The organism is Stutzerimonas stutzeri (assembly GCF_002890895.1).
GTDB lineage: Bacteria > Pseudomonadota > Gammaproteobacteria > Pseudomonadales > Pseudomonadaceae > Stutzerimonas > Stutzerimonas stutzeri_AB.
On sequence record NZ_POUL01000005.1, the window covers coordinates 226,781 to 284,451 of the forward strand.

The following is a 57,671-nucleotide window of genomic DNA, read 5'->3' on the forward strand; positions in this document are numbered from 1 at the left end:
TTGCGCAATTCACGCACGTTGCCTGGCCAGCGGTAGGCTTTCAGTGCGCCAATGGCGCCGTCGCTGAAGCCGCGCGCCGGGCGTCCATAGCTCTTCACAAAGAATGCCAGGAAGCGTTCGGCGAGGGTCAGCACGTCTTCCGGCCGCTCGCGCATGGGCGGCAGGTTCAAGGTAATGACGTTCAGGCGATAGAGCAGATCTTCGCGGAATTTACCTTCGCGAACCATCTCCTCCAGATTCAGGTTGGTGGCAGCAAGGATGCGCACATCAGCCCGTCGCGTGACCGGGTCACCGACGCGCTCGTATTCTTTGTCCTGGATGAAACGCAGCAGTTTTGGCTGCAAGGCGAGAGGAAAATCGCCAATCTCGTCGAGAAATAGTGTGCCGCCGTCCGCCTGATTGACGCGCCCCAGGGTGCTCTCGGTAGCCCCGGTAAAGGCCCCGCGGTTGTGTCCGAACAGCTCGCTTTCCATCAAGTCCGCCGACAGAGACGGGCAATTGATGGTGATGAAGGCCTTCTTCGAGCGCCGGCTCCAGTTGTGAATCGCCCGCGACAGTTCGCCTTTGCCCGTGCCTGACTCGCCAAGGATGAGGATGTTCGCGTCGGTATCGGCCACCTGGCGGGCCGTTTCCAGCACATTCATCATCGCCGGGCTGTACGAGCCCAGCGCATCGCTGCGTTTTTGCACCTCGCCTTCCAAAGCCTCAAGACGCGCAGCCATCTGACGAACTTCCAGCTGCTTGGCGGCCGACAGGCGCAGCTGCTCAGGGCTACATGGCTTGACCAGGTAATCCGCAGCGCCCGCCTGCATCGCGTCCACCGCGGTGTCCACGGCCGAATGAGCGGTCACGATGACTACGCGCATCCAGGGCGCAAGCACACGCATCTGCTGCAGGACATCAAGACCGTTGTCTTCACCCAGGCGCAGGTCCAGAAAGCACAGGTCGAATACCTGTCGCTGCAGGATCGCTTCGGCCTGCGACGCGCTGGCCGCCGTGACCACCGTATAACCACGATCCTCCAGGCAGTAGCGGAACGTGCGCAGGATCGCTGCCTCGTCGTCCACCAGAAGGATGCGGCCGCCGGTGTCGGTCGTTTGGTCCATGAATGCTCCAGTCAGGCAAAAGCGGTAAATGTATGGCGAGTCGTTTGGGGAAATCCCGGTGCTGTATCGCCGCCAGGTCGCCCGGCGCCAGCGTTAGTCTACGCAAAGCCATGCAAGTTGCACGGTGCATGAACGTCTTTCCTGCAGGCTGCAATCAGCGCTGAAACGACGATGAAGCGCAAAGCATTGATTTTAAAAGGTTTCAGGCGTTTTTATGGCTGGCACGGGGCTTGCGGTCGTTTAGCGGTAACGCGCGTATCGGCAGCAGTCGAGGCGCATCGCATCTGCATCAGGAGGCCCCCATGAACCAAGACATCACCCACCTCAACGAGCTCATCGAAATCACCCGCGATGGTCAGCATTTCTACCAGCATGCGCTGGAAGAAGTGAAAGATATCGAACTGCAGCATCTATTCCGCGATATGGCTCAGGCAAAGACGCACATCATTCAGGCGCTCTCGGTGAAGGTTGCGGCCAATCAGGAACAGCCCGCACAGGGAGGTACTACAGCTGGCAAGCTTCGTGAAATGTACGCCGATACCAAGGCACGGTTGGGCGACAGTGACGCGGTGTATATCGACCAGCTTGACCAAACCGAAGAGCGCATCCTGGCCGCCTTCGAAGATGCATTGAAAACTGCGGACCCTGATGTGAAGGCATTGCTGGCCATCGAGCTGCCGAAAATCCGGGCCTGCCATGAGCGTATTCACACCCTCAATCACCGTGACAACAACAGCAGGGATTAGTCCGTCGTGCAAATCGCCCGGCGCGGCGCAAGCGCATCGTGCAATATAAATTGGCGCAGCGACATTTTGATTACATAAGTTGTTGAATATAAAGGAATAAATGTAGATCTCAGGAGTGGCACGAGCCCTGCAAAATAACTACTAAGACAGACATGCCCCGCATGCTTAGAAGGAGTTGAGGATGAATCGTCAAGCACGTTTCCTACTGGTTGGAAAAGGTTTCCTTACCGCCGCTGTGGTCACGCTGATCGTTGGAGCCGAATATCCGATGTCGGAGCCGCTCAGCCAAACGCAGCAGGAGTCAGCGGAACGAATCCATATGTACGACGCTCAACCTGTAGGGATTGTGCAAACCGGACCTGCTCCGCAGACGATTGATTATGTGCAGGTGCGGTCTGAGCAACGTTGGGTTTTCTAGTTGGAGCTCGGCGAGCCGATCGTTAGCGATAGGTCCCGCTGAGGATGTTCTGAACCGAAGAGGAGTTACACCATGCTGAGTTGGGCTATCACGTTTCTGATTATTGCCATCATCGCTGCAGTACTGGGCTTCGGTGGTATCGCGGGCACTGCAACGGGCATCGCCAAGATCCTGTTTGTGGTTTTCCTGGTGTTGTTTGTCGCTTCGCTGATTTTCGGACGGGGCCGCGGCCCACGAGCCTGATGCATAACGCCGCCCGTCAGGGCGGCTGCACCGGCATAGGGAGGTTACAGCGGCTGGATGCCTTTATTTGAGCGCTTCGCAGGAAGCGGAGTGCTAGTTACTGAGGTGAATCGTCCGAGGATCACCTATCAGCCCCTACAGCGGGGGAGCCAAGGGGTCGGGACGCTCTTCGATGGAGCGACCTAGGGGTACAGGGAGTGCCTCCGTCATGGACCGGGCTCGGCGAGTGCCAACCGAAGGTGGGACCTCCACCTTCGGTTTGCGATTTCTCCAGCGCTTCACGTCCTGCGTTATTTGTTCACTTCAAGGGCTATTCGAGCCCGGCTGAACCAGCCTCAGCGCGTTGTCGCTTCCCTCCGTATTTCTGCGCCCACCTTCGCTCGTCCTGTTTGGTTCATGGCTGTTCTCCAGCCGCACCGCTATCATCGCGCGCAGTCACTCGTTGGAGAATCACATGCTCAACGGCCTATGGCTGGGCTTCTTTCTGGTCGCGGCAGTCGCTGCGCTCGGGCGCTGGCTGCTCGGCGACGACCCGGCTGTGTTTGCCGCCCTGGTCGAAAGTCTATTCGCGATGGCCAAGCTGGCTGTGGAGATCATGATAGTGCTGTTCGGCACGCTGACGCTCTGGCTCGGTTTTTTACGCATTGCCGAGAAGGCTGGCCTGATCGAGCAGCTGGCGCGTTTGCTCGGGCCGCTGTTCCGTCGGTTGATGCCGGAAGTGCCAGCCGGGCACCCGGCGTTGGGGTTGATCACTCTCAATTTCGCTGCCAACGGCCTGGGTCTGGACAATGCCGCCACGCCCATCGGCCTGCGCGCAATGCGAGCCCTGCAGGAGCTCAATCCGAGCAAGACGGTCGCCAGTAACGCGCAGATCCTGTTTCTGGTGCTCAACACCTCCTCCCTGACGCTGTTGCCGGTGTCGATCTTCATGTACCGCGTGCAGCAGGGCGCTGAAGACCCGACTCTGGTCTTTCTGCCTATTCTGCTGGCCACCACCGCATCGTCACTGGCAGGCCTCTTGGCGGTTGCTCTGGTTCAGCGCCTGCGTCTCTGGGACCCGGTCGTTCTCGCCTACCTGGTTCCTGGGGCGCTGCTCCTAGGCGGCTTCATGGCATTGCTCGCCGGGCTGTCGGCCACCGCGCTTTCATCCTTGTCATCGCTGCTCGGCAACCTGACGTTGTTCGGTTTGATCATCGCGTTCCTCGTCATCGGTGCGCTGCGCAAAGTGCCGGTGTACGAGAGCTTTGTCGAGGGCGCGCAGGAAGGCTTCGATGTTGCGAAAAGCCTGCTGCCCTATCTGATCGCGATGCTGTGCGCGATCGGTGTGTTCAGAGCCTCCGGCGCACTCGATTTCGGACTCGATGGAATCCGTTGGCTGGTGGAAGCGTTGGGCTGGGATACCCGTTTCGTCGACGCGCTGCCCACTGCGCTGGTCAAACCGTTTTCCGGCAGCGCCGCGCGCGCAATGCTGATCGAGACAATGCAGAGTCAGGGCGTGGACAGTTTTGCTGCGCTGGTTGCCGCGACCGTGCAAGGCAGCACCGAAACCACCTTCTATGTATTGGCCGTCTACTTTGGGGCGGTGGGCATCCAGCGGGCGCGACATGCGGTGGGGTGTGCCTTGGCGGCGGACTTCGCCGGCATCGTTGCGGCGATTCTGGTCTGCTACTGGTTCTTCGGTTGACCGGTGCAAGCAAGGGTTTCGAGGAGCGCTAAAAAAGAACCCGCCAATCGGCGGGTTAAAGCGTGGCTCGTTGCCAGACCCGAAATAACGGTTCGGCGAGAAACATCACCAGGAACAACCGCAGCACCTGCAGCGCTGTGACCAGCGCGACCGACAGCTGCAACGCCTCGGCTGTCAGGCACAACTCGGTAATCCCGCCGGGCATCATCCCCAGCATCAGCGACGTCTGGTTCAGCGTAGCCGCCCAACCGAGCACTTCGGCGAGGCCTGCTGCAGCGAGCATGGCCAACAGCGTAAACAGCAAGATGCGCAGCATGAATCGCGGCGCGCTGCGAAAGAACGGCCGATCGAAGTGACAGCCCAGCGAGCAGCCAATCAACCATTGTCCAAGCTGGCCAACGCCCTCAGGCATGCCCAGATGCAGATCGAAGGTGGCACTGGCGACGGCACAGACCGTCAGCGGCCCAAGCATCCAGGGGTTGGGTTGGCCGAGCCGCTTCCAGAGCAGCGCAAGCAGCCCGCCCGCCGGCAATAGCACAGCCAACCAAGGCCAGCTGACCGGAGACGGTGGTGGGGCGTCAACGGAGGGCAGGCTCCAGGTAAACAGCGCGGGAATGATCAGCACCACCAGCAGCAGACGCATGCTGTGGGCCGCGGCCACCATTGCTGGCTGCGCCGCGTGGCGGCTGGCCAGATTGACCATCTCGCTGGCGCCGCCCGGCATGCTGGAGAAGAACGCCGTTGCGCGGTCGGTGCCGCTGCGCAGCAGAATGAAGATGCCGATCAGGCTCAAGAGCAGGGTACATAGCGCACCGGCGAGGATTACGCCGAAGTGCGCCAGCACCTGCTGCATGACCTCGCTGGTGAAATGCAGACCGATAGCGCTGGCGATCAACCATTGACCGGCCTGTCGACCATTAGGGACTTCCTTTACCAGCCAGCCACTGCAGCGAACCGCAATGACCGCTAGCAGCGAACCGACCATCCACGGCAGCGGCCAGTTCGCCAGGCTGGCCAGCCAGCCGCCAAGGGCGCCGACCAGAGGCGTCGCCCACCAAACCGGCAGCGGGCGTGCCATATCAGGCATGCGCTTCGTTAAGTTTGGCGCGGCGGCGCTGACGCCACCAGCGCAGGCCCGGCATCGCCAGCATCAGCGCGGCCATGGCCCAGAGCACCAGGGTGATCGGGCTACCCCAGAGGATGCCCAGGTCGCCTGCGGAGATCGACAGCGCACGGCGCAGATTGTCTTCCATCATCTCGCCGAGGACGAAGCCGAGGATCAGCGATGACAGCGGGAACTCAAGCTTGCGCAGCAGGTAGCCGAACACACCGAGACCCACCATCAGCACTAGGTCGAACGTGGTGCTGTGCACCGAGTACACGCCCACCACGCTGATCGCGGTAATCGCAGGCACTAGCACCCAGTTGGGCACGCTGAGCATCTTGGAGAACAGCCCGACCAGCGGGATGTTCATCACCAGCAGGATGACGTTGCCGATGAACAGCGAGGCGATCAGGCCCCAGACCACGTCAGGCTGCTGTTCGAACAGCAGCGGGCCGGGTGTGATGTTGTACAACGTCAGCGCGCCGATCATCACCGCCGTGGTGCCCGAGCCTGGTACACCGAGCGTGAGCATCGGGATCAGCGAGCCGCAGGCGGAGGCGTTGTTGGCGGCTTCCGGTGCGGCCAGACCACGCAGGTCGCCCTCACCAAACTTGCCACTGTCACCGGCCATGCGCTTTTCGCTCATGTAGGTCATGGCGCTGGCGATGGTCGCACCGGCGCCGGGCAGCGTGCCGATGACGAAACCCGCGCAAGCGCTACGCACCATCGTCCAGAAGGTCTGGCAGAACTCCTTGAAGTTGAACAACAGACGTCCGCTGGCCTTCACCGCTTTTTGCCCGCTGTGGGTCTTTTCCAGCATCAACAGCACCTCGCTGACGCTGAAGAAGCCGATCACCACGATGACGAACTGGATGCCGTCCGACAGGCTCACGCTGCCAAAGGTAAACCGGTAGACGCCGGTCGTGGAGTCCACGCCAACGGTTGCCAGACCCAGGCCGATCAATGCTGCCATCAGCGTCTTGACCGGCTTGTCACCGACCATGCCGCCCAGGCAGGCGATGGCGAAGATCATCAGCACGAAGTACTCAGCCGGGCCGAACGCCACGGCCCATTTCGCCAGCAGCGGCGCGAACAGCACCACACCGCAGGTGGCGATGATGCTGCCGATGAACGAACTGACCGCCGACAACGACAGGGCGATGCCCGCCTTGCCCTGACGTGCCAGCGGATAACCGTCGAGGGTGGTCATCACGGCTGCTGCGTCGCCAGGGACATTTAGCAGGATGGCCGAAATACGCCCGCCGTACTCGCAGCCCAGATACACAGCAGCCAGGAGGATAAGTGCGGTTTCCGGCGGCAGGCCCAGGGCAAAAGCCAGGGGCAGCAGCAGAGCCACGCCGTTGATCGGGCCAAGCCCAGGCAGCAGACCAACCACGGTGCCTACAAAGGCGCCGAACAGCGCTACGAGCAGGTTCATCGGTCGCGTGGCGACATCGAAGCCCTGCCACAAGAAATTCAAGGTTTCCATTTTCAGCTCTCCAGCAAGCGCAGCACACCGAGCGGCAGCGGCACATCAAGCAACAGGTCGAACAGGCCAAAGAGCAGCACGCCCATCAGCACGCCACTGATCAGGCACGGCAGCAGGCGTCCGTTGAACAAGAGGCCCAGGGCGAAGGTGGCCAGCGCCGTGGTGATGACAAAGCCAAGCTTCTCGAACAGCACTGCGTACGCCAGCAGTACCAGCACGCAGTAGAGGGCGCGCCGCGCCATCGTCCAGTCGAAACGAGGCGTCGGCTCGCCGTGTGGTTTGCAGAGCAGCCAGAGCGCGCCGCAAGCCATCAGGAACAGCAGCAGTAGCGGGTAGGCGCGCGGGCCGACCGGGTCGTAGGCGAAGGGTGCCTCGAACCCCCAGGCGAGCAGCGCGAGGCCGGCGCAGGCGAGCAGCCAGGCCGCGGCAAAGACACGAACGTACATGATGGAATACCTCGGGAGGAGCCGGCCGCGGCTACCGGTCCGTCGGGACCGAAAGCCGCGAGCGGCGGGGTGTTACTTGACCAGACCGAACTCGGCAGCGAGTTCCTTGTAATCGGCGACCTGCTTGTTGACGAAGGTCTTGAGCTCATCGCCGGTCATCGACAGCGGGAACAGATCACGCTGCTCGCGCAGCTTGGCGAAGTCCTCGTCAGCCAGCAGGGTGTCGAACTGAGTCTTCCACCAGTTGAAATCTTCATCACTGACTTCTGGGCCCATGTAGAAGCCACGGATCACCGGCCAGCTGATGTCGTAGCCCTGTTCCTTGGCTGTTGGCAGATCCGACAGCTTGCCGGGCAGGCGATCATCCGACAGCACGGCGAGCACGCGAATCTTGCCGGCTTCGAGCTGCGGGGCGACTTCGCCGAGACCGCTGCTGGTCACCTGAACGTGGCCGCCCAGCATGGCGGTGAGGGTTTCGCCGCCGCCTTCGAAGGCGACGTAGCGCAGCTTCTTCGGATCCACGCCAGCGGCACGGGCGATCAGCGCGGTCTGCATCCAGTCCTGACCACCAATGGTGGCGCCGGCACCAAAGACAACGCTGGCCGGATCCTTCTTCACCGCAGCGATGAGGTCGTCAAGGTCCTTGTAGGGCGCGTCGGCGCGTACCGAAATGGCGCCGTAGTCAGTGCCGATGCCGGCCAGCCAGCGCACGTCGCTTTCGTCATAACGACCGAACTTGCCCTGCGCCAGGTTCAGCAGAGAGCCGCTGGAGAACGCCGTGATGGTCGACGGGTCGTCGGCGCGCTGGGCGATCACCGCGTTGTAGGCCACAGCGCCGACACCGCCAGGCATATAGGTGACCCGCATTGGCGCCTCGAGCAGACCGGAATCTTTCAGCCCACTCTGGGCCAGCTTGCAGGTCAGGTCGAAACCGCCGCCGGGCTTGGCCGGGGCGATGCACTCGGGGCGCTTGGGCTCGGCCATCAGCTGGCCGGACAGAACCAGGCAGGACGAAAGCAGGGCGATACGGCGGATTGCAGTCTTCATGGGTGTCTCCTTTGATTCTTATTGTGGACGGCTTTACCAGATCGGCAGGCTGTAGCTGACGATCAGACGGTTTTCGTCGGCGTCACGGGCGAAATCGGAGCGGAACATGGCGTTGCGCATGCGCACGGCGACATTCTTAAGCGGACCGGTTTGCACGACGTACTTGAGCTCGATGTCGCGTTCCCACTCGCTGCCGTTGCTGCCGCCGCTGTATTCGGCGTTGTCGCCGGAAATATAGCGGGTCAGGAAGGTCAGCCCGGGCACGCCGATGGAGGCGAAGTTGTAGTCGTAACGCGCCTGCCAGGAACGCTCGTCGGCATTAGCGAAGTCGTTGATCTGGACGAAGTTGACCAGGTACGGGTTGCTGCCGTCGACGTAGGCGTAGCCGGTGTCACCGTTCATCTGCTGATAGGCGAGGCTGACCTTGTGGCCGCCCAGGCTGTAACCCACCATGCCGTTCCAGGCCTGGTTGTCGATCTTGCCGGCATTGGCCGCGCCGGTGTCGTCGCTGATCATCAGGCGCAGGTCGGCGGTCAACGCCGAGTTCTCGCCCAGCGGCTGCACGGCCTGCAGATTGAAGAAATGCTGGCGGTAGATGTCGTCGAGCTCGGCGGCGTAGTAGGTGCCGATGAGCTTTTCGTTGAAGTCATAGCGCGCGCCGGCAAAGGTCAGGTGATCGGCCTCGGCCGCGCTGTCAAACCGACGGTTCTTGTTGTTGATCTGAAGCTCTTGAGAGTTGGTCGAAGCGCGGTCGATGACCTTGTCCAGGCGCCCACCGGTCAGGGTCAGGCCGGTTACGTCCTGGGACACCAGCAGCGTGCCTTCGAAGACCTGGGGCAGGGTTCGGCTGTCGCTGGCGGTGACCACCGGTGTTTCCGGGATGTGGCTGCCGTAGCGGAGTTCGGTTTCCGAGATCTTCGCCTTGGCTGTCAGGCCGAGGCGGCTGAATTCGTCCGGAGTGCTGCCATCGTCGCGTACAGGGAGTAGATCGGTGTTGGCGCGGCCGCCACCGGAGTCGAGCTTGACGCCGAGCATGCCCATGGCGTCGAGGCCGAAGCCAACGGTGCCTTCGGTGAAGCCGGATTCGATGTTGAGCAGAAAGCCCTGTGCCCATTCTTCACGTTTGGACTGGCCGGAGCCTTCGCGGAAATCGCGATTGAGGTAGATGTTCTGGGTTTGCAGAGTCGCGCTGCTGTCTTTGATGAAATCGGCCTGAGCCATGGGCGCCAGGGAGGCAGCCGCGACGGCGAGGGCAAGACGAGCAGGGGCGGGTTTAATTCTGACGGCAGTCAGCATCCTTCAATCTCCACTATTGTTTTTGTTGTGGCGGCGTTGTGCCGCGCCAGGTGGATCGAGCCACCTGATCCCGATCCTAGGCGGCGAAACTTTCGCCAGGCTTTCAGGGGTGAAAGCAGCGTGTGGCGTGCCTTGCCGCTACACTGGCGCCCCGTTCCGTGTGTGGCAGAGGACAGGCAATGCGGATTCTTCTGGTCGAGGACCACCCCCAGTTGGCTGAAAGCGTGGCGCAGGCGTTGCGCGCGGCCGGATGGACGGTTGACCTGCTCAACGATGGCGTGGCCGCTGACCTGGCGTTGTCGACCGAGGACTACGCACTGGCGATCCTCGATGTCGGGCTGCCCAGGCTCGACGGCTTTCAAGTGCTGTCGCGCCTGCGCAAACGCGGCAAGACCCTGCCGGTGCTGATGCTCACAGCGCGCGGGGAGGTGACCGATCGGGTACATGGGCTCAATCTGGGTGCCGATGACTACCTGGCCAAACCGTTCGAACTCTCCGAGCTTGAGGCACGAGTCAAGGCGTTGTTGCGGCGTAGCGTGGCCGCTGGCGAACGTCAGCAGAGCTGCGGGCCGCTGGTCTATGACCTGGATGCGCGGCGTTTCAGTCTCGGCGGCCAGCCGCTCAGCCTGACGTCACGCGAGCAGGCGGTGCTCGAGGCGCTGATCACCCGGCCTGGGCGAGTCATGAGCAAAGATCAACTGGCGGCGCAGGTATTCGGTCTCGACGAGGACGCCAGTGCCGATGCGATCGAAATCTACATCCACCGGCTGCGCAAGAAACTCGAAGGCAGCTCAGTGCGCATCGTGACCTTCCGTGGGCTGGGCTATCTGCTTGAGGCAGCGGATGCCTGACGCGCTACCCGCGCGCGCGGGCAGTTTGCGCGGTGGCTTGCTGCGCAGACTGGCCATGCTGCTGACCCTGCTGATGCTGTTCAGTGGCTGGAGCGCCTACTGGAACGGGCGCGCCGCCGCCGACACGGCATACGACCGCACCTTGCTGGCCTCGGCCCGAGCCATCGCGGATGGCCTGGTCGCCAGCGATGGGCAGCTACGGGCCAATGTGCCCTATGTGGCGCTGGACACCTTTGCCTACGACAGCGCCGGGCGTATCTATTACCAGGTGCTGGATACCGAAGGGCGGCTGGTGAGCGGCTACGAGCATCTGCCGGCGCCGAGCGCCGAGATTCGTCGCACCGACGACTATCCCGCGCTGGCTCGCTTCTATGACGGAGAATTCCGCGGCGAGGGTGTGCGGGTGGTGAGTCTGCTGCAGCCGGTGAGCGAGCCAGAGCTCAACGGCATTGCTGAAATCCGCGTCGCCGAGACGCTGGACGCGCGTGAGCGCCTGGCTCGCAGCCTGTTGATCGACACCCTGTGGCGGGTCGGTCTGCTGGCTGTCACCGCGCTGCTGCTGGTCTGGCTAGCGGTCAGCGCGGCGCTGCGGCCGCTGGGCAAACTCAGCGAGGCCGTCGAGGCGCGACAGCCTGACGATCTGCGGCCGTTGCCATTGATTGCCGTGCAGCGCGAGCTCAAACCTCTGGTTGCTGCGCTCAATCAGTTCACCGAGCGTTTGCGCGCGCAGTTCGAACGGCAGGCGCAGTTCATTGCCGACGCCGCCCATGAGTTGCGTACGCCCTTGGCGGCGCTGAAGGCGCGTATCGAACTCGGGCAACGTGAGGCGCAACCGCAGCGCTGGCAGGAAACCCTGGAAGAGGCGGGTGCTCATACCGACCGGGTAATTCACCTGGCCAATCAACTACTGTCGCTGGCGCGCATCGAAACCGGTGCGCAATCGATTGCCGAAGGCGGCGCCCAGCGCCTCGACCTCAGCCAGCTGGCAAGGGACCTGGGGCTGGCGATGGCCGCGCTGGCGCACAAGCGCGGCGTCGCGCTGGCGCTAGAAGCCGAGCAGCCGGTCTGGATCGATGGCGAGCCGACGCTGCTGACGGAACTGCTGAGCAACTTGCTGGATAACGCCCTGGCGCACACACCCAAAGATGGCAACGTGGTGCTACGGGTAGCGAAAGGCGGCGTGCTGGAGGTCGAGGACGATGGGCCGGGAATACCGGAGCCTGAGCGCGACAAAGTCTTTGCGCGATTTTATCGGGTGCATCAGCAGGGGCAGGGGGCCGGGCTTGGCCTTGCCATTGTCGGCGAAATTATTCGTGCCCATCGGGCCACTGTCGAGCTCGGTCAGGGCGCGCTGGGCGGGCTGCTGGTCAAGGTGAGCTTCCCTCCACCGGCTCCCGCTTCAGCCGACTGACAGCTCGGTGGCCTCGTCCGGTTCGGCAATCGCCACCTGATTACGGCCGTTGTGTTTGGCCCGATAGAGCGCCGTGTCAGCGGACGCCAGCAGTTGCGCTGAGGTGCAACTCGCCGGCGGCTGCAGGCTTGCGACGCCGATGCTGATGGTCAACGCCAGGCGCTCCCCGTCGTGAACAGGCCGCAGCGCTGCCACCGCCGCGCGGATTCGCTCAGCTTGCTCGCGGGCTTCGCGGCTGTTCATGCCAGGCAGCGCCATGACGAATTCTTCGCCGCCATAGCGTGCAACCACATCGCCCGCCCGTTGACCGTACTGCTTGAGCGTATCGGCTACCAGTCGCAGACAGTCATCGCCGAACGGATGCCCGTAGCTATCGTTGACCCGCTTGAAATGGTCGATGTCCAGCAGCAGCACCGACAGCGGCGTCTCGGTGCGCTGTGCGCGGCGGATTTCCTCGTCGATCATCACGTCGAAATGGCCGCGGTTCGACAGCTGGGTCAACGCATCGGTGACGCTCAGACGAGTGAGCTGTTCGTTGACCATTTCCAGGCCGCGCTTGGCATCTTCAAGCGCACGGGTGCGCTCGTAGACCCGTGCTTCGAGCGCCTCGTTTGCGCGTACCTGCGCCTCCAGGGCCTGTTGTTGCGCCTGCAGACGCTGTTCGCGTTCATGAACAAGCGCCTCAGATGCTTGCAGTGCGCTCTGCTGAGCCAGAACCCGGCGGTCCCGCTCCTGATTGATGCGCTGCGCCAATGCCATGGAGAGCAGAACGAACTCGGCAAACATACCGATCAGCTGGCCGTGCAGGGTCAGCGGGTTCAACGGCAGCATGCCGTCCAGCGCCAGCAGATGGACAATGGTCGCCAGTAGCAGCGTCGACCAGGCAATCGTGAACAGCCTTGCCGAACTGTTGCCGCGAACCCACAGATTGATGACGGCGGCCATCGTCAGGATGCAATGCACCAGCGCGATCTGCTCGGCCATCAGATAGCGTCCGAGCGAGGGCGCGAACAAGAGGACCAGAATCACCACGCCCCAGTAGCCCATCAGCACCCAGGTGACCAGCCAGGGCCAGCCGCCGTAGCGACGAATCTTGAGAAAGCGACTGGCGAACACTAGCGGGGTAAAAAAGCACAGCGCCGCGGACAACGCGTAGAAACGGCGGGCGATCTGTGGCATTTCGGGCCACAGAAACAACTGACCGAAGCCGGTGATCGTAAGGACGTAAAAAAGCGCACTGAGCAGATAGAGGACATAGAGCAGATAGGCCACGTCCCGAGTGAACAGAAACAGGCTGCTGTTATAGAGAAGGATCACCAGCATCCCGCCAAAGAACAGGCTGATCAACGCGATGTCGGTAAACTTTCCTGCTGCGAACGCCGTCTCGTCAAAGATGACCATCGGCAAGGCCATCAGCTCGTGCGCCTGTACATGCATGTACACCACGGCTCGATCATTGGCCCGCAGCTCCAGCGGGAAGACCAAGTTGTGGTCTGCCAGCGGTTGATGGCTCTTGGGTATGTGATCGCCAGCCTGCATCAGCGGGCCCCACTCGCCCTCGGCCGGGTAGAACAGGCGTACACGCACATTGTCCAGGATTGGCCATTGCAGGCTCAGGTACCAGCGGTCGGCGCTGGCTGCCTGGCTGTCAAGGTCGAAGCGCACCCAAACGCCTTCAGGCTGTTTCTTGAGGTTGGGCTTGGCCAACGGCTGCCATTGCCAGGAGGCCGCGTGAGCGGTCGCGAAATCGGCATCAGAATGCCCGGATACCCACTCCAAGCCGCCCACCTGAAGTGCCGTACCGCTTTTGCTGACGACGCCAGGAACCACAGCAGCGGTTACCTGGCCCGACATGAGGCTGGCAAAGGCTATTAAAAGGCAGAGTAAAAGCCGGCGGAAGCGCATCGGGTGGAAGGTCTCGTCAAACGGCCCTCGCGACGCGTAGGCAATCGATAGGGCCAGGCAGTGGTTTGGCCATTCAAACGATACGGCTAATGGCTATTTGATACCACTGTCAGACTACTAACGGCTTGCCCATCCATCGGAACGGGCCTCGGAGCCTCCTCGGCCGTCTAACCGCGTCGCCGAGTCCAGAATTGCTGTACCAGCATTTCCATGCTGTCAGCCAACTGAGCGACACCCGAAGCGGTCTCTCGGCTGCGCAGTCCGCTTTCAACATGGTGGTCGGAGCCGCTGCGAATGCTCACGATGTTCTGATTGATGTTCTCGCTTACAGCACTTTGCTGCTCGACCGCCGAGGCAATCTGCAGGCTCATTTCGCTGATCTCGTTCACACGATGGTTGATGCCCTGCAGCGAGCGTGCTGCCTGCTCGGCCTGCTCGACACTTTCCATGGCCTGATCTCGGCTGCGTTGCATCACCTGCACCGCCTGACGCGCGCCGCCCTGCAGCGCCGCGATCATGGCGTTGATTTCCTGGGTGGACTGCTGTGTCCGTGACGCCAGGCTGCGAACCTCGTCCGCGACCACAGCGAAGCCACGCCCCTGCTCCCCCGCCCGGGCGGCTTCGATGGCAGCGTTGAGTGCTAGCAGGTTGGTCTGCTCGGCGATGCCGCGGATGACATCCAGCACCTTGGTAATATCGTTGCTGTGCGCCTCCAGCTCGTGAATGACATCGCCGGCGTGCTGAATGTCCTGGGCCAGTCGGCCGATAGCTGCGCCCGTCTGATTGACGACATCCGTGCCGGTTGCAGCTTCGCTGTTCGCTCGGCTAGCCGCTTCGGCGGTGCGCTGGGCGTTGTTGGCGACTTCCTGCACGCTCATTGCCATCTGGTTGATGGCGGTGGCAACCTGGTCGGTTTCGCTCTGTTGGCGCGATGCACTCTGTGCACTGCTATCCATGGCCCCAACCAGCTCCCGAGCGTGCGTGCTCAGCTGGCGTGACGCATCGCCAATTCGGCCAACCATCGCGCCAGCTTCCGTCTCTAGGAGCTTCATCGCATAGCTGAGCTGACCGAACTCGTCGCGGCGGCCCGCATAGACCAGTTGACCGACTGCATCGTCTCCAACCTGACGAGCCTGAGCAGCGAGACGTTGCAGCGGTGCCAGCGCAACGTAGGCCAGCACGCTCCCACCCATCGCTGCCGCTGCTGCTGCTCCCAGCGCGGCCACAAGGCCTGCGCCACCTAACAATGCGGCCCCGATGGCGCAGGGTGCAGCACCGAGCGCGACGAGAAGCGCCACGCGGCTGCGGGCACTGAGGGGAGCGCGACGCAGAGCCGCTGGTGGCCGCTTTTCCCGAAGCTGCGCATAGAGCGTTTCGGCTGCTGCCACTTGAGCGGCCTGCGGCTTGGTCCGCACCGATTGATACTCGACCACCTTCCCGTTGCGGCTGATCGGGGTGACAAAGGCGCTGACCCAGTAGTGATCACCATTCTTGCAACGGTTCTTCACCATGCCCATCCATGATCTGCCAGCACGAACGCTGGACCAGAGATCACCGAATGCTTCGGGAGGCATGTCGGGATGGCGGACGATATTGTGATGCTGACCCAGCAATTCACATTCTTCAAAACCGCTGATCTTGATGAAATCGGGGTTCACATAGGTGATATCACCGTTGAGATCGGTGGTGGACAGTATGTTGGCTGTCTCACTGAAGGATACGTCGCGTCCGGTTACCGGTAAGTTCAAGCGCATGGTGAAGTTCTCTGGAGCTAGCTAATTGTTCCGCCACGGACGTCTTGACCGGTACCCGGACTGGCGCACCTCGCAACCTTGCTAACCACCTTGCGATGAAATCCTCGAACTTCCAAACGGATCCTGTTCGGTCTCGCTGAACCCTGCATCAGTCGGCGCTCGGAGCGCTGCGGCTCGCAAATAGCTCCGGTCGTAGGGCAGCAACAATGATGTGGGTGATGTCGTTGTGATATCACGGTATCCAGTCATCTATTCGACCAAAAGACCGAGCTCATTAGTCGGGTAATGGCGCGGTGCCATGAACAATCTTATACGCATTAAGATTCCTGTACATATATTTGTATAGGTTTTTCAGGTTTTATCCACTTTGACGAGCAACCCTCTATCTCGAAAGCGGTCATAGCCAGGGTCATAGGGCGGCCATGAAGCGCTGAGGTTGCCGTCCGGGCTGTTAGCGGGGCATCGGCCTGCTAGACTCCAAACGTCCCGCGTGGCTCACGAGGCCTGCAGGGCAATTCCAAAACAACCAATAAGGAGTGGATCCATGAAAGGCAAATCCTTGGCATGGATATTTTCCGCCGCGTTGGCGGGAACTGGTCTGAGCGGTATGGCTCAGGCGCAAGAGCAATTCGTCACCATCGGTACCGGTGGTCAGACGGGCGTCTACTACGTCGCGGGTCAGTCGATCTGCCGCTTCGTCAACCGTAACGCCGAGGACCTCAAGTGCAACGCGCCAGCCAGCGGCGGCGGCGTGGCGAACGTCAATGGGCTGCGCAGCGGCGAGTTCAACTTCGGCATCATGCAGTCCGATCACCAGTACAAGGCGATGGAAGGGCTTGAGCCGTTCAAGAGCGAAGGCGCGATGGAAGACATCCGTGCCGTGTTCTCGCTGCAGAGCGAAGTCTTCACCGTGCTGGCTCGCCGTGATGCAAACATCAAGAGCCTGGATGATCTGAAAGGCAAACGCGTCAATATCGGTAATCCCGGCTCCGGTCAGCGCGACACCCTTGAAGAAATCATGAAGGAGAAGGGCTGGGACAAGTCGGCCTTCTCGCTGGCTGCCGAACTGAAGCCGGCTGAGCAAGCCAGCGCTCTGGGCGACAACAACATCGATGCCATGACCTATTTCGTCGGTCACCCCAATGGCGCGATTCAGGAAGCGACCACCACCGTCGATGCCGTTCTGGTTCCGATCACCGGCCCGGAGATCGAAAAGCTGCTGTCCGAGAAGAGCTACTACACCAAGGCTGAAATCCCGGGCGGCATGTACAAGGGCAATGACAGCGCCACGCAGTCGATTGGCGGCAAGGCAGTGCTCTCCACCACGTCCAAGGTCGATGACGAAGTGGTCTACAAGCTGGTCAAGTCGGTGTTCGAAAATATCGAGCGCTTCCAGCGTCTGCACCCTGCTTTCAAAGACCTCAAGCCGGAAGACATGATCAAGGTAGGTCTGTCTGCACCTCTGCATGATGGTGCAGTGCGCTACTACAAGGAACGAGGCTGGATGTAACGGCCTTACGGCTCGCTGCATCATGGTGGGCGGTCCTCCGTCCGCTTTCGCCTGAGAACCCGCGTGCCTTGTGCCGCGGGTTTCGCGGTTTCCGTTCCCTGAAAAAACAGGCCAGATTTCATGCAAGACAACCAACTTTCCACTGAAGAGCTGATTGCCAAGGACGTCGGCGCGCGGCTGCCCGAAGGCGTCATGGCCAAGCTGATCGCCGGCCTCGCGCTGCTCTGGTCGCTGTTCCAGCTGTGGATCGCCTCGCCGTTGCCCTTCATGCTGCGCACCGGTGTGTTCAACAACACCGAGGCGCGTTCGATTCACCTGGCGTTCGCCTTGCTACTGGCGTTCCTCGCCTATCCGGCATTCAAGCGCTCACCGCGCGACCGAGTGCCACTGATCGATATCGCGCTCGGGCTGATCGCTGCCGCCAGCGCCGGCTATCTGTTCATCGCCTATGAGCAGCTGGCACAGCGCCCCGGCAACCTCACCACCATGGACCTGGTCACTGCTTGCATCGGCATTCCGCTGCTGCTGGAGGCCACGCGTCGCGCCCTTGGCCCGGCCCTGGCGGTGATAGCGCTGATCTTCCTCGGCTACAGCCTCGCCGGCCCGTACATGCCCGGCCTGCTGGCGCACCGCGGGGTGAGTTTCACTGCACTGGCCAACCACCAGTGGATCACCACCGAGGGTGTATTCGGTATCGCCCTGGGCGTCTCAACCAGTTTCGTGTTCCTGTTCGTGCTGTTCGGCGCGCTGCTCGAACGCGCGGGTGCAGGCCATTATTTCATTCAGCTGGCCTTCAGCTTGCTTGGTCATTTTCGTGGTGGTCCGGCCAAGGCTGCGGTCGTGGCTTCGGGCATGACCGGTTTGATCTCCGGCTCCTCCATTGCCAACGTGGTGACCACCGGCACATTTACCATCCCGATGATGAAGCGCACGGGTTTCTCTGCGGAGAAGGCCGGCGCGGTGGAAGTGGCCTCATCGGTCAATGGCCAGATCATGCCGCCGGTGATGGGCGCTGCGGCCTTCCTGATGGTCGAATACGTTGGCATCCCCTACGTTGAGGTGATCAAGCACGCCTTTTTGCCGGCGTTGATCTCCTACATCGCACTGGTCTACATCGTTCATCTCGAGTCGCTCAAGCTCGGCCTTACGGCGTTACCTCGCGCAAACGTGGCCAAGCCCTGGATGCAGCGGCTGATTGGCTTTGCCTTTGGCGCCGCACTGATTTCCGGTGTGTCGTTGGCGGTCTACTACGGGCTGGGCTGGCTAAAGCCGGCACTTGGCGATGCGGCAATCTGGGTGATCGGTGTCTTGTTGGCGGTGATCTATGTGGCCTTGCTGAAGGTCGCAGCGAGCAACCCACCGCTGCCCGCCGAAGATCCCGACGCCCCGCTGGAAAAACTGCCGCAGACGCGTCCGGTATTGCTCTCCGGCCTGCATTTTCTGCTGCCGGTGGTGGTGCTGGTCTGGTGCCTGATGGTCGAGCGTCTGTCGCCCGGCCTGTCTGCCTTCTGGGGTTCAGTGATGCTGGTCATCATCCTGCTGACCCAGCGCCCACTGCTCTCGATGCTGCGCAAGGATGGCAGCCACCAGCACGGCACCTTCATGGATGGCGTGGTTGACCTGCGCGAAGGCCTGATTGCCGGTGCGCGCAACATGATCGGTATCGGCATCGCCACAGCGGCGGCCGGGATCATCGTCGGCGCGGTGTCACAGACCGGTGTGGGCCTGGTGCTGGCTGACCTGGTCGAGCTGCTGTCCATGGGCAACCTGATGCTGATGCTGCTGCTCACGGCATTCCTTAGCCTGATTCTCGGCATGGGGCTGCCGACCACCGCCAACTACATTGTGGTGTCCAGCCTGCTGGCGCCGGTTGTGGTGGCGCTGGGTCAGCAGAGCGGGCTGATCGTGCCGCTGATTGCGGTGCACCTGTTCGTCTTCTATTTCGGCATCATGGCGGACGTCACGCCGCCGGTCGGGCTGGCCTCGTTCGCGGCTGCTGCTGTGTCCAAGGGCGATCCGATCAAGACCGGTGTGGTGGCGTTCTACTACAGCCTGCGCACCGCCGCGCTGCCATTCCTGTTCATCTTCAACACCGACCTGCTGTTGATCGATGTGGACTTCTGGCACGGCGTGGTGATTTTCGTCATCGCGACGCTGGCGATGCTGATCTTTGCGGCGGGCACGCAGGGCTACTTCCTGGTTCGTAGCCGCTGGTATGAAAGCATCCTGCTGCTGTTGATCGCCTTCACGCTGTTCCGCCCAGGCTTCTGGATGGACATCGCCCACGACCCGTACCGGGATATACCGCCGAGCCAGCTGGTACAGGCGCTAGAAGCGGTCGATGAGGACAGCCAGCTGCGCCTGCGCATCCGCGGCGAAGACGCTGTGGGTGATATGCGCGAGTTCAGCCTGCTGGTGGCGATCCCTGACGGCGAAACCGGAGAACAGAAGCTGGAGAAGCTCGGCGTGATGACCTACGAGGAAGACGGAAAGGTGCTGATCGACAGTGTGACCTTCGGCAGTCCAGCCGCCGATCTGGGACTGCAGTTCGACCAGGAAATCCTCGCGGTGCGAGCGCCCACTGACCGCCTGCCGAAGGAGTGGATGTGGCTACCGGCCTTGCTGCTCTTTGGTCTGGTGGTCTGGATGCAGCGCCGGCGCAAGCTGGACTGACCATCTCGCAGCGCTGACTAGCCCCCGGCCATGCCATGCATCGCCGGGGTTTTTTTGCCTGTGGAACCCTGTAATTGCGTGGGCCGGGCAGGCCTAGTCACTGCGCCGATTAGGCTGGCTTGCCGGGGAGGTGCTCGGTTGTAGGTGTTTCCCGAGCAGTCGAAGTCTCGCCAGTAGCGCGTTGTTTGCCGTTGCCGGAGCCTTCCAGCGCCGCGTAGGCCGCGCTGCAGAACAATGAGTTGAGCCGCTTCATGTCGGCGATCAGCTCCAGATGCGCAGCGCTGGTTTCGATGCTTTCCACCACCTGCTGATGCAGACGATGGACATGGGCGTGGGCCAACTCGCGCTCAAGCTTGCGGAACTGGCGCTTCTGCTGCAGCAGTTGGCGGGCGCTGTGTGAATCACCGGACAGAAAGACCGACAGGCCCAGTCCGAGATTGGCAGTGAGCAGAGTGTGCAGCTGGCTGAGCTCATCCAGTCCGCTGTCGGAGAACGAGCGGCGTTTGGAAATCTTCAGGTTCTGCACCTTGCCCAGCATATGCTCGATGATGTCGCCGGCCTGCTCCAGATTGATCGCCAGTTCGATGATCTCCGCCCAGCGCCGGCTCTCCTGTTCGGCCAGATCGTCACGCGGCATGCGTGCCAGGTAGAGCTTGACCCCGCTGTACAGGGCGTCCACGTCATCGTCCAGACGACGTATGTCCTCGCCGGGCTCCGGCCGGTCTTCGCGCAGCGCCTCGAGCAGGCGCGCCAGCATCGTTTCCACCAGGTCGCCAATACGCAGTGTTTCGCGCGTGGCATTGGCCAGGGCGAGCGTCGGCGTATCCAGCGCAGTGGGGTCGAGATGGCGCGGCTGAGCAATGCCGTTGTCCTGAATACGCTCCGGTAGCAGTCGCTCGCAGAGCCTGGCCATCAGGCCCACCGTGGGCAGCAACAGCAGGCAGCGCAGCGAGTTGTAAGCCAGGTGAAACGCGATCACCTGGGTTTGTGCGCTGAAGCCAAGCGTCGCCATCCACTCGACCAGCATTGGAAGAAACGGCAGCACCAGCAGGCCAGCGAGCTTATACAACAGGTTGCCGAGCGCTACTCGACGAGCCGGAGCAGGTTGCGGCGTGGCGTTGAGCCAGGCCAGAACACCGCTGCCAACATTGGCGCCAATAACCACGCCAAGGGCGACCGGCAGGCTGATCAATCCGGCACTGGCCAGGGTTGCGGTCAGCAGCACGGCGGCAAGGCTGGAGTAGGACAGCACCGCGAACAGCGCGCCGACGACCACGGCGAGCAAGGTGTCGCCGGCCAGGGACGAGAACAACACCCGCATGCCGCGCGCTTCGGTGATGGGCGCGGCCGCGGCCACAATCAGTTGCAACGCGAGAATGATCAGGCCGAGGCCGATCAGCACCCGACCGAGTTGTCCGGCGCGGGTCTGTTTGCGCGAAAGAAACAGGCAGACCCCAAGCAGGGTGAACAGTGGTGACAGCCAAGCCAGGTCCAGCGTCAGCGCCCGCGCCATCAGCGCCGTCCCGACATCGGCGCCGAGCATGATTGCCAGCGCGGTGGGCAGCGCCATCAGGCCCTGGGCAACGAAGGAAATAGCCAGCAGGGCGGTGGCGTTGCTGCTCTGTACCAGCGCAGTGACGCCAACCCCGGCGGTAAAGGCCATGGGCGCGTTGGCCATGCTGTGGCCGAGCAGCCGACGCAGATGCGAGCCATACACCCGCATGATCCCGGTGCGCACGATGTGCGTCCCCCAGACCAGAAGCGCGATGGAGGACAGCAGATGCAACAGCGTCAGCATCGGGCAAGGCCTCCGGCTCTGGATGGTCAACGGCCACAGCTCCCTGCACCTGGGAGGACAAAAGCTGTGAGTTATAGAACGTTGACCATCGCCGGTAGCCGGCCGTTCACCAAAATGACATCAGTGCTGACGCCACAGGTGCCTATTGCCGAGCCGTCAGGCTCATTTGGGCGTGTAGTAGCCCACGCCCAGCAGGACATCATCGACTCGCCGGATCAAGGTGTGTTTTTTCTCCACCGCATTGGTGGCCGGGTTGCGCCACACGTAGTCGACGGTGCCGATGCCCTTGTCCTTGGCCATTTCGATCATCTGCTTGAACAGCGGCGTACCGGCGGCGTCGGTGATTTCTCGAACGTCCACGCCCACCAGGTTGGGCGAAGCGCCAGTCGCGCGGTATTTGCCGTCCTCCAGGCCGATGACGAAAACGTACTCGTCGTTCATCACGAAGCGGCCCTGAGGGTCGTTGAAGGCCTGATAGGCAGCCTCTTCGCCCGAACGCTTCACCAGCGCGACGGCTTCGTCGAGCATCTTCTGAGCGTGCTCGGCGGAGGAGCGCGGGATGTAGTAGCCGACCACCAGAATCTGATCGCCGACCTTGCGGTACAGGCTGGTCTTGTTCTCCACCTTGTTGTCGGCCGGGTTCAGCCAGTGGTACTTGACCTGGCCGCTGTCGCTGGTCTTGGCCCCTTCGACTATCTCGCGGATGAAGGGCTGGCCGGCGGCGTCCTTCAGATCCATCACGTTGAGCCCGACCAATGCACGGGAAGCGCCGTTGCTGGCGAGCATGGTCCCGGCCGTGTCCAGTACAAACACATAATGCTGGCCGTCAACAAAGCCGCCCTTACGGTCATTGAAGGCTGCAAGGGCTTGCTCTGGCCCCGCTTGCTGCAGGTGTGTGGCGGCGCGATCAAGCAGTGCGTTGGCCTGTCGTGCATGGCTGCGTTCTACCGAGCCTTTGGCCTGGGCTCCATCAGTGGCGGAATACGCCAGCGGTGAGGCACATAGCGCTGCGCCCAGTGAAAGAATCAGCAGGTTCCGGTGGTTCAGTTTCATCGGTTGCTCCTAGCCTGAGGCAGGCGATGGCTGCAAAGGTGCATGGGGACTGCCTGCTATGAAATATCCTACGGCCCGTGGGGGCATTGATATTGATCACAAGGACCGTTGGCTTCCTGCAAAAGGAGTAGGAACAATCGCCGCATGGCAGATGGACGACACGCTCCGCGCGCCGACCCGAACTTGCTACCCTTGCCCGCTGACCCAACCGAAGCCGCCCCGATGCTCAGCCTCTATCACGCTCCTGACCTTGAAACCCTCGGTGAACTGGCCACGCGCCTGCTCGCCCAGCCGCTCGCCGACCCCTTTGCCCCGGCGCTGGTGGTGGTGCCGAGCCAGGGCATGGGTCGCTGGCTGACGCTGGAGCTGGCGCGCAAGCAGGGCATCGCCATGCAGCTGGAGATTCAGCTGCCGGCCAAGTTCGTCTGGGACCTGAGCCGCACCGTGCTGGGCAGCCTGCCGGAGCAATCGGCGTTCTCCCCGACGACCCTGACCTGGCGCCTCTATGGCTGGCTCTGCGAACCAGCCAATCTTGAGCTGGCGCCACGTCTGGCGCAGTACCTCGACGGCGGCGACGAGCGCCGACGATTGTCGCTGGCGGCGAAGATCGCCGACGTGTTCGACCAGTACCTGCTCTATCGCGACGACTGGCTGGCGGCCTGGGAGCGTGGCGAAACCTTCGATCTCGGCCCTGATGAAGCCTGGCAGGCGCTGCTCTGGCGCGAGCTGACCAAGGACGGCCACCCGCACCGGGCACGGCTGCTGGGCGACCTGCTACAGCGGCTCTACAGCGACGAGCCCTTGCCGGGGCTGCCGGAGCGTCTGCTGGTGTTCGGTATCAGCAGCCTGCCACCGCACCACCTGCGCGTGCTCGACGGCCTGGCGCAGCATGTCGACGTGGTGGTCTGCGCACTCAACCCCAGCCGCGAGGCCTGGGGCGAGATTCGTGATATCCGCGAGCTGGCGCGCCAGCCCGAGAGCGGTGCTGACGATTGGTACCTGGACGTAGGTCATCCGCTGCTGGCCAGTCTCGGCAAGCAGGGGCGGGACTTCTTCGACTCGCTGTTCAGCCTGACTGCCAGCGAAGGCAGTAAGGAGTTCGGCCTCTACACCGAAGACGAGGACCTGCGCGACGACAGCCTGCTGCACGCGCTGCAGAACGACATCTTGCGGCTGCGCACCCGGCAGCCCGAGGAGCGCATCAGCCTGGCCGAGGATGACCGTTCGCTGGAAGTGCATATCGCCCATTCGCCGCTGCGCGAGGTAGAGATTCTGCATGACCAGCTGCTGGCTCGTTTCGCCACCAACCCGGCGCTGACGCCTGATCAGGTGGTGGTGCTGACCCCCGACATCGAGCGCTACGCACCCTTTATCGACGCTGTGTTCGCCCCGCGCGAGGGCAGCCCGCGAATCCCCTACAGCCTGGCCGACCGCAGCCTGCGCGCTGAAATGCCGCTGATCGAGGCCTTCCTCGAATTGCTGATGCTGGCGCAGAGCCGTTTTACCGCCGAGGAAGTCCTCGCCTGGCTGGAGCAGCCGGCCGTTGCCCGCCGCGCCGGCATCGAAAGCGAAGACCTGCCGCTGCTGCGCGACTGGCTACGCGAAGCCGGCGTGCGTTGGGGCCGCGACGGTAGCCAGCGGGCCCGTCTCGGCCTGCCGGACGAATCGGCTTTTACCTGGCGTCGGGGGCTGGACCGTCTGCTGCTAGGCTTTGCCGCGCCGCCGCAGCTGGCTGGCGACCACGCGCCACTGCTCGGCGAACACTGGCCACTGGACGCCCTGGAAGGAGCGCGCGGGCAGTTGCTGGGGCGGCTGGTGGAATTTGTCGAACGTCTCGGCACACTGGCCGATCAACTGGCTCGGCCGCGTCCGTTGTCCGAGTGGGCCGATGACCTGCAAATCCTGATCGACACCCTGTTCGACGAGCGCGAAGCCGGCGACACGCTGCTCTTGTTGTCCCAGGCCTGCGCGGCGTTGCGCGATCAGGCCCAGGCTGCAGACCTGACGCGACCCATCGAACTGGAACTGGTGCACCAGCAGCTCAGCACCGCCCTGCAGCAGGGCGGCGGCGCCTCGGGCTTTCTTACCGGTGCGGTGACCTTCTGCACCATGGTGCCGATGCGCAGCCTGCCGTTCCGTGTGGTCTGCCTGCTGGGCCTGGACGACGGCGCGTTTCCGCGACGTACACCGCCGTCGGGTTTCGACCTGATCGGTCGCCATCCGCGGCGCGGGGATCGTGCACGACGTCTCGACGACCGCTATCTGCTGCTGGAAACCCTGCTCTCGGCGCGTGAAGCGCTGTACCTGTCCTATGTCGGCCGCGACCCGCGTGACAACGCGGTGTTGCCGCCTTCAGTGTTGCTCAGCGAAGTGCTCGAAGCGGTCGATATGACCGCCGCGTTGCCGCCTGCTGATCTGGCATCCAAGAGCGCCAACGAGCTTGCGCCCAAGACGGTTAGCCAGAAGATCCTTGTCGCCCATCCATTACAGCCGTTTTCTCCACGCAATTTCGGCGACGCGCCCTGTGCGGGTTTTTCGCTGCCCTGGTTCCGCGCCGCGCAGCGTCTGGCCGAGCCGCCGCAGACTCAGCCGCAACCCTTCGCCAGCCTGCTCGCCGAGCCTGACGAGGCCTGGCTGACCATCGAGCCATCGCAGCTGTTGCAGTGTTTCCGCCATCCGGCGCGCTTCCTGCTCGAACAACGCCTCGGTTTGCGCCTGGCTGACGATCAGGAATCGCTCGCCAGCGACGAGCCCTTCGATCTGGAGATGCCGGCCTGGAACGGCCTGCGACGCCTGTCACTGCAGGCAATGGAGCACGGCTGGAGCGATGAAGACGAACGCCGCATGGCCTGTGCTGCCGGTTGGCTGCCGACCGGCGAGCTGGGGCAGGCGCTGTGGGGCAAGCTTCGCGGGCCGGTGCTTGCCTTCGCGCCGCGCCTGTTCGAACTGCGCCCGGACGCCGTGCCCGAGCCGCTGCCGGTCGATATCACCCTGGCCGGCGTGCGCGTGCACGGTTGGCTCGACGGCGTGACGCCGGCCGGATTGTTCGGCTGGAAGCTCGGCAAGCTGGGCGAGTGGGATCTGCCGCCGTTCTGGCTGCGCCATCTGCTGCTCAACCTGTCCGCCACGCCGGGTATCGAACGCAGCAGTTTGATGCTTTCGCCTGCAGGCGATTGGCAGCTGGGCCCGCTGGGGAACGCCACCGAGCTGCTCGAACCCTGGCTCGCTGCCTATCGCAGTGCCATCTGCGAGCCGCTGCCGCTACTGCCGCGTAGCAGCCATGCCTTCGCCAAGGGTTATCGTAAGCCAGCCCGCGGCAGCGAACCGCTCGACTGTGGCCGCAAGCGCGCCCGTGAAGCCTGGCTGGGGGCGGAGTTCAGTCCTATCGCTGCCGAGGCTGAAGACCCTTGGAACGCCTTGGCCTTCCGCGACGGTGATCCGCTGAATGAGCGCTTCGAAACCCTGGCCCAACAGCTGATAGGTCCCGCGCTGGATGCCTTGGCCGATGAGGAGGAAGACCAATGAAACTCGACCTGCTCGATTCGCCTTTCGACGGCCGCTCGCTGATCGAGGCCAGCGCCGGCACCGGAAAAACCTGGACGCTGACGGCGCTTTACGCCCGTTTGCTGCTGGAGCGGCAGTTGCCGGTGGGGCAGATCCTCGTGGTCACCTACACGACTGCAGCCACGGCCGAACTGCGCGAGCGTATCCGGGCGCGGCTGGCCGATCTGCTGGCGGTCTATGAAGGCACGCCGAGCAGCGACGATTTCCTCAACCGCTTGCACGCGCGCTACCCGGACGAAGCCTCGCGCCGGCGGTTGCTACTGGCGGTGCATGGCTTCGACGAGGCGGCCATCTTCACCATTCACGGCTTCTGCCAGCGCGCCCTTCAGGACGCCGCGTTCGAGGCCGGTGGAGATTTCGACAGCGAGCTGACCGCCGATGACCGTGAGATCATCGACGCGCTGCTCGCCGACGCCTGGCGCAGCGAATTGGCCGACGCCGATCCAGCCTGGGCGCGCTTCCTGGCGAAGAGCCGAATCACACCCGTCTGGCTGCGCCAGCGGCTGCGCAGTCACCTGGGCAAGCCCTATCTGCGCATCGAGCCGCAGGGGGCGCCCGTTGCCGCCGACCTGCGCCCGGTAGAATCTGCCTGGCAGCGCGCTGCCGAGTTGTGGAAGCGAGCTGGCAGCGCTTGGGTCTCTGAGCTGCTGGCCCATGGCGGGCTCAGCCAGAGCACCCACAAGAACATCAAGTTCGCCCCCTGGCAGGTGGAACTGGACGCCTATTTTTCCGACCCGGCAGTGATGTTCGACCTGCCCGACGGCGCGGCCAAATTCGGCGTTCGAGCTTTGAACAAGGCCTGTAAGAAGGGCTATGACGCGCCGGTCTGTGAGCTGGCCCATGCACTGGATGAACTGGCCGATCAGGTCGCCGAAGCGCTGCCGGCCGGCAAGCAACGGCTGATCGCCCTGCAGGTCGCACTGCTCGAACGGCTCAACCGCGAATTGCCGGAGCGCAAGGCGGCGCAGCGGCTGTTGGCCTTCGACGATCTGCTCAACCGGCTGGATCAGGCGCTGCAAGGGCCTGTCGGCAAAGACTTGGCGGCTTCGTTGCGTGCCACCTATCCGCTGGCGTTGATCGACGAGTTTCAGGACACCGACCCGATCCAGTACGCCATCTTCAACCGCATCTACGCACAGGCCAGCGAGGCGTCGCTGTGTTTTGTCGGCGATCCCAAGCAGGCGATCTACGCCTTCCGCGGCGCGGATCTGGCGACCTATATGACCGCCAAGCAGCAGGCCGATCGCGAGCCCTTCAACCTGCCGACCAATTACCGCTCGACGCCGGAGCTGATCGCCGCGTTGAACCAGCTGTTCGATCACCCGCAGCCGTTTGCCCAATCTGATCTGCGCTATCCAGCAGTAGGTGCGGCCGACAAGCCGCGTGCGAGCTTGCGGCTGGTGGGGGCGGACGAAGCGGCGCCGCTGTCGCTTGTCTGGCTCGGCGACGATCCGCTGGGCAAAGGTGAGGCCGGGCAATTGGCGGCGAGCGACACCGCACGGCGTATTGCCTTGCAGCTGGCCGGCGCCGCCGAGGGACGCGCCGGTTTCGATAAGGACGGCCAGTTCACGCCGCTCAAGGGTGGCGATATCGCCGTGCTGGTGGCCAATCATCGCCAGGCCGGAATGATCGCCGACGAGCTGGCCGCCCGTGGTGTGCCCAGCGTGCGGCGTGGGCGCGACAGTGTCTGGCGCAGCGAAGAGGCGGGCGAGCTGGCCGCGGTGCTGGCCGCCTACGCTGAACCCGGTCGCGAAGGCTTGCTGCGCTATGCCCTGGCCACGCGCTTGCTGGGCCGCAGTGCTGCCGATCTCGCCCGCTGCCAGGACGATCAGCAGCAATGGGACGCCGAACGCGAAGCCGCCGAGCGTTATCACCAGCTGTGGCAGCAGCAGGGCTTTATGCGCGTGTTCCGTGCCTGGCTCGATGAGCAGGCGGTGGCCGAACGGCTGCTGGCGCGGGTCGACGGCGAACGTCGGCTGACCAATCTGCTGCACCTCGGCGAACTGCTGCAAGCTGAAAGCCTGCTGCGGCCTGGGCTGGAACCGCTGCTCGCCTGGTTCAACGCCCAACGCGGTAGCGAAGGCGCCGGCGAAGAAGCTCTACTGCGCCTGGAAAGCGATGCCGAACGGGTGCAGATCGTCACCATCCACACGAGCAAGGGCCTGGAATACCCGTTGGTGTTCTGCCCATTCCTGTGGGACGGCAAACTGCTCGGCAAGAACCGCGATAGCGCCCGTTGCCACGACGCCGATGGCCAGCCGCTGCTGGACCTGGGCAGTGATGAACTGGAGGACAACCTCGAACGTGCACGGGAAGAAGTATTCGCCGAACAGCTGCGCCTGGCCTACGTCGCACTGACCCGCGCACGTGATCGGCTCTGGCTGCACTGGGGACCGGTCAACCTGTGCAAGCCTAAGAAGGACGGCAGCCTGGCCGACGAAGGTCTGCACAGCAGCGCCCTGGCCTGGCTGCTGCACGGTCGCGAACTCCCAGGTGAACAACCGCTGAGCGAGCTGGGCAACTACTTGGCGGACTTCAACGGCGGCAGCCTGCGCCTGGCCATCGAGCGACTGGAGCAGGGGAGCGACGGCCATATGGCCTGCCTGCCGCTGGAGTCGCGCGAAGCCAGTGCTCAAGGCCCTGGCCGAGCGGCACCGCCTCAGCAGCTGTCGCAGCTCAATCGCAGCCTGCACAGCGCCTGGCGCATCGGCAGCTTCTCCGGCTTGGCCGCCGGCATGCATATGGAAGCGCCGGACCGCGATGCCCTGGCCATTCCTGATGCCGGCGAGCCGGGCAGCGGCTTCTTTGCTTTCCCTCGCGGTGCGCGGGCCGGTACTTGCCTGCATGCGATCCTCGAAGACTGGGCGCGGGGCAAAGGCGAGCTGGCAGAACTCGTCGAGCCTGCATTGCAGGCCTACGGTCTGCCGCTGGAGTGGAAGGAAGTCGCCATCAGCCATCTGCAGAAGGTGCTCGAAACCGATATGGATGGCGCCGGCCTGACGCTTGCGGCGTTGCAGTCTGCCAGACGGCTGCCGGAGCTGGGCTTTACCTTTCCGGTGCAGAACCTGGATGTGGCGCGGCTGCGCAGCCTGCTGGTCGATCCGGCCAACGGTCTCGCCGAACCGCTGCGCGAAGCGGCGGCACGGTTGGAGTTCGACAGCCTCAAGGGTTTCCTGAAGGGCTTTATCGACCTGACCTTCGAGCACGACGGCCGCTGGTACATCGCCGACTACAAGTCCAACTGGCTCGGCCCGGATGCGGGCTACTACGGCGGCGAACGGCTGCTGCATGCGTTGGCAGGCGAGCATTACTACCTGCAATACCTGATTTACCTGGTGGCGCTGCGCCGCTTTCTGCGCCAGCGGCTGGCGGATTTTCAAGACGATCAGCTCGGCGGCGCCTTCTACCTGTTCCTGCGTGGCATGCCGGAGGCCGGGGTGTATTTCGCGAGGCCGGATGATGCCTTGCTCGATGCGCTGGATCGGTTGTTTGAGGAGGGGCGGTGATGGTGCGCTTTGACGGCATTGACCGCGAATGTGGGCGTGGCAGCGCCTTCCTGCCTATCAGGAGCGACATATGACCCTTGCCGATCTACCCCTCGGCCCGCTGGAACGCGCACTCGTCGCCAGCCTGCAGCGGCTCGAACCGGCGGCCCCCGAGCCGGTGCTACTCGCCGCCGCGCTCTGCTGCGAGGCGCTGGCATCGGGTGACGTTTGCCTGCCGCTCCAACGATTCGCCGGTAAGCGCCCCTGGCCTGAGGTCGATCTTAGCCTGCCGTCGCTGGCTCAATGGCGTACGCAGCTTGAGGCTTCCCCGTTGATTGGCGCGCCAGACGATTACGCGCCGCTGACCCTGATCGGTGACAGGCTCTACCTGGCCCGTTACCAGGCTTATGAACAGCAACTGGCCGAACAATTACTGGCCCGTGCGGCGGACGCACCGGATGTCGATGACGATCAACTGAGTGACAGCCTGGCGCGTTTGTTTGCGTTCAATCAGCAAAGTCCCGACTGGCAGCGCCTCGCCGCCGCTCAAGCGGTACGCCGGCGCCTCGCGGTGATCTCCGGCGGCCCGGGTACCGGAAAGACCACCACTGTTGTGCGACTGCTGGCGGCATTACTGGAGCAGCCCGGTGGCGAACGCCTGGCCATCGGCCTCGCGGCACCTACCGGCAAGGCTGCTGCGCGCATGGCCGAAGCGATCCGCAACGCCAAGGCCGATCTGCCGGTCAGTGATGCCGTCAAGGACGCTCTGCCGGACGAGGCGCGCACATTGCACCGCCTGCTCGGCAGCCGCGGCGACAGCCCGAAGGTGCGCCACGATGCGGCCAACCCGCTGGCGCTGGATGTGCTGGTGGTGGACGAAGCCTCGATGGTCGATCTGGCGTTGATGGCCAAGCTGGTCGCCGCGCTGCCGCCGAAGGCAAGGCTGATCCTGCTCGGCGACAAGGACCAGTTGGCCGCTGTCGAAGCCGGCGCGGTGTTCGCCGAGCTGTGTGAAGGACGTGGTTTCGATAGCCAGGCCGCGGCCGATCTGCAACGCATTACCGGGCAGAACGTAGCGGTCGAGACGCCGCACTCGCGACTTGGCGATGCGGTGGTGCTGCTCACCCACAGCCACCGTTTCGCCGGCGACAGCGGCATCGGCGAGCTGGCGCGGCGAATCAATAGCGGCGATGCCAAGGGCACGGTCGCGCTGCTGCAGGAAGGGCGCGCGGACCTCGCCTGGAGCGCAACGCCCAGTCCCGCCGCACTGATCGAACGACTGGAGCAGGGCTATTCGCCCTATCTGCAGGCCGCACGCCAGGCCTATCCGTCCGCCGCGTTCGAGGCCTTCAACGGCTTCCGCGCGCTCACCGCCCAGCGCGAAGGCGCCTTTGGCGTCACCGGCATCAACGAGGCGCTGGAAGCGCGCTTCAAGCGACGCCTCGGTATGCCCACCCGTGAACGCTGGTATCCCGGCCGCGCTGTGATGGTCCGGCAGAACGATTACGCGCTGGGCCTGTTCAACGGCGATATCGGTCTGTGTCTGAAAACCGAGCAGGGTCTGCGGGTGTTTTTCGAAGGTGACGAGGGCTATCGCGGCTTTGCCCCAGCGCGCCTGCCGAGCCATGACAGCGCCTTTGCCATGACGGTGCACAAGAGCCAGGGTTCGGAGTTTGCCGAAGTGCTTCTGGCGCTGCCGGAACAACCCAGCCCGCTGCTGACGCGCTCGCTGTTCTACACCGGCATTACCCGCGCCAAGCGCAAGGTGGAGATCTGGGCGCTGCCGGCGCGGCTGGCCGAAGCGGTGATCACTCGTGCGGAGCGTGCCGCCGGGCTCGCCGAGCGATTGGCGTCTAGCGACGCAACGGGCAAATCCGAAGTGGCTTCCGTGGCCAAGCCGTCGTCGATCAGCGAACCGGTGGCCGATCAGCTCAGCCTGTTCTGATACGTGCGCGGCTGCTCGAAGCTGGCCCGTTCGCGACGCTTCTCAGCCGGTTTCGTGAAACGGTTGCGCGCATGCCTTGAGGGATTCTGTTCCGATGGGCATTCGCTGATAACTGACAACCGACAACTGGGGCCTACGATGAAAAGTTTCTTTCTTATTGTATGGGCCTTGCTCAGTCTGACGGCCACCGGTTTCGTGGCGCGCGAGCTCTGGTTCGCCCCATCTTGGATCAACGCGTTAGCTTTGCTGTTGCCCGCCTACTACAGCCTCTGCTTTTTCCAGCTGATTCGTGCAGCCTTTCGTCCCTGGGGGCTGCTAGGGCCACGGCGGCGTAGTGGGTTCTGGGTGTGCCTGTTGTTGCTGCCGTTGTGTCTCTGGCCACTTCGGTCTGCTTACGAGATCTGGCAGGAGGGGGCCTATGGGCTCAGGGATGATGGCGATGAAGCCCGCCTGATGATCGTTCGCCCGCTGCTCGCATGGCTGCAGGAGCTGGTCGGCTACCTGGGCCCGATGCTTGTGTTGGTTGCAGCCGGGGTGGGCATGGCACTGCTGCTGTTGCGCCTGTCGCGCGGCCAGGTTGTTCGCTAGCGGCATACGCTTCGCTGATCGCGATGCTTCTTTCAATAGTGGCGCAGGCTGCGCTCCATTCGTTTGCAAGGGCGGCAAGGGTGTTGATGAAGGGATTTTGGAACCGGACTCTGCTGTTAAGCCTGGCCGTTTGTTTCGGCGCGCATGGCACGGAACTGCAGCTAGTGACTGGCGATGACTACGCCCCGCTCACGGGACGAGCGCTGTCCGGGGGAGGGATGCTGACGGCGGTGGTGCAGGCGGCACTCGACCGCAGCGGGACCGCGTCGTCGCTTGCCTGGCAGCCCTGGAAGCGGGGCTACATGATGACCCTGCGCGGCGAGTACGACGCGACATATCCCTATATCCGGGCCAGACAGCGCGAGCAGGCGTTTCTTTATTCGGCACCGCTGTACGTGTCCGAGCAGCACCTGTTCAGTCGCGCCACGGATGCGGTCGAGGTCGATGAACTTGCCGGCAGCAGCGGCAGACGGCTTTGCCTCCCCCTGGGCTGGCAGCTGCCAGTCGCGGTTCAGTCGCTGGTTGATCAGGGGGTGCTGGTCCGCCATTCGCCGCGGGGTTTGAACGAATGCGCACTGTTGCTGTTGCTCGGTCGAGATGACTTCTTTCTGGCCGATCTTCAGCTGGGCCTCCATGCTCTGCAGTCAACCGGAGCGGCTCGGTCGCGGTTTCATGTTTCCGGCTCGGTGCTGAGCCGTCAGACGATGCATCTCATCGTCCCGCGCAGCCGGCCAGACGCCGCACAACTGATCGAAAGCTTTGACCGGGGGCTTCAAGCCCTGCGGGAGAGCGGCGACTATCAGCGGCTGATCGAGTCGTTCACATCCGATGAAGTGTCCCGGCGCCAACTCACCACGACCGCGCAATGACAGCTGCAATGACGGGTGTTTGGTAAAGACGTCAGCGTTCGAGCAGCGTGAGCACCAGCGGCAAGCTGGCCGCGGCGAGCAGCGTCTGCAGGGTGATGATGCCCGCCATCAGATGACTGTCACCGCCGAGCTGGCGGGTCAGCACGTAGGCGGTGGGCGCTGTGGGCAGGGCAAAGAACAGCACAATGATGGTTGTTTCCATTGCGGGCAAATGGAGCAGCCTGGCGACCGCATAAGCCAAGAGTGGAACCGCCAGCAGTCGCAGGGCGCTGTTCCAGCCGAGCGCGGGGATTTCACCACCGAGCTCCCGCGGCTTCAGCGCTGCACCAACGCACAACAGGCCCAGGGGCAGGCTGGCAGCGGCGAGCAGGCTCAACAAGCGATCGGTGCCGCCGGGCAACCCCAAGCCTGAGAGATTCACCATCGCGCCGGTCAGGCAGGCGAGTATCAGCGGGTTTTTCAGGATCGGCAGCAGCAACGAGCGCACGCTGACGCCGCGCTCGGCGGTCAGCGCCCACACCGACATCACGTTTACCGTGGGCACCATCAGCGCCAGCATCAGTGCTGCCAGCGCCAGTCCTTCCTTACCAAACAGGCTGCCCACCGCCGCCAGCCCGAGATAGGTGTTGAAACGCAGGCCGCCCTGAGCAAAGGCACCGAAGCGGGCCGCCGGCCAGTTGCGTACGCGTTTGAGCAGTAATAAAGCCACCCACACGAGCCCCAATGCGAGCATGACTGCCCCGGCCAGGCGAGGCAGCGCGGGGTTGTCCAGCGGAGCGGTGGCCAGGCTGCTGAATAGCAGTGCCGGGAACAGCACGAAGTAGTTGATCCGCTCGGCGCCTGGCCAGAATGCCTCACTGGGAAAGTCCCGCAGTCGCAGGAAGTAGCCGGCAATGATCAGGGCGAATAAAGGCCAGAGGGCGAGCAGAAGGGCGGTCACGCGATACATCCAACAATGTAGGTGACTCGATAGTGGCGCCTCGCGCCGGTGTCGGCAAGAGACGCGCGGCGTATCTGGCGCTGCGTCAAAGCGGCTGTTGCACGTTCATCGGGAAATCAGTAGCGATGATGTCCAAGTGATATCATTGCCGGCGCCTTACCATGAGCCACCCTGATGCAACCCCTAGAACAGCAGTCCGCTGAAGATTTCCGCGATACCCCGCATGGCAGACAGCTGCTCGGGGGCTTTCGTGGTTTGCTGTTTGCGCCAGACCTGGAGCGCGAGTTTCGTCGTTACCTGGGACGTCAGGCACGCTTCGCACAGGTACTGGGCGCCTGCCTCCTGCTGGTCGTGGTTGCCGGCTACCACTATGTCGAATGGCAGCTGTATGCCCAGTCGGACCGGCAGTGGCTTCGTGAACTGGCGCTATTGCGCTTGGTGGAGGCGGCACCGGGCGTCGCGATTCTCGTGATGACGCTTTTCAACTGGCGAATCCGTCTAGTTGCCAACCGCCTGTTCCCGTTGCTGCTGGTGCTGGTCGGAATCGTCGCTGCGCGCATCGATATCCACTACGAGGTCTCCCAGCCAGAACTGGCGTTCCGCTACGGTGCGGGTCTGTTAATCGTCTGTTCGTTCTTCTTTCTCGGCATTACCTTCTGGCGCGCGCTGATCAGCGCGGCATCGATCATCGTGATCGATATCCTGATGGCGGCGCTCATCTTGTCGTCCAGCGAAATGCAGGTGCACTGGATCGCGGTCAGCTATTACGTCCTGCTGCTCTTGATCGGAGCAATCAGCCGCTATATCCACGAGTACTCGCAGCGTGAGCAATTCCTGGTACGCCAGCTCCTCGGCTGGGTCGCTCAGCACGACTCGCTGACTGGCCTGGCCAACCGCCGTAGCTTTGATACAGCCTTGCGGCAGACGCTGTTGCAGGCCCGTCGGGACCGCCAACCGTTGGCGCTGATACTGCTGGATCTGGACAATTTCAAAGCCTACAACGACAGTCTGGGCCACCCGGCTGGCGATGCGCTGATCCGTGATTTCGGCGAGCTATTGGGCCGCTTCTCTCGGCGGCCGATGGACCTGGCGGCACGGGTTGGTGGCGAAGAATTCGCCTTGCTGCTGCTCAACTGCGATGCGAGTTCGGCGCAGGCCATAGCGGCGCAGCTGCTGTCGGCATTCACCGAACGTGCCATACCGCACCCCGCATCGGCCCAGGGCGCTTGCGCCACGACGAGCATTGGCATCGCAATGTGGCAGCCGGGGCAGACTGCCGAGCAGCTCTATCAGGCTGCCGATGCCGCGTTGTACCAAGCCAAGCAGGATGGAAAAAACCGCTACGTGCTGCGGTGACCGTCGCTCAGCGGCGCGGTGTGACCGGGCGGGTGCGTCCGCTGCCGTCAATGGCCACAAAGACGAACACCGCCTCGGTGACCTTGCGCCATTCGCTGGACAGCGGGTCGTCGCTCCATACCTCGACCAGCATGCGGATCGAGCTGCGGCCGACATCCAGCGTCTGGGTGTAGAACGACAGCTGCGCGCCGACTGCCACCGGCACCATGAAGGCCATGCGGTCGATGGACACCGTGGCCACACGGCCCGCGGCGACGCGGCTGGCCATGGCCGTGCCGGCCAGATCCATCTGGGACACCAGCCAGCCACCGTAGATATCGCCGAAACCGTTGGTCTCACGCGGCAGGGCGGTCAGCTGCAAGGCCAGGTCGCCCTGCGGGATTGGGTCTTCCTGTTCGTATTCGTTCATCGCTTGGACTCGCGGCGCGTTTGTTTTTCTTGCGCGAAAAAGCCCGCAGCAGTGCGGGCGGGGCGAGTATAGCGGCTGTAGATAGGGACAGCGACCGGACAGGCCTAAAGTTCAGTATCGTCACCAGATTGTCATATTCAGTTCATAGAGTGTTCACACGGCCTGCAGACAATGGCCCCCGTTCCAAACACTGACACACCCCTGCTAGGAGCATGGAATGAAACTGAATCGTTTGATGGCGGCCCTGACCTTTGTTGCCGCTGGTGTAGGCGCTGCTAACGCAGTGGCCGCGGTTGACCCAGCACTGCCGACCTATGAGAAGACCTCCGGCGTTTCCGGCAACCTGTCCAGCGTCGGTTCCGACTCCCTGGCCAACCTGATGACCCTGTGGGCTGAAGACTTCAAGCGCGCCTACCCGAACGTCAACATCCAGATTCAGGCTGCTGGCTCCTCCACCGCACCGCCGGCGCTGACCGAAGGCACGGCCAACCTTGGCCCGATGAGCCGTCCGATGAAGGACAACGAAATTCAGGCCTTCGAAGAAAAATACGGCTACAAGCCGACGGCCGTGCCGGTCGCCATCGACGCCCTGGCCGTGTTCGTCCACAAGGACAACCCGATCAAGAGCCTGGACATCGAGCAGGTCGACGCCATTTTCTCCAGCACCCGGCTGTGCGGCGGCGAAAAGGACATCACCACCTGGGGTGACGTCGGCCTTACTGGCGAGTGGGCGAGCAAGCCGATCCAGCTGTTCGGTCGTAACTCGGTCTCCGGAACCTACGGCTACTTCAAGGAAGAAGCGCTGTGCAAGGGTGACTTCAAGCCTAACGTCAACGAGCAACCTGGGTCCGCTTCGGTGGTGCAGTCGATCTCCAGCACCCTGAACGCCATCGGTTACTCAGGCATTGGCTACAAGACTTCCAGCGTCCGCGCTGTGCCCCTGTCGAAGGGCGGCGAAGCCTTTGAAGCCAACGAAGAAAACGCTCTGGCTGGCAAGTTCCCGCTGGCTCGCTTCTTCTACGTCTACGTCAACAAGGCGCCGAACAAACCGCTGAGCCCGATCGACGCCGAGTTCCTCAAGCTTGTGCTGTCGAAGCAGGGCCAGGAAGTCGTGGTCAAGGACGGCTACATCCCGCTGCCGAAGAAAGTCGTCGACAAGACCCTCAGCGACCTGGGTCTGCAAAACGACTAAACCCAGCAGCGTTCAGGTCTGCAGCGACCGCTGCAAGGCTTGAGTACGACGCCCGCCACGCACCTTGCGCCGGCGGGCGTCGTCACGTCACCTCGCTGTAATTTTTCTGTCACACAGCTGCATTAAATTAGGCGCCCGACCGGCCATCAAGCCAGGAAACGACTCGCGCCAACGCGGCGCAGCAGTTTTAAGCGGCCTGAGTGGCCAGGAACCTTCGCATGAACGATATCGAGACCATGAGCGCGAATTCCGATGTGCAACGGCTGGATTTCAATACCCCTGCCTTGCAACGCAAGCGCCGTATCCGCGCACTGAAAGACAAGCTGGCGCGCTGGTATGTCTCCATTGGCGGCCTCGCGGTGCTCGGCGCCATCACCCTGATTTTCTTTTATCTCGCCCAGGTCGTGGCGCCCATGTTTCAGGGCGCCGAACTGGAAGCGCGTGAAGCGCAGCAGCCAGCCTGGCTGGCCGATGCCGGCGAGCCGCTGCTGCTTGCAGTGGAAGAGCAGAACAAGGTGGCGATGCGCCTGGGTAGCGATGGCGCCGTGCGTTTCTTCAGCGTACCCACTGGCGAGTTGCTGCGCACCGTAGAACTGCCACTGCCGGCCGGCAGCCAGATCGTCTCGGTCGGCCAGGACACGCCAGGCAACCGCCGCATGGTGCTGGGGCTGAGCAACGGCCAGGTGCTGGTTGCCGAGCACAATTACAAAGTCAGCTACCCGGAAGGCATAAAGACCATCACGCCGCAGCTGGACTACCCCTTCGGTGAGGAGCCGCTGGACCTCGACCCGCAAGGGCGGCCCATCGAGCATGCCGGCATCAGTCTCAACGGCTCGACCCTGATGGTCGCAGGCGCGACGAATGGCGCTTTGCATGCCTTGAAGATCGCATCCACCGAAAACCTGATGACCGGTGAAACAACGCTTGAAGAGGAGCGCATGGATCTGCCGCAACTCTCCGAACCGATCAAGGCGCTGCGTATCGACCCGCGGCACATGTGGTTGTTCGCGGTGAGCGGTCGCGCCAGCGTCGATGTCTTCGATGTGCGCCGCAAGCAGCTCAACGGACGCTACAAGTTGCTGAGCGGCAAAGGTGAGATCACCACGGTGGCCTCGCTGCTGGGCGGCATCTCGCTGATGGTTGGCGACTCGACGGGCGGCATCGGTCAGTGGTTCATGGTGCGCAGCAGTGATGGCCAGGCCGAGCTGAAGAACGTGCGCAACTTCCAGCTGGCTGATCAACCGATCACGCAGATTCTTCCTGAAGAACGCCGCAAGGGTTTCCTTGCCCTCGACAGCGCCGGCACCCTGGGAATTTTCCACAGCACGGCGCATCGCGAGCTGCTGACCGAGCAGGTCGCCGAGGGCGCCGCCGTCGCCGCCATGTCGCCTCGGGCCACGCGCCTGTTGGTCGAGTCAGGTGACCAGCTGCAGCGTTTCGTGATCGACAATCCGCACCCGGAGATTTCCTGGAGCGCGCTGTGGGGCAAGGTCTGGTACGAAAGCTACCCGGAGCCTGACTACGTCTGGCAGTCGACCTCCGCGACCGGTGACTTCGAGCCGAAGCTGAGCCTTTCACCCCTGGCGTTCGGCACGCTCAAGGCCGCGTTCTACGCGATGCTGCTGGCCGCTCCGCTGGCGATCTGCGCCGCGCTGTACACGGCCTACTTCATGGCGCCGACGCTGCGCCGCAAGGTCAAGCCGGTGATCGAACTGATGGAGGCGCTGCCGACGGTCATCCTCGGCTTCTTTGCCGGCCTGTTCCTCGCGCCCTACCTGGAAAATCACCTGCCCGGTATTTTCAGCCTGCTGTTGCTGATGCCCGTGGGCATCCTTCTGGCCGGCTGGTTCTGGAGCCGGTTGCCAGAAAATATCCGCCTGAGCGTGCCGGATGGCTGGGAAGCCCTGCTGCTGATCCCCGTCATCCTGGCGGTGGGCTGGGGCTCTCTGGCGGTCAGTGGACACCTGGAGAACTGGTTCTTTGGCGGTGACATGCGCCTGTGGCTGTCCAACGACATGGGCATTCCGTTCGATCAGCGTAACGCTCTGGTCATTGGCATCGCGATGGGCTTCGCGGTGATCCCGACCATTTACTCGATCGCCGAAGACGCTGTGTTCAGCGTGCCGCGCAGTCTCACCCTGGGTTCCCTGGCGCTGGGTGCGACGCCCTGGCAGACGTTGACGCGCGTGGTGCTGCTGACGGCCAGCCCAGGCATCTTCTCTGCGTTGATGATCGGTATGGGCCGCGCCGTCGGCGAAACCATGATCGTGCTGATGGCCACCGGCAACACGCCGATCATGGAAGCCAACATCTTCGAAGGCATGCGCACCCTGGCGGCCAACGTGGCGGTGGAAATGCCCGAATCGGAAGTGGGCAGTACCCACTACCGGGTGCTGTTCCTCGCCGCGATGGTGCTGCTGATGTTCACCTTTGTGATGAACACCCTGGCGGAGCTGATCCGTCAGCGCCTGCGCCGCAAGTACGCCAGCCTCTAATACAGAACGCAGCCGGCGACGGCTGCGACAAGTTTTCGACAAAGGTATCGATCCGTGAAAAAGGATTCGCTGAAAACCTGGATCAAGAGCGGCAGCCCCTGGGTCTGGATGAACGCCGGCGCCGTTTCCATCGCCGTGATCATGACCCTCGGCCTGCTGGCGGTGATCGCCGTGCGCGGCCTGGAGCATTTCTGGCCGGACGACGTTATCGTCGCCGACTACCAGATTCCGGGTGCCGAGCCGCGGGTAATGGCCGGTGAAGTGGTACAGGCCGAAGAGGTACCGCGTGCACGCTTGGCGGCCAGCGGCTTGCCGGTGGACGTCGAAGGCGGCGAGTTCATGACCCGTGAACTGCTCAAGGTCGGTAACCGCGAAGTTTACGGCGCGGATTTCTCCTGGGTCGTTGGCGAGTGGCTGAGCAACTCGCGCAAGCCGGCCGATCTGGTGGCACTGGAGCGCCGCGAGTGGGGCAACTTCTATGGCGAGCTGTTGAACGTCAAGGAGAGCGGCCAGCTGGTTGCCGAGGGCGAGGCGGCATGGCCAGAGCTGCAAAAGCGGATTGACCGCATCGACGAGCTGCATGCTGACATTGCCAAGTTGGAGAAGGTCGACATCGGCCGCATCAACCATGGTCTGGAACGCCTGCGCCTGAAAACCCGCAAGCTTGAACTGGATGATCAGCTCGATGCGGCTGCCCAGGCCGAGCTGGATGCCGAGCGTGCGCAATGGGACGCCGAGTACAAGGCGCTTGAGGGCGAGCTGACCTCGCTCTACACCGGCTTCAATCGCGACAGCATCACCATGCGCACCATGGACGGTCAGGAAAAGGAGATCAGCCTCGGCAAGATCGTCCGCGCCTATCGCCCGAACGCCATGTCGACGCTCGACAAGCTGGGCTTCTACTTTGCCAAGGTCTGGGAGTTCGTCAGCGACGAACCGCGTGAGGCAAACACTGAAGGCGGCATCTTCCCGGCGATTTTCGGCACTGTGCTGATGACCATCATCATGGCGGTGATCGTCACCCCGTTCGGCGTGATCGCCGCGGTTTACCTGCGTGAATATGCCAAGCAGGGCGTACTGACCCGCATCATCCGCATCGCGGTCAACAACCTCGCCGGCGTGCCGTCGATCGTCTACGGGGTGTTCGGCCTGGGCTTCTTCGTCTACGTCCTGGGTGGTTCGCTTGATCGGATCTTCTACCCCGAAGCGGCACCGGCGCCGGTATTCGGCACGCCGGGCCTGATGTGGGCCTCGCTGACGCTGGCGATCCTGACGTTGCCGGTGGTCATCGTGGCCACCGAGGAAGGCTTGGCGCGGATTCCGCGAATCCTTCGCGAGGGGTCGCTGGCGCTGGGTGCGACCAAGTCCGAAACACTGTGGAAGGTGGTCCTGCCGATGGCCAGCCCGGCGATGATGACCGGCCTGATTCTCGCCGTGGCCCGTGCCGCCGGCGAAGTGGCTCCGCTGATGCTGGTGGGTGTGGTCAAACTGGCGCCGAGCCTGCCGCTCAACGGCAACTACCCCTACCTGCACCTCGACCAGAAGATCATGCACCTGGGCTTTCACATCTATGACGTCGGCTTCCAGAGCCCCAACGTCGAGGCGGCTCGGCCATTGGTTTATGCGACGGCCTTGCTGCTGGTGCTGGTGATCGCGACGCTGAACCTCAGTGCGGTCGTGATCCGTAACCACCTGCGCGAAAAATACAAAGCGCTCGACCACTAACAGCCGACAGACCCGCTGGAGGCCCGGCGCTGCCACGATTGCAGCCCGCGCTTCTAGCCTCCAGCGATACGGAGACATCCATGTCACAAGCAAAGACGCATTCCATCGACATTTCGGCGCTGGGTCGCGACAAGCGCGCGCTGAGCCTGGCCAACGAAGCCGTGGCCATCGAAGTGCCTGACCTGAGCCTCTACTACGGCGAAAAGCAGGCGCTCTACAACGTCAGCATGAACATTCCTCGCCAGCGCGTAACGGCGTTCATCGGTCCGTCCGGTTGTGGCAAGTCGACGCTGCTGCGCTGCTTCAACCGCATGAACGATCTGGTCGACGGTTGCCGCATCGAAGGTGCTATCAACCTCGACGGCCACAACATCTACCGCAAGGGCGAAGACGTCGCCGACCTGCGTCGTCGGGTCGGCATGGTGTTCCAGAAGCCCAACCCGTTCCCCAAGAGCATCTACGAGAACGTCGTCTACGGACTGCGCATCCAGGGCATCAAGCAGAAGCGCGTACTCGACGAAACCGTCGAATGGGCGCTCAAAGGCGCGGCGTTGTGGGAAGAGGTGAAGGACCGCTTGCACGAGTCGGCTCTTGGTCTTTCCGGTGGTCAGCAGCAGCGTCTGGTGATCGCGCGGACCATCGCCGTGCAGCCCGAAGTGCTGCTGCTGGACGAACCCAGCTCAGCGCTCGACCCGATTTCCTCGTTGAAAGTCGAAGAGCTGATCTACGAGCTCAAGGCCAAGTACACCATCGTCATCGTCACGCACAACATGCAGCAGGCCGCGCGGGTATCCGATTACACCGCGTTCATGTACATGGGCAAGCTGATCGAATATGGCGACACCGATACGCTGTTCACCAATCCCGAAAAGAAGCAGACGGAAGACTACATCACCGGTCGCTACGGTTGATGCCATGGGAAATCTCCTCTGGCTTTGTCGGGCGCGCTTGCCGTACTACTCGTACTGTCAGCGCGCGCCCTCCGCACCAGTGAAGATTTCCCAAGGGCCTCAACGTTAACTCGACAATTTTTCAGGTGCGCTGCGCACCAGAGCCGCCTAGCGGCAGCCTCCTCGGAGCGAAAAGATGATCAGCAAAGACAGTCACACGCAACACATCTCCCAGCAGTTCAACGCCGAGCTGGAAGAGGTGCGCAGCCATCTCCTGGCCATGGGTGGCCTGGTGGAAAAGCAGGTCAACGATGCGGTCACCGCGCTGATCGATGCCGATTCCGGGCTCGCGCAGCAGGTGCGCGACGTAGATGACCAGATCAACCACATGGAGCGCGACATCGATGAGGAGTGCATCCGCATCCTCGCGCGCCGCCAGCCGGCAGCCTCCGACCTGCGCCTGATCATCAGCATTTCAAAGTCGGTCATCGACCTGGAACGCATCGGTGACGAGGCCACCAAGATCGCCCGTCGCGCCATCGAACTGTGCGAAGACGGCGAGTCGCCGCGTGGTTACGTCGAAGTGCGCCACATCGGCGATCAAGTGCGCCGGATGGTCCAGGAGTCGCTGGATGCTTTTGCCCGCTTCGACGCCGAGCTGGCGCTGTCGGTGGCGCAGTACGACAAGACCGTCGACCGCGAGTACAAGACTGCGCTGCGTGAACTGGTCACCTACATGATGGAAGACCCGCGCTCGATCTCCCGCGTGCTCAGCGTGATCTGGGTGCTGCGCTCGCTGGAACGGATCGGGGACCACGCACGCAACATCGCCGAAATGGTGATTTACCTGGTGCGTGGCACCGACGTGCGCCACCTGGGCCTGACCCGCATGGCTGAGGAAGTCGCCAACAAGCGCAGCTGATCTGATTGCTCGACGGTCCTGGCTGGTGGGCTGAAGCCCGCCCTACATGGAGTAGAGCCAGTGGCTGGTTGCGTATCGACGGCAGAAAGAAAGATGGGGCGGGGCGCTCGACTTCATTCTGTCCGTTAGTCCGAGCGCCACGCCGATAGGGTGGGCTTCAGCCTGCCGAGGGCATGCCTGCTGTCGTGTGCTCAGCGCGATGCCAATGTCTCGCTCAGGTAATCGATCAGCACCCGCTGCTTGGGCGGCAGGTGCTGGTTCTGCCGCCACAGCAGCCAGGCTGCGCCTTGGTACGAGCCGGTGTAGCGCCACTGCGGTAGCACCTCACGCAAGCGTCCCTCCGCCAGTGCCTGCGCTGCGGTGAACTGCGGCAGCACGGTGAGACCGATATCGCTCAACGCCGCCTCCAACCGCGCTTCGCTGTGATTGCAGATGTAGCGCCCCCGCACCGTCACCACTTCCTGACGCTCGCCATCACTGAAGTGCCAGCGGTTGTCACCCGCATGTTCACCCAAGTACACGCAACTGTGCCGGAGCAACTCCTGTGGATGCTGCGGCGTGCCCTGCTCTTCGAGGTAAACCGGACTGGCGCACAGCACCTGCCGCACCGGTCCGAGCGGTTTGCCGGCAAGACCTTCGGGCGGTTGATCGGTGACCTTTACCAGCAGGTCAAAGCCGTCTTCGATCAGGTCCGGGCTCTGGTCGTCGATGTGCAGCTGTACGTCGACATCGGCGTATCGGCCCAAGAAGCCGGGCATCAAAGGGCTGATCACGAATTTTCCGTAGGCCTTGGGCACGCTCAGGCGCACCAGCCCACGCGGGCTGCTCATCAGGCGCTCCCCGATGGCCAGCGCCTGGTCGGCGGCGTCCAGCATCGTGCGGCAGTGCGCATAGAACTCACTGCCGGCTTCGTTCAGCCGCAGCTGGCGAGTGGTGCGCTCCAGCAGTCGTAGCGACAAGGCCTGCTCCAGGCGCGCCACCTGGCGGCTCACCGCTGAGGCGGTGGTGCCTAGTTCCCGGGCCGCCGCGGAGAAACTGCCGGCCTCGACCACGCGCACAAAAACCGCCATGCCCGGCAGCAGAGAGGCGCTGTCATTCGTTCTCATAGCGCACAAGTCCTTTTCTGAATCGCTGGATTATCGATCTCAGCGTAGCAATGGACAATCGACTCGTTGGTTCAAACGAGCAATCGAAATGCATAACTTGAGTGGTATGGCGCGACGCAACCTTTGGCTGGCCGATGCCATGCTGCTGGTGGTGGCGGTCATCTGGGGCAGCAGCTATGCGGTGGCCAAGCAGGCGCTGTGGTTCTATCCGGTGCTGGGGTTTCTGGCCATTCGCTTCGGGCTGACCTTCATCCTGCTGCTGCCGCAGTTGCGCGGAGAAGGGTTACGCGCGATTCGTCCGGGCTTGCCGTTGGGCTTGATGATGCTGTGCATCTTTCTTTGCGAGACCTGGGGCGTGATGCTGACAACGGCCAGCAATGCCGCGTTTCTTATCAGTTTGTGCGTGGTGTTCACGCCCTTTGTGGAATGGGCAATGCTGCGCCAGCGCCCGAGTAATCTGTTGTTTGGCGCCTGTGGGCTGTCGCTGGTCGGCGTCTGGTTGCTGACCGGAGGCATGGCGATATCGCTCAATCTGGGAGATGGGCTGATGCTTGCAGCCGCGCTGTTTCGCGCCTTGCTGGTCTGTCTGACGCGACGCCTGACTGCCAATCTCGACGTGCCGCCCCTGGCATTGACGGGGGTGCAGAGTGGAGTGGTCGCATCGGGTTGCCTGGTGCTGGGTCTGTCGTTGCCGGGAGGCCTGCCGGCCTTGCCGCAGAGCCCAGCGTTCTGGGCTGCCGCCTTGTATCTGGTCGGCTTCGCAACGTTGTTTGCGCTCTATGTACAGAACCTGGCGCTGGGCCGTACCAGCGCGACGCGGGTGTCATTACTGATGGGCTCGGAACCGCTGTTTGGCGCCCTCATCGCGGGGCTCTGGCTTGGCGAACGACTGGGCATGCTGGGATGGATTGGCGGGCTGCTGATTATGATTGCGACACTGGGCACCTTGTGGCTCAGCCGTTCGGATTCGCCTGCGCCGCGTTCGTCTACCGTTGATGGTGCGTTACCGGCAGGGACTGATTGCCAAACGGTGGGCTGAAGCCCACCCTACGACCATTCACCATTCACCATTCACCATTCACCATTCACCATTCACCATTCACCATTCACCATTCACTATTGGTGCGGTTGGCCTGCATGCGCGGGTTGGTCTTCTCTCACTCTGCAGGCTCCGCTTTGTAGGGTGGGCTTCAGCCCACCAAAAACCACCCGGAAGCATATCGCCCCCAAACCGCTCTTCGGCGGGCTAAAGCGGAGCGCTGCCTGGCCCCGCCATGCCGGCGAGCGCTCCGTACCAAACTTCACGGCGCCAACCGGGCTCAGTCTTTGCGTAGGTTAGCTAGTAATCCCTCAATTGCTACCTGTCGCTCGCTGTCTTGCAACCGTGCGCCGGGATTCAGTGATGACCATTGCGGATGCGCGCGACAGCGGTGCAACGCCTCGGGCAGCTTGCCTTCGCGCCAGGTCTTGTCGTCCGGTGCATCAAGACGGATCGCCTCCATCGCGGCGTGCCCACGGGCGGCAAGGGCGATCAGCAGTTGGCGCTGACGCAGGGCAAGCAGGCGCAAGACCGCATCATCAACCGTCAGCTCGCGCTGGCCCTTGAATTTGCCCAACAGACGGTTGCCATAGTGCCTGGCGGTCTGCGCACCGCCGCCGGCAAGTGCGCCCAGCAGCGCCGCGGCACCCATGGTGATGCCGCCGACCATCAGGTCGACCCCGGCACCGGCGGCGGCGCCGGCCGCCATCCCGCCACCGATTTTTACGCCCAGCTCCTTCAGCGTTTCGGGATTGAACAGGTCGTCGCCCCAGCGTCCGTCGAGCAGGGGCAGATCGGCCGCCGCGGCATCCTGCGGGCGAAAGCCATAGAGCCGCAGCAGGGCTTCGACGCAGCCCTGCTCGCGGGCGCGTACGGCGTCATGCAGCTCACGGATGGCGCCGCGCTCGAGGTCTGGCTGCGCCGCCACGCTACGGCGGCAGGCGGCAACGTCGATCAACAGTTCGGCGATCAGGCGGTTGCCTTCGCTCAGCCGTGTCAGGGCCTGGGCTTCATGGTCGTCGATCAGGCGCTGCAGCTTGGGCCGCGACTGTTCCAGCAGCAGCGCCAGGCTTTCATAGAGCCGGCGCTCACCATCGATCGGCGGAGCCACGCTGTCGAAACGCACCAGCGCATGCAGGCCCAGCCGCGCCAGGGCTTCACGCCACTGTTCCTCTCGATGGCCAGGCTGCGCGACGAAATTGAGCACCGGCAGCAGCGGTTTGCCGCAGCCGGCCAGCACCGCCAGCTCATCCTTGTATTTAGCCAGCACCGGCTCGCGCGCATCGATGACGTAAAGCCCGGCGTCGCTGGCCAGCAACTGGCGCAGCACCTTGGCTTCCTGCTCGAAACGTTGACGTGCTTCGCTGCCGTCGAGAAACCGCGCGGTGCGGGCTGGACCGTCGAGTCGCTCGCCGGGGCGTTCGATCCGCTCCAGATGGTCGAGCAGGGCAATGGCGTCTTCCAGGCCGGGGGTGTCGTAGAGCTCCAGCAGCGGTTCGCCATCGACCGACAGGCGCGCGCCTTCGACGTGACGGGTGGTGCTCGGCCGATGCGAGACCTCGCCAAAGCTGACGTCCCGGGTCAGGGTCCGCAGCAGCGAGGTCTTGCCGACATTGGTGTGGCCGACCAGGGCGAGTTTTAGCGGTGCGCTCATGGTCGAGACTCCAGTCTGGCTGTGGTGCGGTAAGGGACGAATAGAGTGGCTCCAGCAGACATCCGCTGCTGTTGTAATAGCCCGCGTGAAGCCGAAGCCGAAGCCGTCGACGTTGCCACCGCTTTGATCGGCAGCACGCTGGGCCTTACCAGAATCGAGCCAAGCTCAATCATGGCCAGTCTCCAGCCAGCTCACCGGGGCGCTTCCCGAATAGGGTAGCCCGAGGCCATCCAGCGCCTGGTGCCAATCCTGCAGGCGATGGCTGTCCAGCGCTTCGCCAGTGGGCGGCTGCAGCAACCAGATGCGACTCTCAGCGGCGCAACGGCTCAGCTCGCCGATAAGGGCCAGCGTGCCACGGTCTGGTGAGCGACGCGGGTCGCAAGCAATGGCCAAACGCTGCGGTGGGAAGCGGGTCAGCTGTTCCAGCAGCCGTCGGCGTTGCTCGCGATCATCCAGCACGCCCGCATCGGCGACCGTTTTCGGCAGCTTGGGCGGCCATGGATGGCTCTGGTCCAGCTCGATGCCCACCAGCACTGCGCCCTCGCTGCCGTCCAGTTGCGCTCCGGCGCTCGGCGTATGCAGCTGTGGCGGCGCAGCATCGTTGATGCCGAGACGTTCAGTGGGTGGCTGAAGCCGCTCACGCAGCAGGCGGTAGGCCGGAAGCTGCAGGTCGAGCTGCAGCTGTGCCCGTCCACGCCGCCAGCGCCAGAGGCAGAACAGCGCCAGCAGCAGGCGCGGAAGCAGACCGTAGATCAGCATTACCCCGACCAGCCAGCCCGCCCAACTCTGGCGTGCGCTTTCCGCGCCACTGGCAAGGTCGCCGCTGGCGCGGATCTGAGCGATGTCCGGCACGCTGAAACCCAGCAGCGACGGCAGCGCGCCGAGCGCTTGGGTCAGGCTGATAAATGTGTTTTCGCCGAGGATGGTGGTTTCCCAGACGAAGCCGTAACGACGTGTCGCCAGCAGCGCGAGCAGGGTCAGCAGCGCGCTGGCCATCGCTATCAGCCATAAACCGTGTACCCCTAGTCCCAGCAGCCATCGTCCGAGACGCCGTTGCTCCAGCACCGCCAACAGCGCCGGGGCCAACTGCACGGCGCGGGCATCGCGGGCCAGCTTTTCGCTGAGCCAGAGCCACAATCGGCCCAGCGCACCGCCGGCATCGCCAGCAAAGACGAAGCTCAGCAGCCAACCCAGCAGGGTCAGCAGGTTCAGCCCGAGCAGGCTGCCCAGCGCCCAGAACACGTTGACTGGCCGAATACCGTCACCCAGCGCTGCAAATGCCAGACCGGCACCGGTCAACAGCGCCAGCAGAACCAGCGCGAAACCCGCCAGCCGCGCGCCCTGACGCCAATGGCGGAGTGCGTCGATCAGGCCGTCACGGCGTGCCAGCCACAGCGCGCGGTGCTCGATCAGTTCAGGCAGTTCACCGCCCTGTGCTCGGGCCTGGCGATTGGCTTCGGCGTCGTCCAGCGGGCCGGCGTGTTCTTCGCGCAGCCGCACGGCTTCCGTCAGCCAGAGACGGTCAAGGGGATTCGGTGATGGCGGAGGAGGTGCGGGCACGCGGTTTCTCGGAGAAGGGCTCGGTCCTGAGGATAACCGGTGCCGGCCACAAGGGCGAACAGCTCAGCGCGCCCGGATACGCTCCTGCCAATAGCGCCTTACCGCGAAGAAAAGCGACAGCGCGGTGAGCACGATGAAGATCCAGGTGATGGGGCCGCGGAAGAAAATCATGGGGTCGCCGCGGCCGATCAGTAGCGTGCGCCGCAGGTTGTCCTCGAACATCGGCCCGAGAATGAAGCCCAGGAGGAAGGGCGCTGTAGCGAAGCCGGTACGGTTGAACAGATAGCCGATCACGCCGAAGAGCAGCATCAGGCCAATGTCGAACAGGCTGTTATTCACGGCGAAGGCACCGTAAACGCAGAACATCAGCACGATGGGGAGGAGGATAGCCTTGGGAATCTCGGCGATCAGCGAGAAATACTTGATCACGCCGTGACCGACGAACAGCAGCACCGCCGAGCTCAGCATGATTCCGCAGAACAACGCGTAGACCAGCGTCAGGTTCTCCTGGAACAGCACCGGGCCAGGCGTGAGACCATGGATCATGAAGGCGCCGAGGATGATCGCGGTGATCACGTCGCCCGGGATGCCCAGCGACAGCAGCGGAATGAGGGTTGCGCCAGCGACGCCGTTGTTGCCTGACTCGGCCGCGGCGACGCCTTCAAGCTCGCCCTTGCCGAAATTTGCCCGGTTGGCCGAGCGGCGTTTGGCTTCGCTGTAGGAAATGAACGACGCGGCGGTGGCGCCAGCGCCCGGAATGGCACCGATGATCACGCCGATGAACGAGCCGCGCACGATGGTTACCAGGCTGGACTTGAGTTCGCCAAGCGTCAGGCCTGCTCCGCTGGAAGCGGCGCGAATATGGGGGCCGGCCTTCTTCAGGTAGAAGTCGATGACCTCGGGTATGGCGAACAGGCCGATCAGCAACGGCACGAAGGACACCCGGTCCATCAGGTTGTAATTATCGAACGTCAGGCGCTGGCTGCCGTACACCGCATCCATGCCGATCATGGAGACGATGACGCCGAAGCTGGCGGCGATCAGGCCCTTGACCGGCGAGTCGCCCGCGATGGAGACGATGATGGTCAGCGAAAAGCAGATCAGCCAGAAGAACTCTGGCGGCCCGAAATTGAGCGCAACCTTGGCCAGGTAGGAGGCAAACAGGATCAGCGCCAGGTTCGATAGCACATCGGCAATACAGGACGAGTAAAGCGCCATCTGCAGCGCCTTCTTTGCCTTGCCCTGTTGCGTCAGTGGATAGCCGTCGAGCAGGGTGCAGGCAGCGGCCGGAGAACCCGGCGTGTGAATCAGGATGGCGGTAATCGAGCCGCCGTACATGCCGCCCTTGTAGATGCCGACCAACAGCAGAATTGCCGTCACCGGCTCCAGGGAAAAGGTGAAGGGCAAGGCCAGTGCCACGGCCATTGTCGCGGTAAGGCCGGGAATCGCACCGATGACCACCCCAATCAACACGCCGATAAAGATGGCGATGAAATTGTCGACGCTGAGGAACAAGTCCAGGACTTCGGAAAAACCTTCCATTCGGTTACTCGCGTGAGGGCGCTGTCAGTTCCAGGGCGTGCCGGAGGGCAGCGGGACATTCAGTACGTGGATGAACAGCAGGCTTACCAGCCACGGCAACGCGATCGCCAGCAGGTAAAGCCAGAGCTTGCGCACGGGGTGAGCGGCAAACAACAAGAGCGTGCCAAGGATGCCAGCAGCGATGGCGCCGAGCAGGTCGAACAGCAGCCAGTAAGCGCCCAGCCCGGCCAACATCAGCAGCCAGCGCCGGGCCGGCGCACGTTCGGATTCGTCCTCTGCCGTTTGGGCCGGCGGCCGCAAGCAACCCTCGACGATCAATGCCAGCGACAATGCCGCGATCAGCCAGCCCGCCACGCTGGGCAGCCAGCGTGGCGACTGCATGGGGTTGTCGACCATGGGGGCTTCGTCTATATGGTTCGGCACCAGATAGAACAGGAACACCAGCGCCGCGATCAGCCAGAACGCGCCCAGCCATGTGTTGAGATTGGCCCAGCGCGGGCGGCGCAGCGCAGCGTCGGTGGTCATGGCCGGCCTCCGATCAATTCAGCTCGGCCTGGCCTGCGACGCGCTGCCAGCGTTGAACGTCTTCAGCAACGTAGTCGCGGAAGCTATCGCCTTCCTCGGTCGCCGGCTCTCCGCCGATCTGTGCGGCGAAATCCTTGAAGCCCTGATCGTCCATGACCTTGTCCAGCGCGGTCTGCAGCGTGTCGACGGCCTGGTCGGACATCTGGTCGTCGGCGATCAGCCCGAACCAGGCGGTGGTGACGAATTCGCCAAGACCCAGGTCCGCGCCGATCTTCGACAGCGGCTCGACATCGGGCAGGTAGGGCGAGGCCTCTTTCGAGGTCACGGCCAGTGCCTTGAGCTTGCCGGACTGGATGTGCGACAGCACCGTCGGCATGTTTTCGAAGGAAACGTCGACGTCACCGCTGAGCAGTGCCGGCAGCGCTTCGCCGCTTCCGCGGAAGGGCACGTGGGTCATTTTGGTGCCGGTCATGGTCTTGAACAGCTCGCCGGACATGTGGATCGAGCTGCCGATGCCGGCAGAGCTGAACGTCATCTCCTTGGTCTTGGCCGCCTCGACGAATTCCTCTACCGAGTTGTACGGGCTGTCGGCCGGTACCACCATGACGTTGGGGATTTCGATGATGTTGCGGATGAATTTGAAGTCTTTTACCGGCTCGTAGGGCAGCTTCTTGTAGATCACCGGGCCGATGGTGTGTCCCGGAGACGCCATCAGAATGGTGTGATCCGCGCCACGCCCGCCGCGGGCCAGTTGTCCGGTGGCCATGGTCGAGCCGGCGCCCGGCCGATTCTCGACGACCACCGTGCCGATCTGTTGCTGCAAGAGATCGGCGACTTTGCGCGACAGCACGTCCGTCGTACCGCCTGGGGCATAGGGCACCACCAGGCGAACGGTGTCGGTCGGCCATTCGGCGGCCTGGGTCAGCGAGGCGAGGGGGAGCGTGGCAGCCAGGAGGAACAGGCTCAGGGTGCGCTTCATAGTCAGGGGCATGGTGGTGTTCTCTTCTTGTAGTTGTTGTAAGTCTGCACGTGTAGCGATTAGCCGACGCTGCCACCTTAAAAGGATCGAACCCTGACGGGAGTCCGATGAGCGAAAAACGGTTCGGTAATCGCACAGATGTTTGCAGGCCATCTGTTGTGGTTTCGACCCGCTTGCGCCAATTTCGTCGTCATCGCCCGATCAAATATGTAGGAGAGTCGATGAGCGTTCTGCAAGGCATCAAGGTACTGGATCTGACTCGCATCCTCGCAGGGCCCTGGTCGACCATGGCCCTGGCCGACCTTGGCGCCGAGGTGTGGAAGATCGAAAGTCTGGAGGGTGATGACACCCGCAGCTGGATGCCGCCGGCCAAGGCCGGCATCTCCACCTACTACCTCAGCGCCAATCGCAACAAGCAGAGCCTGGCGGTGGATATGCGCAAGCCCGAAGGCCGCCAGTTGATCCTCGACCTGGCTGCGCAGGCCGATGTGGTAGTCGAGAACTTTCTGCCGGCGAGTCTCAAGCGCCTCGGGCTGGATTACGAAACACTGGCCGCGATCAATCCACGGCTGATCCATTGCTCGATCACCGGTTACGGCCGCGGTAACCCGATGGAGAACCGTCCCGGCTACGACTTCATCATTCAGGCCGAGAGCGGCTTCATGTCGATCACGGGTGACAAAGAGGGCGAGCCGATGCGCCTGGGCGTTGCCTTCATCGATCTGGTCACCGGTATGAACGCGGTTCAGGGCATTCTTGCGGCGCTGTACGAGCGCGAAAAATCCGGGCTCGGCCAGTCGGTGGACATTGCCCTGTCCGACAGCGCGCTGCATTTCCTGGCCAATGTCGCCTCCGGCTATCTCAATACCGGCAAGGTGCCGCAGCGCTACGGCAATGCCCACGCGAGCATCGTGCCCTACCAGCTGTTCAACACCGCGAACGGCAGCATCGCCCTGGCGGTGGGCAACGACGAGCAGTACCGGCGCTTGTGCCTGGAAGTGCTCAAGCGACCTGAACTCCACAGTGATCCGCGCTTCACGCAGAACAAGGGCCGCACCGAGCATCGCGAGCTGCTGATTCCGCTGTTGCAGCACGCGTTCGCGCAGTGGCCTAGCGAGGCTTTGATCGAAGCCCTGCGCGCGCAGGCGATCCCTGTCGGCGAAGTGAAGGATGTCGCGCACGCGCTTGAATCGGAAACGGCACGCTACCGGGATCTGGTGATCACGGCCGATCATCCGGTGGCAGGCGAGGTGCGTATGGTTCGCAGCCCGCTGCGGCTGTCGCGCACGCCGACGGTCGCGGCAAAGGCCCCGCCGTTGCACGGCGAGCACACCGATTCGGTGCTCGGACGGGTGCTGGGTAAGGATCAAATCAGCCTTAACGCATTGCGCGAAGCCGGCGTCATCCGCTGACACCGGCTGCTTGTCACCCTACCCACAGCCAGGGGCGATCAACCCGTGGCTGTATCGGTCAGTTCTGCTGTTGGCGCAGGCGTACGGCAATGTCCGGCTGATCAATGAACAGCCCGTCGATACCGGCATCGAGGAAGGCCAGGATGTCAGCCTCGATATTGCCGCGCTCGGCTGGAGAGTCGCCGTAGCGCAGGGTGGTCGGCAGGAACACGTTCTCGGCGCGGAAGGTGTACGGGTGCACCTTCAGGCCCGCCGCATGGGCGTTCGGCACGAAGTCGGTGGGCTGGCCGAGGTTGCCGTTGGCATCGCGCGGGATGATGTAGCTCTTTTCCGGGCCGACGCCGGCTGCATAGCGGGAGATCGCCTTGAGCCCTTCGGCCGTGGCCATCTGTGCGTAGGTCAGGTCGCTGCCGCGAACCTTTTGATCGTAAGGCTGACCGCCGCCAAACAGCTGGACCAGGCGCAGCTGCGTCATCCGGCTGAGGATTTTCAGGTTTTCCACTTCGAACGACTGGATATAGACCGGCGCGCTGCGGCCCGCGTAGCCGTTGCGATGAAGAACGCTGACCAGCGGCTTCTCCATCGCCAGGCCAAGTTTCTGGAAGTGCGTCGGGTGCTTGGTTTCCGGGTACAGGCCGATGCGGCGGCGCTCGCTTAGCTGCAGGGTCTTCACCAGATCGATGATTTCCTGCAGCGTCGGGATTTCCAGGCTGCCGTCCATTCGCGCGTTACCCGGACGGATCGTCGGGATGCGCTCGATGGCGCGCAGTGTCTTCAACTCGGCCAGGGTGAAGTCTTCGCTGAACCAGCCGGTGAGATTCACGCCATCCACCCTCTGCGTGCGCTTGCGGTCGGCGAACTCGGGGCGTTTCGACACGTCGGTGGTCAGCCCCAGCTCGTTGTCATGACGGGCTACCAGCTGGCCGTCGCGGGTCATCACCAGATCGGGCTCGACGTAATCTGCACCCTGCAGGATCGCCAGCGCGTAAGAGGCAAGCGTGTGCTCGGGCACGTAGCCGCTGGCGCCACGGTGGGCGATGATCAGCGGATGGGGTTCATCGCGCCCGTGCTTTGCGGCAACCGAAGCATCGGGTGTGGCGGCAAACGCGGCGACCGGCAGCAGCAGGCTGCAGGCGGCAAGCAGGTGGCGCAGGGTAAGGCGGCTGTGGCGGGCCATTGCGGGCGTCTCCATGGAAGGGGAGCGGTTAGCCTGAAGCGTGAGAATGACGACAGCTTGACGCTTCGGTAAACCGGATATGACCGTTCGATGATGCTGACGTGTATCTGGCGGCGCTGACTGCCCGGCGGGCGCTCTGCTATCCTCGCGGCTATGAATCAGACCTCTCTTCCCCTCGCAATGATCGCAGCCCTGGCGGATAACCGCGTCATCGGGCTGGACAACAAGATGCCCTGGCATCTGCCGGCCGACCTCAAACACTTCAAGGCCATGACCCTCGGCAAGCCGATCATCATGGGTCGCAAGACCTGGGATTCGCTTGGCCGCCCACTGCCGGGGCGGCTCAATCTGGTGGTCAGCCGTCAGCCCGATCTGCAAGTCGAAGGTGCTGAAACCTTCACCACGCTGGATGCTGCGCTGGTTCGCGCCGAGCAGTGGGCGCGTGAGCAAGGCGTCGACGAGCTGATGCTGATCGGCGGCGCGCAGCTCTACACCCAGGCCCTGGGTCAGGCGCAGCGGCTCTATCTCACCCGCATCGAAGCCAATCCCGCGGGCGACGCCTTTTTCCCCGTCTATGACGAAGCTGACTGGGAACGTGTCGACAGCGAGGCACACCCGGCCGAGGGTGAAACGACGGCATACCGCTTCGAGACCTGGCAGCGGCGCTAAGCCCGTCACCCTACGCTTCCTTGACTGACGCCAAGTCCTGACCTGGCGTCAGTGCTTATGCTTTCCGTCCGCTCCACACGAGACACTTTCCATGCACAACGACAAGCCGAGCCCAGTGCAATGCGACGCTGAGCAGGCGGAAACCATTGCGCCGATATTCGTCCGCCATCCGCTCTGGGAGGACGCCCTCGCGCTGCTCTTGGGCACCGCGATGGTGGCGCTGGGGATCGCCTTCTACAGCCACGCCGGGCTCTTGACCGGCGGCACGGTCGGTCTGGCCTTTCTGCTCAAGTATTTCGCCGGCTGGCCTTTCGGGCTGGTGTTCTTCACCCTGAACATTCCGTTCTATCTGTTGGCCATCTGGCGCATGGGCTGGAGCTTCACGTTGCGCACCGTGATCGCGGTGGGACTGGTGTCGCTGCTGGCCGAGCTGACGCCGAACTGGATCCGCTTTGCCGAGCTGAACATCTACTACGCGGCGCTGTTTGGCGGTTTCGCCATGGGCGTCGGGCTGCTGATGCTGTTCCGTCATCGGGCCAGCCTCGGCGGGGTAAACATCCTTGCGCTGTTCCTGCAGGAGCGCATCGGCCTGCGCGCCGGCACCTTTCAAATGGGCATCGATGCGTTGATCGTGCTGGCGGCGGTCTTCATCGTGCCGCTGGATAAGGTTGCGCTCTCGGTGCTGGGCGCGGTGGCACTGAATCTGGTGCTGGCGATCAATCACCGCAGCGACCGTTACACGGGCGTGAGCTGAGCGCTTAACCCAGCGTCACCAGCTGCGCGCGCGGCTGGCCGTCCTCGATGTCCAGCAGCGCCAGGCTGATGGGTAAGGTGAAGCGGCGGCGGCCTGCGCTTCCCGGGTTGAGGTAAAGCACGCCGTTGACCTGCTCGATCTTCGGTTGGTGCGAATGGCCGGCAATCACCACGTCGACCTGCTCTGCAATCGGGTCGATGCCCATCGTCTTGACGTCGTGGGTGACGTAGACGCGCAAGCCGCCGATTTCCAGGTCCAGATGCTCCGGGACCTCCGCCGCCCAGTCACCGCTGTCGACATTGCCGCGGATCACATCGAGCGGCGCCAGTGCGCGCAGCCCCTCTAAGACCTCGGGTTTGCCGATGTCGCCGGCGTGGATGATGCGCTCGCAGCCTTGTAGCGCCGCGAGGGCCTCAGGGCGCAGCAGGCCGTGAGTGTCGGAGATGATGCCGATGCGCATGGTGGCTCCCGTTTTCGAAATTGCCTGAGGGTTGGGCAAGCGAGACTTGGCCCTGGTTCGATCTTGCGGCAGTCTGGCGCTCGCCTAAACGAAGGGGAAACAAATGGAGCAGGTCGATTGCGTGGTCATCGGGGCCGGCGTGGTGGGGCTCGCAGTCGCGCGGGCGCTGGCCCTGGCCGGGCGCGAGGTGTTGATACTGGAAGCCGAAGCGGCCATCGGCACCGGCACCAGCTCGCGTAACAGCGAAGTCATTCATGCCGGCATCTACTATCCGCAGGGTTCGCTGAAGGCAAGGCTGTGCGTGGCCGGTCGCGACGCGCTTTATGCCTTCTGCGAGAGCCACGGCGTTCCCTGCTGGCGCTGCGGCAAGCTGATCGTTGCCACCGATGATTCGCAGCTCGCGGGACTCGATGCGTTACAGGCGCACGCCTTGGCCAATGGCGTAGACGATCTGCAGCGGCTCAATGGCGCTGAGTTGAAAGCATTGGAGCCGCAGCTCAATGCCGTGGCTGGCCTGCTGTCGCCCAGCACCGGGATCGTCGACAGCCACGCCTTGATGCTGGCGCTGCAGGGTGATGCCGAAGCCGCGGGCGCGCTGCTGGCCTTGCTGGCACCAGTGGAGGCTGTCGAGGTGATGGATGACGGCTTGAAGCTGGACGTCGGCGGGGCTGAGCCGATGACCTTGCTCGCCAAGACGCTAATCAATTGCGCGGGCCATGCTGCCCCTGCGATTGCAGCGCGCACCAGAGGGTTGCCTGTCGACAAGGTGCCGCCGCGCTATTTCGCCAAGGGCAGCTATTTCAGTCTGGCGACTGCCACGCCGTTCCGCCATCTGGTCTATCCGATGCCCGAGCCCGGCGGCCTGGGCGTGCATCTCACGCTGGACCTCGGCGGGCAGGCGCGTTTCGGCCCTGATGTCGAGTGGGTCGACAGCCTCGATTACAGGATGGATGAAAGCCGCGCTGAGGGCTTCTACGCGGCGATCCGACGTTACTGGCCGGCATTGCCCGATGGTGCGCTGCAGCCGGCGTACACCGGCATTCGGCCGAAGATCAGCGGGCCCGGCGAGCCGGCAGCGGACTTCTGTATCGACGGGCCTGCCGAGCATGGCATTGCGGGGCTGGTGAACCTGTTCGGCATCGAATCACCAGGACTGACGGCTGCCCTGGCGATTGCCGATGAGGTCTGCCGGCGCCTCGCTAAGGAAGCGCGGACCGGTTGATCAGACCGGATCCTGCTCCGCACTTGCTGGCGACTCGGGCAGGAACCAGTTCATCACCAGGGCGCAGATGCCGCCGGTGGCCACGCCGGATTCCAGCACGTTGCGCAGCGCTACCGGCAGGTTCGCGAGGAACTCCGGCACCTGAGAAAAGCCCAGGCCCAGCGCCAGCGATACGGAAATGATGAGCAACGCGCGACGGTCCAGCTTGATGCCCGCGAGGATATTGATGCCAGCGGCCGCCACCGCCCCGAACATCACCAGGGCGGCACCGCCCAGCACCGGCTCGGGCACCGCCTGCAGCACGCCGGCGACTGGCGGGAACAGTCCCAAAATCACCAGCATCACCGCGATCCACATGCCGACGTAACGGCTGGCGATGCCGGTGAGCTGGATGATGCCGTTGTTCTGCGCGAACACCGAGCTCGGGAAGGTGTTGAAAAAGCCCGCCAGCAACGAGTTGGCGCCGTTGACCAGCACGCCGCCCTTGATGCGCTGCATCCATAGCGGGCCTTCCACCGGCTGACGCGAAAGCTTGCTGGTGGCGGTGATGTCGCCGATGGCTTCAAGAGATGTGACCAGGTAGATCACCACCATCGGGATGAACAGGCTCCAGGAAAAGCCGAGGCCGAAGTGCAACGGCATTGGCACCTCGAACAG

45 protein-coding genes (2 of these 45 running past the window's edge) are annotated in these 57,671 nt (G+C 63.3%); 24 read left to right on the forward strand and 21 right to left on the reverse strand.

The features are described from left to right. Positions 1 to 1,106 carry the 5' portion of a sigma-54-dependent response regulator transcription factor AlgB gene (gene algB, locus CXK96_RS11545; protein ID WP_102836595.1) on the reverse strand. It extends 241 nt beyond the left edge of the window, so 1,106 of the gene's 1,347 nt are visible here — the first part of the coding sequence; it begins with the start codon at positions 1,104 to 1,106; the stop codon falls past the left edge of the window. Positions 1,107 to 1,408: 302 nt separating this feature from the next. Here algB and CXK96_RS11550 point away from each other — a divergent pair, with 302 nt between their 5' ends. The 4 genes from CXK96_RS11550 to CXK96_RS11565 all read left to right on the forward strand — a co-directional run bounded on the left by CXK96_RS11550 (position 1,409) and on the right by CXK96_RS11565 (position 4,197). Further along, the gene (locus CXK96_RS11550) at positions 1,409 to 1,852 is read left to right on the forward strand and encodes a ferritin-like domain-containing protein (protein WP_102836596.1); all 444 of its coding nucleotides are present in this window, start codon (positions 1,409 to 1,411) and stop codon (positions 1,850 to 1,852) included. Positions 1,853 to 2,033: 181 nt separating this feature from the next. Continuing rightward, positions 2,034 to 2,270, forward strand: coding sequence for a hypothetical protein (locus CXK96_RS11555; protein ID WP_102836597.1), 237 nt, complete (start codon positions 2,034 to 2,036; stop codon positions 2,268 to 2,270). Between the two features lie 72 nt (positions 2,271 to 2,342). Next, complete coding sequence (locus tag CXK96_RS11560; RefSeq protein WP_019341907.1) at positions 2,343 to 2,513, forward strand: DUF1328 domain-containing protein; 171 nt, start codon at positions 2,343 to 2,345, stop codon at positions 2,511 to 2,513. 454 nt (positions 2,514 to 2,967) lie between these two features. Continuing rightward, positions 2,968 to 4,197, forward strand: a complete 1,230-nt coding sequence (locus tag CXK96_RS11565; RefSeq protein ID WP_102836598.1) for a nucleoside recognition domain-containing protein — start codon at positions 2,968 to 2,970, stop codon at positions 4,195 to 4,197. Between the two features lie 55 nt (positions 4,198 to 4,252). Here CXK96_RS11565 and CXK96_RS11570 read toward each other — a convergent pair whose 3' ends face one another. The 5 genes from CXK96_RS11570 to CXK96_RS11590 form a co-directional block, all read right to left on the reverse strand. After that, positions 4,253 to 5,275: an AbrB family transcriptional regulator gene (locus CXK96_RS11570; RefSeq protein ID WP_102836599.1), complete on the reverse strand. Its 1,023-nt coding sequence runs from the start codon at positions 5,273 to 5,275 to the stop codon at positions 4,253 to 4,255. A gap of 1 nt (position 5,276) precedes the next feature. Next, positions 5,277 to 6,791: a tripartite tricarboxylate transporter permease gene (locus tag CXK96_RS11575; RefSeq protein WP_102836600.1), complete on the reverse strand. Its 1,515-nt coding sequence runs from the start codon at positions 6,789 to 6,791 to the stop codon at positions 5,277 to 5,279. Between the two features lie 2 nt (positions 6,792 to 6,793). Beyond that, a complete protein-coding gene (locus tag CXK96_RS11580) occupies positions 6,794 to 7,237 on the reverse strand; it encodes a tripartite tricarboxylate transporter TctB family protein (protein WP_102836601.1) in 444 nt (147 codons plus the stop codon). 72 nt (positions 7,238 to 7,309) lie between these two features. Then, on the reverse strand, positions 7,310 to 8,284 hold the full coding sequence (locus tag CXK96_RS11585; protein WP_102836602.1) for a Bug family tripartite tricarboxylate transporter substrate binding protein: 975 nt from the start codon (positions 8,282 to 8,284) through the stop codon (positions 7,310 to 7,312). Positions 8,285 to 8,317: 33 nt separating this feature from the next. Further along, a complete protein-coding gene (locus CXK96_RS11590; protein WP_102836603.1) occupies positions 8,318 to 9,580 on the reverse strand; it encodes an OprD family porin in 1,263 nt (420 codons plus the stop codon). Positions 9,581 to 9,759: 179 nt separating this feature from the next. Here CXK96_RS11590 and CXK96_RS11595 point away from each other — a divergent pair, with 179 nt between their 5' ends. Beyond that, a complete protein-coding gene (locus CXK96_RS11595; RefSeq protein WP_102836604.1) occupies positions 9,760 to 10,431 on the forward strand; it encodes a response regulator in 672 nt (223 codons plus the stop codon). Beyond that, the gene (locus CXK96_RS11600; RefSeq protein ID WP_102836605.1) at positions 10,424 to 11,842 is read left to right on the forward strand and encodes a sensor histidine kinase; all 1,419 of its coding nucleotides are present in this window, start codon (positions 10,424 to 10,426) and stop codon (positions 11,840 to 11,842) included. The genes CXK96_RS11595 and CXK96_RS11600 overlap by 8 nt, the downstream gene beginning before the upstream one ends. On the opposite strand, the gene CXK96_RS11605 is transcribed toward CXK96_RS11600, so the two are convergent. Continuing rightward, the gene (locus CXK96_RS11605; RefSeq protein WP_102836606.1) at positions 11,831 to 13,747 is read right to left on the reverse strand and encodes a sensor domain-containing diguanylate cyclase; all 1,917 of its coding nucleotides are present in this window, start codon (positions 13,745 to 13,747) and stop codon (positions 11,831 to 11,833) included. The genes CXK96_RS11600 and CXK96_RS11605 overlap by 12 nt on opposite strands. Positions 13,748 to 13,914: 167 nt before the next feature. Then, positions 13,915 to 15,501, reverse strand: coding sequence for a methyl-accepting chemotaxis protein (locus CXK96_RS11610; RefSeq protein ID WP_102836607.1), 1,587 nt, complete (start codon positions 15,499 to 15,501; stop codon positions 13,915 to 13,917). Between the two features lie 544 nt (positions 15,502 to 16,045). Here CXK96_RS11610 and CXK96_RS11615 point away from each other — a divergent pair. Together CXK96_RS11615 and CXK96_RS11620 are read left to right on the forward strand one after the other, a co-directional pair. Beyond that, the gene (locus tag CXK96_RS11615; protein ID WP_102836608.1) at positions 16,046 to 17,011 is read left to right on the forward strand and encodes a TAXI family TRAP transporter solute-binding subunit; all 966 of its coding nucleotides are present in this window, start codon (positions 16,046 to 16,048) and stop codon (positions 17,009 to 17,011) included. A 120-nt stretch (positions 17,012 to 17,131) separates the two neighbouring features. Next, positions 17,132 to 19,684: a TRAP transporter permease gene (locus CXK96_RS11620; RefSeq protein ID WP_102836609.1), complete on the forward strand. Its 2,553-nt coding sequence runs from the start codon at positions 17,132 to 17,134 to the stop codon at positions 19,682 to 19,684. 109 nt (positions 19,685 to 19,793) lie between these two features. Here the strand turns inward: CXK96_RS11620 and CXK96_RS11625 are convergent, their stop codons facing one another. Beyond that, positions 19,794 to 21,482 carry a Na/Pi cotransporter family protein gene (locus CXK96_RS11625; RefSeq protein WP_102836610.1) on the reverse strand — a complete coding sequence of 563 codons (1,689 nt, stop codon included), beginning with the start codon at positions 21,480 to 21,482 and terminating at the stop codon, positions 19,794 to 19,796. A 162-nt stretch (positions 21,483 to 21,644) separates the two neighbouring features. Next, positions 21,645 to 22,535 (reverse strand): cache domain-containing protein, encoded by an 891-nt coding sequence (locus tag CXK96_RS11630; protein ID WP_102836611.1) that lies wholly within the window; start codon positions 22,533 to 22,535, stop codon positions 21,645 to 21,647. 222 nt (positions 22,536 to 22,757) lie between these two features. Here CXK96_RS11630 and recC point away from each other — a divergent pair, with 222 nt between their 5' ends. The 5 genes from recC to CXK96_RS11655 all read left to right on the forward strand — a co-directional run bounded on the left by recC (position 22,758) and on the right by CXK96_RS11655 (position 32,986). Further along, positions 22,758 to 26,060, forward strand: a complete 3,303-nt coding sequence (gene recC, locus CXK96_RS11635; protein WP_102836781.1) for an exodeoxyribonuclease V subunit gamma — start codon at positions 22,758 to 22,760, stop codon at positions 26,058 to 26,060. Continuing rightward, a complete protein-coding gene (gene recB / locus CXK96_RS11640) occupies positions 26,057 to 29,605 on the forward strand; it encodes an exodeoxyribonuclease V subunit beta (protein WP_102836612.1) in 3,549 nt (1,182 codons plus the stop codon). Before recC ends, recB begins: the two co-directional genes overlap by 4 nt. 70 nt (positions 29,606 to 29,675) lie before the next feature. Then, positions 29,676 to 31,529: an exodeoxyribonuclease V subunit alpha gene (gene recD, locus CXK96_RS11645; protein ID WP_102836613.1), complete on the forward strand. Its 1,854-nt coding sequence runs from the start codon at positions 29,676 to 29,678 to the stop codon at positions 31,527 to 31,529. 138 nt (positions 31,530 to 31,667) lie between these two features. Next, the gene (locus CXK96_RS11650; protein WP_102836614.1) at positions 31,668 to 32,117 is read left to right on the forward strand and encodes a hypothetical protein; all 450 of its coding nucleotides are present in this window, start codon (positions 31,668 to 31,670) and stop codon (positions 32,115 to 32,117) included. 164 nt (positions 32,118 to 32,281) lie between these two features. Beyond that, positions 32,282 to 32,986 (forward strand): substrate-binding periplasmic protein, encoded by a 705-nt coding sequence (locus CXK96_RS11655; RefSeq protein WP_102836782.1) that lies wholly within the window; start codon positions 32,282 to 32,284, stop codon positions 32,984 to 32,986. A 31-nt stretch (positions 32,987 to 33,017) separates the two neighbouring features. Here CXK96_RS11655 and CXK96_RS11660 read toward each other — a convergent pair whose 3' ends face one another. Further along, positions 33,018 to 33,926, reverse strand: coding sequence for an AEC family transporter (locus tag CXK96_RS11660; RefSeq protein WP_102836783.1), 909 nt, complete (start codon positions 33,924 to 33,926; stop codon positions 33,018 to 33,020). Between the two features lie 174 nt (positions 33,927 to 34,100). On the opposite strand from CXK96_RS11660, the gene CXK96_RS11665 reads away from it, so the two are divergent. Then, the gene (locus CXK96_RS11665) at positions 34,101 to 35,282 is read left to right on the forward strand and encodes a GGDEF domain-containing protein (RefSeq protein WP_102836615.1); all 1,182 of its coding nucleotides are present in this window, start codon (positions 34,101 to 34,103) and stop codon (positions 35,280 to 35,282) included. 7 nt (positions 35,283 to 35,289) lie between these two features. On the opposite strand, the gene CXK96_RS11670 is transcribed toward CXK96_RS11665, so the two are convergent. Beyond that, positions 35,290 to 35,691: an acyl-CoA thioesterase gene (locus CXK96_RS11670; protein ID WP_102836616.1), complete on the reverse strand. Its 402-nt coding sequence runs from the start codon at positions 35,689 to 35,691 to the stop codon at positions 35,290 to 35,292. Positions 35,692 to 35,908: 217 nt separating this feature from the next. Here CXK96_RS11670 and CXK96_RS11675 point away from each other — a divergent pair, with 217 nt between their 5' ends. The 5 genes from CXK96_RS11675 to phoU all read left to right on the forward strand — a co-directional run bounded on the left by CXK96_RS11675 (position 35,909) and on the right by phoU (position 42,915). Then, positions 35,909 to 36,883 (forward strand): PstS family phosphate ABC transporter substrate-binding protein, encoded by a 975-nt coding sequence (locus tag CXK96_RS11675; protein ID WP_045423571.1) that lies wholly within the window; start codon positions 35,909 to 35,911, stop codon positions 36,881 to 36,883. Between the two features lie 218 nt (positions 36,884 to 37,101). Next, a complete protein-coding gene (locus tag CXK96_RS11680) occupies positions 37,102 to 39,378 on the forward strand; it encodes an ABC transporter permease subunit (protein WP_102836617.1) in 2,277 nt (758 codons plus the stop codon). Positions 39,379 to 39,432: 54 nt separating this feature from the next. Then, positions 39,433 to 41,103, forward strand: a complete 1,671-nt coding sequence (gene pstA / locus CXK96_RS11685; RefSeq protein ID WP_102836618.1) for a phosphate ABC transporter permease PstA — start codon at positions 39,433 to 39,435, stop codon at positions 41,101 to 41,103. Between the two features lie 80 nt (positions 41,104 to 41,183). Further along, positions 41,184 to 42,014, forward strand: a complete 831-nt coding sequence (gene pstB / locus CXK96_RS11690; RefSeq protein WP_045423577.1) for a phosphate ABC transporter ATP-binding protein PstB — start codon at positions 41,184 to 41,186, stop codon at positions 42,012 to 42,014. A 175-nt stretch (positions 42,015 to 42,189) separates the two neighbouring features. Then, complete coding sequence (phoU, locus tag CXK96_RS11695; protein ID WP_073299219.1) at positions 42,190 to 42,915, forward strand: phosphate signaling complex protein PhoU; 726 nt, start codon at positions 42,190 to 42,192, stop codon at positions 42,913 to 42,915. A gap of 191 nt (positions 42,916 to 43,106) precedes the next feature. Here the strand turns inward: phoU and CXK96_RS11700 are convergent, their stop codons facing one another. Further along, a complete protein-coding gene (locus CXK96_RS11700) occupies positions 43,107 to 44,021 on the reverse strand; it encodes a LysR family transcriptional regulator (RefSeq protein ID WP_102836619.1) in 915 nt (304 codons plus the stop codon). Positions 44,022 to 44,109: 88 nt separating this feature from the next. On the opposite strand from CXK96_RS11700, the gene CXK96_RS11705 reads away from it, so the two are divergent. Continuing rightward, on the forward strand, positions 44,110 to 45,060 hold the full coding sequence (locus CXK96_RS11705; RefSeq protein WP_102836620.1) for a DMT family transporter: 951 nt from the start codon (positions 44,110 to 44,112) through the stop codon (positions 45,058 to 45,060). A 280-nt stretch (positions 45,061 to 45,340) separates the two neighbouring features. Here CXK96_RS11705 and CXK96_RS11710 read toward each other — a convergent pair whose 3' ends face one another. From CXK96_RS11710 to CXK96_RS11730, 5 genes are all read right to left on the reverse strand, one after another. Next, positions 45,341 to 46,714, reverse strand: coding sequence for a GTPase/DUF3482 domain-containing protein (locus CXK96_RS11710; RefSeq protein WP_102836621.1), 1,374 nt, complete (start codon positions 46,712 to 46,714; stop codon positions 45,341 to 45,343). Positions 46,715 to 46,879: 165 nt separating this feature from the next. Continuing rightward, positions 46,880 to 48,274, reverse strand: coding sequence for a DUF2868 domain-containing protein (locus tag CXK96_RS11715; protein ID WP_102836622.1), 1,395 nt, complete (start codon positions 48,272 to 48,274; stop codon positions 46,880 to 46,882). A 63-nt stretch (positions 48,275 to 48,337) separates the two neighbouring features. Then, on the reverse strand, positions 48,338 to 49,816 hold the full coding sequence (locus tag CXK96_RS11720; protein ID WP_102836623.1) for a tripartite tricarboxylate transporter permease: 1,479 nt from the start codon (positions 49,814 to 49,816) through the stop codon (positions 48,338 to 48,340). Positions 49,817 to 49,840: 24 nt separating this feature from the next. Then, complete coding sequence (locus CXK96_RS11725) at positions 49,841 to 50,341, reverse strand: tripartite tricarboxylate transporter TctB family protein (protein WP_102836624.1); 501 nt, start codon at positions 50,339 to 50,341, stop codon at positions 49,841 to 49,843. Between the two features lie 13 nt (positions 50,342 to 50,354). After that, the gene (locus tag CXK96_RS11730) at positions 50,355 to 51,332 is read right to left on the reverse strand and encodes a Bug family tripartite tricarboxylate transporter substrate binding protein (RefSeq protein WP_219807529.1); all 978 of its coding nucleotides are present in this window, start codon (positions 51,330 to 51,332) and stop codon (positions 50,355 to 50,357) included. A 209-nt stretch (positions 51,333 to 51,541) separates the two neighbouring features. Between CXK96_RS11730 and CXK96_RS11735 the strand changes: the two genes are divergently transcribed. Next, positions 51,542 to 52,732 (forward strand): CaiB/BaiF CoA transferase family protein, encoded by a 1,191-nt coding sequence (locus CXK96_RS11735; protein ID WP_102836626.1) that lies wholly within the window; start codon positions 51,542 to 51,544, stop codon positions 52,730 to 52,732. Between the two features lie 58 nt (positions 52,733 to 52,790). On the opposite strand, the gene CXK96_RS11740 is transcribed toward CXK96_RS11735, so the two are convergent. After that, the gene (locus tag CXK96_RS11740; RefSeq protein WP_102836627.1) at positions 52,791 to 53,909 is read right to left on the reverse strand and encodes a glycerophosphodiester phosphodiesterase; all 1,119 of its coding nucleotides are present in this window, start codon (positions 53,907 to 53,909) and stop codon (positions 52,791 to 52,793) included. Between the two features lie 153 nt (positions 53,910 to 54,062). Between CXK96_RS11740 and folA the strand changes: the two genes are divergently transcribed. Continuing rightward, positions 54,063 to 54,578, forward strand: coding sequence for a type 3 dihydrofolate reductase (gene folA, locus CXK96_RS11745; protein WP_102836628.1), 516 nt, complete (start codon positions 54,063 to 54,065; stop codon positions 54,576 to 54,578). A gap of 91 nt (positions 54,579 to 54,669) precedes the next feature. Then, positions 54,670 to 55,332: a YitT family protein gene (locus CXK96_RS11750; RefSeq protein WP_102836629.1), complete on the forward strand. Its 663-nt coding sequence runs from the start codon at positions 54,670 to 54,672 to the stop codon at positions 55,330 to 55,332. Between the two features lie 4 nt (positions 55,333 to 55,336). Here the strand turns inward: CXK96_RS11750 and CXK96_RS11755 are convergent, their stop codons facing one another. Continuing rightward, on the reverse strand, positions 55,337 to 55,792 hold the full coding sequence (locus CXK96_RS11755; RefSeq protein ID WP_102836630.1) for a metallophosphoesterase family protein: 456 nt from the start codon (positions 55,790 to 55,792) through the stop codon (positions 55,337 to 55,339). Positions 55,793 to 55,895: 103 nt separating this feature from the next. Between CXK96_RS11755 and CXK96_RS11760 the strand changes: the two genes are divergently transcribed. Beyond that, on the forward strand, positions 55,896 to 57,014 hold the full coding sequence (locus tag CXK96_RS11760) for an NAD(P)/FAD-dependent oxidoreductase (protein WP_102836631.1): 1,119 nt from the start codon (positions 55,896 to 55,898) through the stop codon (positions 57,012 to 57,014). On the opposite strand, the gene CXK96_RS11765 is transcribed toward CXK96_RS11760, so the two are convergent. Next, on the reverse strand, positions 57,015 to 57,671 hold the 3' portion of the coding sequence (locus tag CXK96_RS11765) for a uracil-xanthine permease family protein (protein ID WP_102836632.1). 735 nt of this gene lie beyond the right edge of the window; only the last 657 of its 1,392 coding nucleotides appear in the window; its start codon lies beyond the right edge, outside the window — the gene reads right to left on this strand; it ends in the stop codon at positions 57,015 to 57,017.

Bases quoted from the DNA above. Each gene is read 5' to 3' on its own strand.
- CXK96_RS11570 (WP_102836599.1), bottom strand. From the start codon at position 5,275: ATGGCACGCCCGCTGCCGGTTTGGTGGGCGACGCCTCTGGTCGGCGCC.
- CXK96_RS11740 (WP_102836627.1), bottom strand. From the start codon at position 53,909: ATGGCCCGCCACAGCCGCCTTACCCTGCGCCACCTGCTTGCCGCCTGC.
- CXK96_RS11565 (WP_102836598.1), top strand. From the start codon at position 2,968: ATGCTCAACGGCCTATGGCTGGGCTTCTTTCTGGTCGCGGCAGTCGCT.
- CXK96_RS11620 (WP_102836609.1), top strand. From the start codon at position 17,132: ATGCAAGACAACCAACTTTCCACTGAAGAGCTGATTGCCAAGGACGTC.
- CXK96_RS11725 (WP_102836624.1), bottom strand. From the start codon at position 50,341: ATGACCACCGACGCTGCGCTGCGCCGCCCGCGCTGGGCCAATCTCAAC.
- CXK96_RS11585 (WP_102836602.1), bottom strand. From the start codon at position 8,284: ATGAAGACTGCAATCCGCCGTATCGCCCTGCTTTCGTCCTGCCTGGTT.
- CXK96_RS11720 (WP_102836623.1), bottom strand. From the start codon at position 49,816: ATGGAAGGTTTTTCCGAAGTCCTGGACTTGTTCCTCAGCGTCGACAAT.
- CXK96_RS11580 (WP_102836601.1), bottom strand. From the start codon at position 7,237: ATGTACGTTCGTGTCTTTGCCGCGGCCTGGCTGCTCGCCTGCGCCGGC.
- recB (WP_102836612.1), top strand. From the start codon at position 26,057: ATGAAACTCGACCTGCTCGATTCGCCTTTCGACGGCCGCTCGCTGATC.
- folA (WP_102836628.1), top strand. From the start codon at position 54,063: ATGAATCAGACCTCTCTTCCCCTCGCAATGATCGCAGCCCTGGCGGAT.
- CXK96_RS11680 (WP_102836617.1), top strand. From the start codon at position 37,102: ATGAACGATATCGAGACCATGAGCGCGAATTCCGATGTGCAACGGCTG.
- CXK96_RS11600 (WP_102836605.1), top strand. From the start codon at position 10,424: ATGCCTGACGCGCTACCCGCGCGCGCGGGCAGTTTGCGCGGTGGCTTG.
- CXK96_RS11760 (WP_102836631.1), top strand. From the start codon at position 55,896: ATGGAGCAGGTCGATTGCGTGGTCATCGGGGCCGGCGTGGTGGGGCTC.
- CXK96_RS11590 (WP_102836603.1), bottom strand. From the start codon at position 9,580: ATGCTGACTGCCGTCAGAATTAAACCCGCCCCTGCTCGTCTTGCCCTC.
- recD (WP_102836613.1), top strand. From the start codon at position 29,676: ATGACCCTTGCCGATCTACCCCTCGGCCCGCTGGAACGCGCACTCGTC.
- CXK96_RS11730 (WP_219807529.1), bottom strand. From the start codon at position 51,332: ATGCCCCTGACTATGAAGCGCACCCTGAGCCTGTTCCTCCTGGCTGCC.
- CXK96_RS11755 (WP_102836630.1), bottom strand. From the start codon at position 55,792: ATGCGCATCGGCATCATCTCCGACACTCACGGCCTGCTGCGCCCTGAG.
- CXK96_RS11560 (WP_019341907.1), top strand. From the start codon at position 2,343: ATGCTGAGTTGGGCTATCACGTTTCTGATTATTGCCATCATCGCTGCA.
- CXK96_RS11750 (WP_102836629.1), top strand. From the start codon at position 54,670: ATGCACAACGACAAGCCGAGCCCAGTGCAATGCGACGCTGAGCAGGCG.
- CXK96_RS11605 (WP_102836606.1), bottom strand. From the start codon at position 13,747: ATGCGCTTCCGCCGGCTTTTACTCTGCCTTTTAATAGCCTTTGCCAGC.
- CXK96_RS11665 (WP_102836615.1), top strand. From the start codon at position 34,101: ATGCAACCCCTAGAACAGCAGTCCGCTGAAGATTTCCGCGATACCCCG.
- CXK96_RS11595 (WP_102836604.1), top strand. From the start codon at position 9,760: ATGCGGATTCTTCTGGTCGAGGACCACCCCCAGTTGGCTGAAAGCGTG.
- CXK96_RS11710 (WP_102836621.1), bottom strand. From the start codon at position 46,714: ATGAGCGCACCGCTAAAACTCGCCCTGGTCGGCCACACCAATGTCGGC.
- CXK96_RS11675 (WP_045423571.1), top strand. From the start codon at position 35,909: ATGAAACTGAATCGTTTGATGGCGGCCCTGACCTTTGTTGCCGCTGGT.
- CXK96_RS11610 (WP_102836607.1), bottom strand. From the start codon at position 15,501: ATGCGCTTGAACTTACCGGTAACCGGACGCGACGTATCCTTCAGTGAG.
- CXK96_RS11735 (WP_102836626.1), top strand. From the start codon at position 51,542: ATGAGCGTTCTGCAAGGCATCAAGGTACTGGATCTGACTCGCATCCTC.
- CXK96_RS11630 (WP_102836611.1), bottom strand. From the start codon at position 22,535: ATGAAACTGAACCACCGGAACCTGCTGATTCTTTCACTGGGCGCAGCG.
- recC (WP_102836781.1), top strand. From the start codon at position 22,758: ATGCTCAGCCTCTATCACGCTCCTGACCTTGAAACCCTCGGTGAACTG.
- pstB (WP_045423577.1), top strand. From the start codon at position 41,184: ATGTCACAAGCAAAGACGCATTCCATCGACATTTCGGCGCTGGGTCGC.
- CXK96_RS11615 (WP_102836608.1), top strand. From the start codon at position 16,046: ATGAAAGGCAAATCCTTGGCATGGATATTTTCCGCCGCGTTGGCGGGA.
- CXK96_RS11700 (WP_102836619.1), bottom strand. From the start codon at position 44,021: ATGAGAACGAATGACAGCGCCTCTCTGCTGCCGGGCATGGCGGTTTTT.
- CXK96_RS11670 (WP_102836616.1), bottom strand. From the start codon at position 35,691: ATGAACGAATACGAACAGGAAGACCCAATCCCGCAGGGCGACCTGGCC.
- CXK96_RS11550 (WP_102836596.1), top strand. From the start codon at position 1,409: ATGAACCAAGACATCACCCACCTCAACGAGCTCATCGAAATCACCCGC.
- CXK96_RS11650 (WP_102836614.1), top strand. From the start codon at position 31,668: ATGAAAAGTTTCTTTCTTATTGTATGGGCCTTGCTCAGTCTGACGGCC.
- phoU (WP_073299219.1), top strand. From the start codon at position 42,190: ATGATCAGCAAAGACAGTCACACGCAACACATCTCCCAGCAGTTCAAC.
- CXK96_RS11625 (WP_102836610.1), bottom strand. From the start codon at position 21,482: ATGCTGACGCTGTTGCATCTGCTGTCCTCCATCGCGCTTCTGGTCTGG.
- CXK96_RS11575 (WP_102836600.1), bottom strand. From the start codon at position 6,791: ATGGAAACCTTGAATTTCTTGTGGCAGGGCTTCGATGTCGCCACGCGA.
- CXK96_RS11555 (WP_102836597.1), top strand. From the start codon at position 2,034: ATGAATCGTCAAGCACGTTTCCTACTGGTTGGAAAAGGTTTCCTTACC.
- CXK96_RS11705 (WP_102836620.1), top strand. From the start codon at position 44,110: ATGCATAACTTGAGTGGTATGGCGCGACGCAACCTTTGGCTGGCCGAT.